This is a genomic window from Streptomyces sp. NPDC041713 (genome assembly GCF_055591085.1).
Window position 1 is genome coordinate 1 of record NZ_JBVIZY010000014.1, and the last position, 57,505, is coordinate 57,505.

At 72.8% G+C, this 57,505-nt stretch carries 48 protein-coding genes and 1 pseudogene; 37 read left to right on the forward strand and 12 right to left on the reverse strand.

All coding sequences use genetic code 11. The annotated features are described in order from the left end of the window. From ACZ6CV_RS31430 to ACZ6CV_RS31480, 11 genes are all read left to right on the forward strand, one after another. On the forward strand, positions 1-270 hold a 270-nt coding region (locus ACZ6CV_RS31430), incomplete at its 5' end, for a glutamine amidotransferase-related protein (protein WP_469254505.1). 84 nt (positions 271-354) lie between these two features. Beyond that, positions 355-981 carry an NUDIX domain-containing protein gene (locus tag ACZ6CV_RS31435; RefSeq protein ID WP_469254507.1) on the forward strand — a complete coding sequence of 209 codons (627 nt, stop codon included), beginning with the start codon at positions 355-357 and terminating at the stop codon, positions 979-981. Between the two features lie 158 nt (positions 982-1,139). Further along, entirely contained in the window at positions 1,140-3,233 is a 2,094-nt protein-coding gene (locus ACZ6CV_RS31440; RefSeq protein ID WP_469254509.1) for a tetratricopeptide repeat protein, read from the forward strand. A 145-nt stretch (positions 3,234-3,378) separates the two neighbouring features. Next, on the forward strand, positions 3,379-4,494 hold the full coding sequence (gene ald, locus ACZ6CV_RS31445) for an alanine dehydrogenase (protein WP_355809914.1): 1,116 nt from the start codon (positions 3,379-3,381) through the stop codon (positions 4,492-4,494). 348 nt (positions 4,495-4,842) lie between these two features. Next, the gene (locus ACZ6CV_RS31450) at positions 4,843-6,015 is read left to right on the forward strand and encodes a ParA family protein (RefSeq protein WP_384546000.1); all 1,173 of its coding nucleotides are present in this window, start codon (positions 4,843-4,845) and stop codon (positions 6,013-6,015) included. Beyond that, positions 6,000-6,593: a hypothetical protein gene (locus tag ACZ6CV_RS31455; protein WP_469254512.1), complete on the forward strand. Its 594-nt coding sequence runs from the start codon at positions 6,000-6,002 to the stop codon at positions 6,591-6,593. Before ACZ6CV_RS31450 ends, ACZ6CV_RS31455 begins: the two co-directional genes overlap by 16 nt. Before the next feature lie 19 nt (positions 6,594-6,612). After that, entirely contained in the window at positions 6,613-7,566 is a 954-nt protein-coding gene (locus ACZ6CV_RS31460; protein WP_469254514.1) for a segregation and condensation protein A, read from the forward strand. Then, a complete protein-coding gene (scpB, locus tag ACZ6CV_RS31465; protein ID WP_469254516.1) occupies positions 7,563-8,210 on the forward strand; it encodes an SMC-Scp complex subunit ScpB in 648 nt (215 codons plus the stop codon). Before ACZ6CV_RS31460 ends, scpB begins: the two co-directional genes overlap by 4 nt. A gap of 12 nt (positions 8,211-8,222) precedes the next feature. After that, positions 8,223-9,350, forward strand: a complete 1,128-nt coding sequence (locus tag ACZ6CV_RS31470; RefSeq protein WP_469254518.1) for a pseudouridine synthase — start codon at positions 8,223-8,225, stop codon at positions 9,348-9,350. A 75-nt stretch (positions 9,351-9,425) separates the two neighbouring features. Beyond that, positions 9,426-10,151, forward strand: a complete 726-nt coding sequence (locus ACZ6CV_RS31475; protein ID WP_469254520.1) for an NUDIX hydrolase — start codon at positions 9,426-9,428, stop codon at positions 10,149-10,151. A gap of 8 nt (positions 10,152-10,159) precedes the next feature. Beyond that, on the forward strand, positions 10,160-11,161 hold the full coding sequence (locus ACZ6CV_RS31480) for an ADP-ribosylglycohydrolase family protein (RefSeq protein WP_469254766.1): 1,002 nt from the start codon (positions 10,160-10,162) through the stop codon (positions 11,159-11,161). A 61-nt stretch (positions 11,162-11,222) separates the two neighbouring features. Here ACZ6CV_RS31480 and ACZ6CV_RS31485 read toward each other — a convergent pair whose 3' ends face one another. Continuing rightward, positions 11,223-11,981 (reverse strand): nucleotidyltransferase domain-containing protein, encoded by a 759-nt coding sequence (locus tag ACZ6CV_RS31485; protein WP_469254522.1) that lies wholly within the window; start codon positions 11,979-11,981, stop codon positions 11,223-11,225. A gap of 221 nt (positions 11,982-12,202) precedes the next feature. On the opposite strand from ACZ6CV_RS31485, the gene ACZ6CV_RS31490 reads away from it, so the two are divergent. From ACZ6CV_RS31490 to der, 4 genes are all read left to right on the forward strand, one after another. Next, positions 12,203-13,288, forward strand: a complete 1,086-nt coding sequence (locus ACZ6CV_RS31490; protein WP_469254524.1) for a prephenate dehydrogenase — start codon at positions 12,203-12,205, stop codon at positions 13,286-13,288. 135 nt (positions 13,289-13,423) lie between these two features. Next, positions 13,424-14,119 (forward strand): (d)CMP kinase, encoded by a 696-nt coding sequence (gene cmk / locus ACZ6CV_RS31495; RefSeq protein WP_469254526.1) that lies wholly within the window; start codon positions 13,424-13,426, stop codon positions 14,117-14,119. Further along, the gene (locus tag ACZ6CV_RS31500; protein ID WP_469254527.1) at positions 14,077-14,793 is read left to right on the forward strand and encodes a lysophospholipid acyltransferase family protein; all 717 of its coding nucleotides are present in this window, start codon (positions 14,077-14,079) and stop codon (positions 14,791-14,793) included. The genes cmk and ACZ6CV_RS31500 overlap by 43 nt, the downstream gene beginning before the upstream one ends. Before the next feature lie 82 nt (positions 14,794-14,875). Then, positions 14,876-16,354 (forward strand): ribosome biogenesis GTPase Der, encoded by a 1,479-nt coding sequence (der, locus tag ACZ6CV_RS31505; protein ID WP_469254529.1) that lies wholly within the window; start codon positions 14,876-14,878, stop codon positions 16,352-16,354. A 76-nt stretch (positions 16,355-16,430) separates the two neighbouring features. Here der and ACZ6CV_RS31510 read toward each other — a convergent pair whose 3' ends face one another. Together ACZ6CV_RS31510 and ACZ6CV_RS31515 are read right to left on the reverse strand one after the other, a co-directional pair. Continuing rightward, entirely contained in the window at positions 16,431-16,730 is a 300-nt protein-coding gene (locus ACZ6CV_RS31510; RefSeq protein WP_469254531.1) for a hypothetical protein, read from the reverse strand. A gap of 173 nt (positions 16,731-16,903) precedes the next feature. Then, entirely contained in the window at positions 16,904-17,686 is a 783-nt protein-coding gene (locus ACZ6CV_RS31515; RefSeq protein WP_469254533.1) for a hypothetical protein, read from the reverse strand. A gap of 267 nt (positions 17,687-17,953) precedes the next feature. Between ACZ6CV_RS31515 and ACZ6CV_RS31520 the strand changes: the two genes are divergently transcribed. Beyond that, a complete protein-coding gene (locus tag ACZ6CV_RS31520; protein WP_469254535.1) occupies positions 17,954-18,538 on the forward strand; it encodes a LysM peptidoglycan-binding domain-containing protein in 585 nt (194 codons plus the stop codon). Here ACZ6CV_RS31520 and ACZ6CV_RS31525 read toward each other — a convergent pair. From ACZ6CV_RS31525 to ACZ6CV_RS31535, 3 genes are read right to left on the reverse strand one after another with little or no spacing between them, the layout of a single operon-like run. Further along, on the reverse strand, positions 18,504-19,181 hold the full coding sequence (locus ACZ6CV_RS31525) for an ATP-binding cassette domain-containing protein (protein ID WP_469254536.1): 678 nt from the start codon (positions 19,179-19,181) through the stop codon (positions 18,504-18,506). The genes ACZ6CV_RS31520 and ACZ6CV_RS31525 overlap by 35 nt on opposite strands. A 1-nt stretch (position 19,182) precedes the next feature. Further along, entirely contained in the window at positions 19,183-21,819 is a 2,637-nt protein-coding gene (locus tag ACZ6CV_RS31530) for an ABC transporter permease subunit (protein ID WP_469254538.1), read from the reverse strand. Between the two features lie 4 nt (positions 21,820-21,823). Continuing rightward, positions 21,824-22,369, reverse strand: a complete 546-nt coding sequence (locus tag ACZ6CV_RS31535) for a hypothetical protein (RefSeq protein ID WP_469254540.1) — start codon at positions 22,367-22,369, stop codon at positions 21,824-21,826. Between the two features lie 148 nt (positions 22,370-22,517). Here ACZ6CV_RS31535 and ACZ6CV_RS31540 point away from each other — a divergent pair, with 148 nt between their 5' ends. The 6 genes and pseudogenes from ACZ6CV_RS31540 to ACZ6CV_RS31565 all read left to right on the forward strand — a co-directional run bounded on the left by ACZ6CV_RS31540 (position 22,518) and on the right by ACZ6CV_RS31565 (position 28,144). Further along, the gene (locus ACZ6CV_RS31540) at positions 22,518-23,084 is read left to right on the forward strand and encodes an MTB12 C-terminal domain-containing protein (RefSeq protein WP_469254542.1); all 567 of its coding nucleotides are present in this window, start codon (positions 22,518-22,520) and stop codon (positions 23,082-23,084) included. Continuing rightward, positions 23,059-24,345 (forward strand): ABC transporter substrate-binding protein, encoded by a 1,287-nt coding sequence (locus ACZ6CV_RS31545; RefSeq protein ID WP_469254544.1) that lies wholly within the window; start codon positions 23,059-23,061, stop codon positions 24,343-24,345. The genes ACZ6CV_RS31540 and ACZ6CV_RS31545 overlap by 26 nt, the downstream gene beginning before the upstream one ends. Positions 24,346-24,508: 163 nt before the next feature. Further along, positions 24,509-25,771: a glycosyltransferase family 4 protein gene (locus ACZ6CV_RS31550; protein ID WP_469254545.1), complete on the forward strand. Its 1,263-nt coding sequence runs from the start codon at positions 24,509-24,511 to the stop codon at positions 25,769-25,771. Then, complete coding sequence (locus tag ACZ6CV_RS31555; RefSeq protein WP_469254547.1) at positions 25,768-26,649, forward strand: hypothetical protein; 882 nt, start codon at positions 25,768-25,770, stop codon at positions 26,647-26,649. The genes ACZ6CV_RS31550 and ACZ6CV_RS31555 overlap by 4 nt, the downstream gene beginning before the upstream one ends. 83 nt (positions 26,650-26,732) lie before the next feature. Then, a pseudogene (locus ACZ6CV_RS31560) lies at positions 26,733-27,469 on the forward strand (helix-turn-helix transcriptional regulator); the annotation flags it as partial. 459 nt (positions 27,470-27,928) lie between these two features. Continuing rightward, positions 27,929-28,144: an I78 family peptidase inhibitor gene (locus ACZ6CV_RS31565; RefSeq protein WP_355809973.1), complete on the forward strand. Its 216-nt coding sequence runs from the start codon at positions 27,929-27,931 to the stop codon at positions 28,142-28,144. Positions 28,145-28,281: 137 nt separating this feature from the next. On the opposite strand, the gene ACZ6CV_RS31570 is transcribed toward ACZ6CV_RS31565, so the two are convergent. Next, positions 28,282-29,310, reverse strand: coding sequence for a phosphatase PAP2 family protein (locus ACZ6CV_RS31570; protein ID WP_469254549.1), 1,029 nt, complete (start codon positions 29,308-29,310; stop codon positions 28,282-28,284). A gap of 483 nt (positions 29,311-29,793) precedes the next feature. Here ACZ6CV_RS31570 and ACZ6CV_RS31575 point away from each other — a divergent pair, with 483 nt between their 5' ends. Further along, on the forward strand, positions 29,794-31,425 hold the full coding sequence (locus ACZ6CV_RS31575) for an MFS transporter (protein ID WP_469254551.1): 1,632 nt from the start codon (positions 29,794-29,796) through the stop codon (positions 31,423-31,425). Between the two features lie 188 nt (positions 31,426-31,613). Next, positions 31,614-32,810: an acyl-CoA dehydrogenase family protein gene (locus ACZ6CV_RS31580; RefSeq protein ID WP_469254553.1), complete on the forward strand. Its 1,197-nt coding sequence runs from the start codon at positions 31,614-31,616 to the stop codon at positions 32,808-32,810. 12 nt (positions 32,811-32,822) lie between these two features. Here the strand turns inward: ACZ6CV_RS31580 and ACZ6CV_RS31585 are convergent, their stop codons facing one another. Then, positions 32,823-33,272: a cell division protein SepF gene (locus ACZ6CV_RS31585; RefSeq protein ID WP_469254555.1), complete on the reverse strand. Its 450-nt coding sequence runs from the start codon at positions 33,270-33,272 to the stop codon at positions 32,823-32,825. A 291-nt stretch (positions 33,273-33,563) separates the two neighbouring features. Here ACZ6CV_RS31585 and ACZ6CV_RS31590 point away from each other — a divergent pair, with 291 nt between their 5' ends. From ACZ6CV_RS31590 to adhE, 9 genes are all read left to right on the forward strand, one after another. Next, a complete protein-coding gene (locus ACZ6CV_RS31590; protein WP_469254557.1) occupies positions 33,564-34,928 on the forward strand; it encodes a DUF5685 family protein in 1,365 nt (454 codons plus the stop codon). 536 nt (positions 34,929-35,464) lie between these two features. Then, the gene (locus ACZ6CV_RS31595) at positions 35,465-37,231 is read left to right on the forward strand and encodes an FAD/NAD(P)-binding protein (protein ID WP_469254558.1); all 1,767 of its coding nucleotides are present in this window, start codon (positions 35,465-35,467) and stop codon (positions 37,229-37,231) included. A 90-nt stretch (positions 37,232-37,321) separates the two neighbouring features. Continuing rightward, entirely contained in the window at positions 37,322-38,404 is a 1,083-nt protein-coding gene (locus ACZ6CV_RS31600; RefSeq protein ID WP_469254560.1) for an LLM class flavin-dependent oxidoreductase, read from the forward strand. After that, the gene (locus ACZ6CV_RS31605) at positions 38,401-39,702 is read left to right on the forward strand and encodes an NtaA/DmoA family FMN-dependent monooxygenase (RefSeq protein WP_469254562.1); all 1,302 of its coding nucleotides are present in this window, start codon (positions 38,401-38,403) and stop codon (positions 39,700-39,702) included. Before ACZ6CV_RS31600 ends, ACZ6CV_RS31605 begins: the two co-directional genes overlap by 4 nt. 5 nt (positions 39,703-39,707) lie before the next feature. Continuing rightward, entirely contained in the window at positions 39,708-40,496 is a 789-nt protein-coding gene (locus ACZ6CV_RS31610; RefSeq protein WP_469254564.1) for a DUF1684 domain-containing protein, read from the forward strand. Between the two features lie 265 nt (positions 40,497-40,761). After that, on the forward strand, positions 40,762-41,667 hold the full coding sequence (locus tag ACZ6CV_RS31615; RefSeq protein ID WP_362370948.1) for a S1 family peptidase: 906 nt from the start codon (positions 40,762-40,764) through the stop codon (positions 41,665-41,667). Between the two features lie 156 nt (positions 41,668-41,823). Further along, complete coding sequence (locus tag ACZ6CV_RS31620) at positions 41,824-42,672, forward strand: slipin family protein (protein ID WP_469254566.1); 849 nt, start codon at positions 41,824-41,826, stop codon at positions 42,670-42,672. A 276-nt stretch (positions 42,673-42,948) separates the two neighbouring features. Beyond that, positions 42,949-44,028 (forward strand): S1 family peptidase, encoded by a 1,080-nt coding sequence (locus ACZ6CV_RS31625; RefSeq protein ID WP_469254568.1) that lies wholly within the window; start codon positions 42,949-42,951, stop codon positions 44,026-44,028. Positions 44,029-44,286: 258 nt separating this feature from the next. Continuing rightward, positions 44,287-46,920, forward strand: coding sequence for a bifunctional acetaldehyde-CoA/alcohol dehydrogenase (adhE, locus tag ACZ6CV_RS31630; RefSeq protein ID WP_469254569.1), 2,634 nt, complete (start codon positions 44,287-44,289; stop codon positions 46,918-46,920). A gap of 18 nt (positions 46,921-46,938) precedes the next feature. Here the strand turns inward: adhE and ACZ6CV_RS31635 are convergent, their stop codons facing one another. Both ACZ6CV_RS31635 and ACZ6CV_RS31640 read right to left on the reverse strand, forming a co-directional pair. After that, positions 46,939-48,087: an AAA family ATPase gene (locus ACZ6CV_RS31635; protein WP_469254571.1), complete on the reverse strand. Its 1,149-nt coding sequence runs from the start codon at positions 48,085-48,087 to the stop codon at positions 46,939-46,941. A 74-nt stretch (positions 48,088-48,161) separates the two neighbouring features. Beyond that, complete coding sequence (locus ACZ6CV_RS31640) at positions 48,162-49,205, reverse strand: ABC-2 transporter permease (RefSeq protein ID WP_469254572.1); 1,044 nt, start codon at positions 49,203-49,205, stop codon at positions 48,162-48,164. 196 nt (positions 49,206-49,401) lie between these two features. Between ACZ6CV_RS31640 and ACZ6CV_RS31645 the strand changes: the two genes are divergently transcribed. From ACZ6CV_RS31645 to ACZ6CV_RS31655, 3 genes are all read left to right on the forward strand, one after another. Continuing rightward, positions 49,402-52,878: a DNA polymerase III subunit alpha gene (locus ACZ6CV_RS31645; protein ID WP_469254574.1), complete on the forward strand. Its 3,477-nt coding sequence runs from the start codon at positions 49,402-49,404 to the stop codon at positions 52,876-52,878. An 8-nt stretch (positions 52,879-52,886) separates the two neighbouring features. Then, positions 52,887-53,915 carry a DNA polymerase Y family protein gene (locus ACZ6CV_RS31650; protein ID WP_469254768.1) on the forward strand — a complete coding sequence of 343 codons (1,029 nt, stop codon included), beginning with the start codon at positions 52,887-52,889 and terminating at the stop codon, positions 53,913-53,915. Positions 53,916-54,166: 251 nt separating this feature from the next. Continuing rightward, positions 54,167-55,030: an esterase/lipase family protein gene (locus ACZ6CV_RS31655; RefSeq protein ID WP_469254576.1), complete on the forward strand. Its 864-nt coding sequence runs from the start codon at positions 54,167-54,169 to the stop codon at positions 55,028-55,030. A 114-nt stretch (positions 55,031-55,144) separates the two neighbouring features. Here the strand turns inward: ACZ6CV_RS31655 and ACZ6CV_RS31660 are convergent, their stop codons facing one another. Next, complete coding sequence (locus tag ACZ6CV_RS31660) at positions 55,145-56,158, reverse strand: lytic polysaccharide monooxygenase (RefSeq protein WP_469254579.1); 1,014 nt, start codon at positions 56,156-56,158, stop codon at positions 55,145-55,147. 348 nt (positions 56,159-56,506) lie between these two features. Here ACZ6CV_RS31660 and ACZ6CV_RS31665 point away from each other — a divergent pair, with 348 nt between their 5' ends. Continuing rightward, positions 56,507-56,788 carry a hypothetical protein gene (locus tag ACZ6CV_RS31665; RefSeq protein ID WP_362370978.1) on the forward strand — a complete coding sequence of 94 codons (282 nt, stop codon included), beginning with the start codon at positions 56,507-56,509 and terminating at the stop codon, positions 56,786-56,788. A 10-nt stretch (positions 56,789-56,798) separates the two neighbouring features. Here ACZ6CV_RS31665 and ACZ6CV_RS31670 read toward each other — a convergent pair whose 3' ends face one another. Continuing rightward, entirely contained in the window at positions 56,799-57,485 is a 687-nt protein-coding gene (locus ACZ6CV_RS31670; RefSeq protein ID WP_469254581.1) for a response regulator, read from the reverse strand. Positions 57,486-57,505 lie beyond the last annotated feature (20 nt).

Sequence of the window (57,505 nt, forward strand, 5' to 3'; positions counted from 1 at the left end):
CACCGCCACCGCTACGAGGTGAACAACGCCTACCGCGCGGACCTGGAGAAGAAGGCCGGCATCCAGTTCTCCGGCGTCTCCCCGGACGGCAAGCTTGTGGAGTACGTCGAGTACCCGCGCGAGGTGCACCCCTACCTGGTCGCCACCCAGGCCCACCCGGAGCTGCGGTCCCGTCCGACCCGCCCGCACCCGCTCTTCGCCGGCCTCGTGAAGGCGGCCGTCGAGCGTCAGCAGGCCGGGGCCAAGCAGGGCGGCAAGTCCGGAAAGTAACACCGGAGCGATACGGTTGCCGGGGTGTGCGTCTCACGGGACGCGCACCCCGGTTTGTCGTTTGCACGTGTGGGAGGACAGGGCATGACGATCAAGGACACCGCCGAGGAGTGGCAGGTCACGGCGACGAAGACCCCCTTCGTCGGCAACAAGACCTCCGTCCGCACCGACGACGTGGTCATGCCCGACGGATCCGTCGTCCACCGCGACTACCAGGTCCACCCGGGCTCGGTCGCCGTCCTCGCGCTCGACGACGAGGGCCGCGTCCTGGTCATCCGCCAGTACCGCCACCCCGTACGCCACAAGCTCTGGGAGATCCCCGCAGGCCTCCTCGACGTCCCCGGCGAGAACCCCCTGCACGCCGCCCAGCGCGAGCTGTACGAGGAGGCGCACGTCAAGGCCGAGGACTGGCGGGTCCTCACCGACGTCTACACCACCCCCGGCGGCTGCGACGAGGCCGTGCGGGTCTTCCTCGCCCGTGACCTCTCGGAGGCCGAGGGCGAGCGGTTCGAGGTCGAGGAGGAGGAGTCCGACATGGAGCTCGCCCGGGTGCCCCTCGACGAGCTCGTCCGCGGCGTGCTCGCCGGCGACCTGCACAACAACTGCCTCGTCGTCGGCGCCCTCTCGCTGCAGGCGGTCCTGAACGGCGACGGCGTGGACGCGCTGCGCCCCGCCGAGGCCCCCTGGCCCGCCCGCCCCTTCGAGGCCTGAGACCCCCTCGAGCCGTCCGGTGTGACGATCTACTGATCCGATCGGGCGACTTGTGCGTGCTGCGTGCCCGGGAGGGGCGCAGGGCCTGAACTAGGCTCTGAAAGCGTCCCGCCCGGAGCCCCGGCGGGTTCGTGCGCAGGCGGACGGGAGCGTGGCCCGTGACGGATCAGGCAGTCGACACGGACGGTGCGACGGCGGGTGGCGCGGTGCCCTCACCCGCACGCGCCTCGCTGGAGTCGACACGGGCTCAGTTCGTCGGCAGACGCCGGGAGTTGAAAGAGCTCCGCGCCGACGTCGACCGCGCGGGCCTCGACACCCTCTCCGGCCGCAAGGCACCCCGCGCACGCGTCCTGCTCGTCGCGGGCCGCCCCGGCTCGGGCCGCACCGCACTCGCCGAGGAACTCGTCCGGCAGCTCGCCGACGACTACCCCGACGGGGTGCTGCGCGCCCACCTCACCGACCCCGACGGCGCCCCCGTACCCACCGAGCGCACCGCCCGCGACCTGCTGGACGCGCTGGCCGTGCCCGCCCCGCCCGGAGCCGCCGAGGACGACCTCGCCGAGACGCTCCGCGCGGCCCTCGCCGACCGTAGGGCGCTGCTGCTCCTCGACGACGCGGCCGACGCCGGACAGGTCGACGCGCTCCTCCCGGACACCCCCGACTGCCTGGTCGTCGCGGTCGCCGAGGGCCCGCTCACCGGCATCCCCGACGTCCGGCCCTGCACCCTCGGCGGCCTGGACAAGGAGGCCGCCGTCGAACTCCTCGCGCGCGCCGCGGGCCCCGTCCGCATCACCGTCGACCCGGGCTCGGCGGAGTCCCTGGTCGAGGTGTGCGCGGCCCACCCCGCGGCGCTCGTGCTGGCCGGCGGCTGGCTCGCGGTGCGACCCAAGGCCGCCGTTGCCGACCTCGCCAAACGGGTGCGCGCACTGCCCGACGAGGGCTCGGCCCTCGCGCGTGTCTTCGGCCACACCTACGCCTCGCTGCCCTCGCCCGCCGCGCGGATACTGCGACTGCTCTGCCTCGCCCCGGCCGGCCACGTCGACCCGCACACCGCCTCCGCGCTCGCGGGCTGCTCGGTCTCCGGGGCCAAGACCACACTGGACGACTTCGTCCAGCTCGGACTCCTCCGGGCCGTCCCGTCCTCCCTTCCGCAGTACGAGGTGCCCGGCTGCCTGGTGCCGCTGCTGCGGGCCCGTACCGAGAGCCAGGACAAGCCGGGCGAGATCCAGCTGGCCAGGGCCCGGATGCTGGAGCGGACCGTGCGGCTCCTGCAGTCCTGCCGCGCCGTCACCGAGCCCGAGGACTCCACCGCCCGCGGGAAGGCCGCGGGACTGCCGCGCGCCCTGCGCTTCCCCAGCCGCCAGGCAGCCGCCGAGTGGCTGTCGGTGCGGCAGCCCGCGCTGCTCGCCGCCGCCCGGCTCGCGGTCGCCGACGGCGAGCTGGACACGCTGGCGCGCAGGCTGATGGCGGCCCTGGCCCGGGCGCTCGTCGCGCACCGCGGCACCGAGGCCGCCGCCCCCGAGCTGTACGGCATCCACCAGCTGGTCCTGGGCGTCGCCGAGCGGCGGAACCTGCCGCGCGAACAGGCCGCGGCGCTGCTGAACCTCGCGGATCTGGACGCGCAGACCGGCCGCACGCGCGACGCGCTGGCCCGCTACCGTGCGGCGCTCGACGCGGGCCGGGCCGCGAACGACCCGTACGCCACCGGCCGCGCGATGGAATCCGTAGGCGGCGCCTACCAGGAGCTGGGGGACTGGTCGCGGGCCTGCGACTGGTTCGGTCGCGCGCTGGCCCATCGGCTCGCCCGCGACGAGCGCGCGGACGCGGCCCGCCTGTACGGACGGATCGGCACGGTGCACACGTACGCGGGGCGGTACGGCGAGGCGCTGCGGAACTGGAGTTCGGCGGTGACCGGGCACCGCAGGAACGGCGATGTCACCGCCCAGGCGCGGGCGTTGAGCGAGATGGCCCGGGTGCAGGAGTACGCGGGCCGGCCCGAGGAGTCGCTGCGCACCTGCCAGGAAGCGGTCGAGTGGGCGCGGCGGGCCGAGGACGTCCGGCTGCAGGCGGCGCTGCAGCTCCGGCTCGCGGACACCCTGGAGCGGCTCGGCGACCCGGCCGCGGCCCGGCTGCACCGGAGCGCCGCCGAGCGCATGCTGGGAGAGGAGCTTCCGCAGGTCGCCAGGCTGGAAAGGAATGGTGGAGCGGAGCCTTCCGCCTACGAAATCCGTAGTGCATCCGCAGAAGATTGAAGCATTGGAAGGCTAGACAGCGAGAAATCCTTCATTAGACTGGCTCCGCCGCATACCTCTGCGGTGTCTCCCGCTGCGCCCCCACGTGCACCGGTATGCGTTGCATTGCCCGAGAAATCCCCTGAGCCAAGGACCGTGATCGACGATGAAGGTCGGCATCCCCCGCGAGGTCAAGAACAACGAGTTCCGGGTGGCCATCACCCCCGCCGGTGTGCACGAGCTGGTGCGCCACGGCCACCAGGTCGTCATCGAGCGGAACGCCGGCGTCGGCTCCTCGATCACGGACGCCGAGTACGTCTCGGCGGGCGCGAAGATCCTGGACACCGCCGACGAGGTCTGGGCCACCGCCGACCTGCTCCTGAAGGTCAAGGAGCCCATCGCGGAGGAGTACCACCGCCTCCGCAAGGACCAGACGCTCTTCACCTACCTGCACCTGGCCGCGTCCAAGGAGTGCACGGACGCGCTCCTGGAGTCGGGCACGACCGCCATCGCGTACGAGACGGTGGAGACCGCGGGCCGCGCGCTGCCGCTGCTCGCCCCGATGTCCGAGGTCGCGGGCCGGCTGGCCCCGCAGGTCGGCGCCTACCACCTGATGGCCGCCAACGGCGGCCGCGGCGTGCTGCCGGGCGGTGTCCCGGGCGTGGCCGCGGGCAAGGCCGTCGTCATCGGCGGCGGCGTCTCCGGCTGGAACGCCGCGCAGATCGCCATCGGCATGGGCTTCCACGTGACCCTGCTCGACAAGGACATCAACAAGCTCAAGGAAGCCGACAAGATCTTCGGCACGAAGATCCAGACCGTCGTCTCCAACGCCTTCGAGCTGGAGAAGGCCTGCCTGGAGGCCGACCTCGTCATCGGTGCCGTCCTCATCCCCGGCGCCAAGGCCCCGAAGCTGGTCACCAACGAGCTCGTCTCCCGCATGAAGCCGGGAAGTGTCCTTGTCGACATCGCGATCGACCAGGGCGGCTGCTTCGAGGACTCGCACCCGACCACGCACGCCGAGCCGACCTTCCCGGTCCACAACTCGGTCTTCTACTGCGTCGCCAACATGCCGGGCGCGGTGCCGAACACCTCCACCTACGCGCTGACCAACGCGACCATGCCGTACATCGTCGAGCTGGCGAACCGCGGCTGGGTCGAGGCCCTGCGCCGCGACCCGGCGCTCGCCCTGGGCCTCAACACCCATGACGGCAAGGTCGTTTACAAGGAGGTCGCGGAGTCCCACGGCCTGGAGCACGTGGAGCTGGAGACGCTCCTCGGCTGAACCGGATGACCGACTCCGGTCGGTCCGACGACACTTTCGTCAACGAAAGTCGTCAATCTCACGCCAGCGGCCGGACCTTGAGAGGGGTCCGGCCGTATGCGTATCTGTGTCGACACGCTCAACTGGCCTTGAACGTAACCCTTTAACCGTTTCGCCCACCCTCGAAACGCGGCGATGACGAGCCGTACGCCCTTGACACAAGGGTGTTCCGTTGCCGACACATCGGGCCGGGTCCGGTGGATTGTGTTGCTGTGGAGCGGTGACACGCCATAGAGTCGCCAACCGTCGGCATGGTGCCACGCTGACCTATCGAGAAATTTCCTGGTCACCAAGGAGGTAAGACGACTTGTGAATGAGTCGACATTTGCTCCCGGGGGTGGTCAACCAGGAACGTCTGTGCGGGACCAGGGTCCCGTGGGGCTCGAGGCCGTCGGCTCGGTCGCTGTCCGCACCTTCGAAGCCCGGCAGAGCCCCCAGCCGACACAGTCAGCACCCCAGAGCATGGATGGCCATCACGTGAACGCCATGGCCGGCGACCGGAGTGGCGATAACACCCACACCCACCTCGCCGACTACGAGGAACTGCCCCAGGGGCACTTCTACGACCCCGACGCCGAGTACGAGCCCGATCCGGAGTACGCGGCCACGCTCGCGCCGGACGCGGCCCGTCAGCGCCGCGAGCGCATCGGCCCCACGGGACGCCCGCTGCCGTACTTCCCGATCCCGGGCCCGCTGACCGACCACGGTCCGGCCAAGATCATCGCGATGTGCAACCAGAAGGGCGGCGTCGGCAAGACGACGTCGACCATCAACCTGGGCGCGGCCCTCGCGGAGTACGGACGCCGGGTCCTGCTCGTCGACTTCGACCCGCAGGGCGCCCTCTCGGTGGGCCTCGGGGTGAACCCGATGGAGCTGGACCTGACGGTCTACAACCTCCTCATGGAGCGCGGCATGTCCGCGGACGAGGTGCTCCTGAAGACGGCGGTCCCCAACATGGACCTGCTGCCCAGCAACATCGACCTGTCCGCCGCCGAGGTGCAGTTGGTGAGCGAGGTCGCGCGCGAGTCGACGCTGCAGCGCGCCCTGAAGCCGCTCATGCAGGACTACGACTACATCGTGATCGACTGTCAGCCCTCGCTCGGCCTGCTCACCGTGAACGCCCTGACGGCGGCTCACAAGGTGATCGTGCCGCTCGAGTGCGAGTTCTTCGCGCTGCGCGGCGTGGCCCTGCTGACCGAGACCATCGAGAAGGTCCAGGAGCGGCTCAACCCCGACCTGGAGCTCGACGGCATCCTCGCGACCATGTACGACTCCCGCACGGTGCACAGCCGTGAGGTGCTCGCGCGCGTGGTCGAGGCCTTCGACGACCACGTCTACCACACGGTCATCGGCCGCACGGTCCGCTTCCCGGAGACCACGGTCGCCGGTGAGCCGATCACGACGTACGCCTCGAACTCGGTCGGCGCGGCCGCCTATCGCCAGCTCGCCAGGGAGGTGCTCGCCCGGTGTCACGCCGAGTGAGTCTGCCGGGGGCCGACGAACTGTTCCGCACGACCGGGGGGATGGCGCTGCAGTCGTCCTCGCCGCGGCGCGGCACCAACGGCGAGGCCAGGGTGCCCGCTCCGGCGGGCGAGAGCGACGAGACGGCGGCATCGGCCGAGGAGACCGCGCAGGGCGACGGCGGTGAACCCGCCGAACACGCGGCCACGGACGCGGAGTCCGGGGCCGAGTCGCGCAGCAGGGCGGCCGCCGAGGGCGAGAAGAACGCGGGGCGCCGCTCCGCCGAGCCGGCGCAGGAAGGTTCGGCCGCCCAGGGCGGCGGCAAGTCCGCCGGGGCCTCGACCGCGCAGGCGCGGCGCCGCGCCCGGGCGGCCAACCGGCGGCCCAGCGGGCGTGAGCGGCACGACGAGAAGATCACCGTGTACGTCTCCGCCGAGGAGCTGATGGACCTCGAACACGCGCGCCTGGTGCTGCGCGGCGAGCACGGCCTCGCGGTCGACCGCGGGCGCATCGTGCGCGAGGCGGTCGCCGTCGTCCTCGCCGACCTGGAGTCGCGCGGGGACGCGAGCATCCTCGTACGCCGGCTTCGCGGGCGGTAGGGGTAGCGTTTCTGGCCTCATGGCCTCGAACAGTGAACCCGTACCGTCCGCCGCTCGGCGCCGCACCCTGGGGCGCGGCCCAGGGGCGTCCTCCGCGCAGGGGGCGACCCCCGGCGGGACGCCCGCCCACGACGCGGACGCCGAGCCGGAACCTTCCCACGAGCCCGACGACGGGCGGTTCAAGGTCAGGCTCGCCAACTTCGAGGGCCCCTTCGACCTGCTGCTCCAGCTGATCTCCAAGCACAAGCTGGACGTCACCGAGGTCGCCCTGTCCAAGGTGACCGACGAGTTCATGGCGCACATCCGGGCCATGGGCGCCGACTGGGACCTGGACCAGACGACGGAGTTCCTGGTCGTCGCCGCCACCCTGCTCGACCTCAAGGCGGCGCGGCTGCTGCCCGCCGCCGAGGTGGAGGACGAGGCCGACCTCGCGCTCCTCGAGGCGCGCGACCTGCTCTTCGCCCGGCTGCTGCAGTACCGCGCGTACAAGGAGATCGCGGACATCTTCAGCGGGCGGCTGGAAGCAGAGGCGCGGCGCTACCCGCGGACCGTGGGCCTCGAACCGCACCACGCCGAGCTGCTGCCGGAAGTCGTCATCAGCATCGGCGCGGAAGGGTTCGCCAAGCTGGCCGTGAAGGCCATGCAGCCACGCGCGAAGCCGCAGGTGTACGTGGAGCACATCCACGCCCCGCTGGTCTCCGTACGGGAACAGGCCGGGCTGGTCGTCGCCCGGCTGCGGGAGCACGGCGAGACCAGTTTCCGGGTCCTTGTCGAGGACGCGGGGGACACCCTCACGGTCGTCGCGCGCTTCCTGGCCCTCCTTGAGCTCTACCGCGAGAAGGCCGTCGCCCTGGACCAGGAGGATCCCCTGGGGGAGCTGATGGTCCGCTGGACGGGCGGCGACGGCGCCGGGGAGCCGACCGTGACCGACGAGTTCGACCGGGCCCCCGAGCCGATGGAGGAGAAGGCGTGAGCGAGCACCCCGCGGGCGCGGAGACGGTCGCGGACCTGGAGCTGCGGCCCGCCCTGGAGGCCGTCCTGATGGTCGTCGACGAACCGGCCACCGAGGACCACCTGGCGAAGATCCTGCGGCGGCCCCGGCGCGAGGTCGCCGACGCGCTGCGCGAGCTGGCCGACGAGTACACCGTGCAGCGGCGCGGCTTCGAGCTGCGGCTCGTGGCGGGCGGCTGGCGGTTCTACACCCGGCCCGAGTACGCCGCCGCCGTGGAGGGCTTCGTCCTCGACGGGCAGCAGGCCCGGCTCACCCAGGCGGCTCTGGAGACCCTCGCGGTCGTCGCGTACCGCCAGCCGGTCAGCCGCTCGCGGGTCTCCGCGGTGCGCGGGGTGAACTGCGACGGCGTGATGCGCACCCTCCTCCAGCGCGGTCTGGTGGAGGAGGCGGGCGCGGAACCCGAAACAGGTGCGATCCTGTACAGGACGACGAACTACTTTCTGGAGCGGATGGGCCTGCGCGGCCTGGACGAGCTCCCCGAGCTCGCGCCCTTCCTCCCCGAGGCGGACGCGATCGAGGGCGAGACGCTGGAGGGGGTTCCGTCGTTCGACCCGGACGCACCCGATGCGCCGGGGTACGGGTACACCCAGGACACAGCCGATTAGACGGAACTTTTGATGCGAAGCAGCAGCGGCAGGAACAGCAGCGGAAACAACGGCGGGAGCCGTGGTGGCAACAGCGGCGGCCGCGGCGGGAACGGCGGCGGCCGCGGCAACCCCCGCGGGGCCGGCGGCAACCGCGACGACAAGCAGGGCGGCAGCGGCCGTCCGAAGAGGCCGCGTCCGGAGGAGCGGCGCTACGACGTAGGGCCCGGCGGCACGCAGGAGGGTCCGAAGTCGGGCCGCGGCGCCTCGGCGCGCGGCGGCGCCAAGGGCGGGCCCAAGCAGGGCCAGGCCGCCGGACGCGGGCGGTGGGCCCCGGCCACCTCCCGTGAGTACGACGCGCGGGCCGAGGAGCGCAACCGCGAGCGGTACGCGGGCAAGCCGAAGGTGAGCCCGCCCAAGACCTTCCCGGGCGCCGAGCAGGAGGGCGAGCGGCTGCAGAAGATCCTCGCCCGCGCGGGCTACGGCTCGCGCCGCGCCTGTGAGGAGCTGGTCGACGAGGCCCGCGTCGAGGTCAACGGCGAGATCGTCCTGGAGCAGGGGCTGCGCGTCGACCCCGAGAAGGACGAGATCAAGGTCGACGGCCTGACCGTGGCCACCCAGTCGTACCAGTTCTTCGCGCTGAACAAGCCCGCCGGCGTCGTCTCCACCATGGAGGACAACGAGGGCCGGCAGTGCCTCGGCGACTACGTGACCAACCGCGAGACGCGGCTGTTCCACGTGGGGCGGCTCGACACCGAGACCGAGGGCGTCATCCTGCTCACCAACCACGGCGAGCTGGCGCACCGGCTGACCCACCCCAAGTACGGCGTGAAGAAGGTCTACCTCGCGCACATCGTGGGCCCGATCCCGCGTGACCTGGGCAAGCAGCTCAAGGACGGCATCCAGCTGGAGGACGGGTACGCCCGCGCGGACCACTTCCGCGTCGTCGAGCAGACCGGCAAGAACTACCTGGTCGAGGTGACCCTGCACGAGGGGCGCAAGCACATCGTGCGGCGCATGCTCGCCGAGGCCGGGTTCCCGGTCGACAAGCTGGTGCGGGTCGCCTTCGGGCCGATCACGCTCGGTGACCAGAAGTCCGGCTGGCTGCGGCGTCTGTCGAACACCGAGGTCGGGATGCTGATGCAGGAGGTCGACCTGTAGGTCGCGAAAACCCTTGCCCGAACCACCCCCTCTCTTTATAGTCCTCTTGACTATAAAGAGAGGGGGTGGTCGTGCATGCAGGGCTACGACAAGCACGCCTTCGAGCCGTTCGCCGTCACCGTGGACCTCGCGGTGTTCACCGTCAGGGACGGCGCGCTGCACGTGCTGCTCGTCGAGCGCGGCCAGGAGCCGTACGCGGGGCGCTGGGCGCTGCCCGGCGGCTTCGTGCTGCCCGACGAGTCGGCCGAGGAGGCCGCGGGGCGGGAGCTCGCCGAGGAGACCGGCATCGCGGACGTCGCACGGCTGCACCTGGAGCAGGTGCGCACCTACAGCGACCCGGACCGCGACCCGCGCATGCGGGTCGTCTCCGTCGCCTTCGCCGCGCTCGTCCCCGACCCGCCGCAGGTGAGCGGGGGAGGCGACGCGGCCCGCGCGGCCTGGCTGCCGTACACCCCGGCGACGTACCGGCCGCTCGCCTTCGACCACGACCGGATCCTCGCCGACGCGCACGACCGGGTCGGCGCCAAGCTGGAGTACACCGGCCTCGCCACCGCCTTCTGCCCGCGCGAGTTCACCCTCGGCGAGCTGCGCCAGGTCTACGAGGCCGTGTGGGGCGCCGAGCTCGACCCGGCCAACTTCCGCCGCAAGGTGGTCGGCACGGCGGGCCTCGTCGAAGCCGTTCCCGGCGGGGCCCGGCTGACCGGTGGCCGGGGCAAACCCGCCGCGCTCTTCCGGGCCGGCACCGCCACGGCCCTGCACCCGCCCCTGCTCCGCCCCGCCCCGGAAGGACAGCCCTCGTGACCGCCCCCATGAAACGTGCCGCCACCGGAGCCCTCATGGGGCTCGCCCTCGGTGACGCCCTCGGCTTTCCGACCGAGTTCGACGACGTTCCCTCGATCCTCGCCAAGTGCGGGCCTTGGCGGGAGATGGAGCTGCCGACGCCCGCGATCGTCACCGACGACACCCAGATGACGCTCGCGCTCGCCCGCGGCCTGCGCACCGCCATGGAGCGGGGGAGCCTCGGCCCGAAGCGGCTGGAGCGACCGGTGCGCGAGGAGTTCGTGGACTGGTACCAGTCGCCGGAGAACAACCGCGCGCCCGGCAACACCTGTCTGAAGGCCTGCCACCTCCTCAAGAGCGGCAAGCCCTGGGACGAGGCCAGTCAGCTGCACTCCAAGGGCTGCGGCGCCAACATGCGCGTCGCACCCCTCGGCCTCGTGCCCGGGCTGAGCGACGAACAGCGGGCGGGCGCCGCCCAGTTGCAGTCCGCGCTCACCCACGGCCACCCGACGGCGCTCGCCGCCTCCGACCTCACCGCGCACGCGGTCCGGCTGCTCGCCGAGGGCGCCGAGCCGACCGGACTCGTCGGACTGCTTCGCTCCTACGCGTACGAGAACCGCGAGACCTACCACGAGCGCTGGCTCGGCGAGCTGTGGACGCGGAGCGGGGCGCCCACGCCGCGCGCCTTCATCACGTCCGGCTGGGACGAGTGCCTCGCCGTGCTCGAACGCCTGGAGGCCGCGCTGCGGCACGCCAACCCGGAGACCGACCCGTGCCTGGCCACCGGCGCCGGGTGGATCGCCGAAGAGGCCCTCGCCACCGCCCTGCTGTGCTTCCTGCAGTGCGTCGACGAGCCGGTCACCGCGCTGCGCCGGGCCGCCTGCACGTCCGGCGACTCCGACTCGATCGCCTGCCTCGCCGGCGCCTTCGCGGGCGCGCACGTCGGCGCGGACGCCTGGCCCGCCGAGTGGACGGAACGGATCGAGTACCGGGCCGAGCTCCTCGCCTTCGGGGCGCTCTGGGACGCTTGAGGGAGGACCGTGGACCGACGTGCAGCGGCTGCACGTCGTCCTCGACGCGGCGCAGGCGGACTCAGTGCTGCCCGGTGTCCACTCCGCCCACGACTCCCTGCACGACTTCGTCGTCCGGGTGCGCCTGAAAGGTGCGCAGGGCTGACGCCCGGCGGGTGCGGACCAGGAAGTCCTCGATCCGCTCCCGGTCGGGGCCGGCCGGGAGCGGGCTGTGCGGCGCCGCCTCCTCGGCCTCGGCCGCCAGCCGGTTCATCCAGGTCTCGACCTCGGACCAGGAGCGCTCTCCGCGCTTGACCGCGAGCAGCGGCTCGCGCTCCTCGCCGACGTCGAGCGTCAGCTCACCGGTGCGCAGCAGGTCGCGGCAGGAGGCAAGCAGCCGCAGCAGGTGCATGGCGTGCTTCCAGCGCGGGGCGCCGTGGGTGCGGACGTCCGCCTCCAGCTTCTTGCGCTGGCCCAGCGCGTAGCGGGCGAACGTCTCGTGGGTCTGCCGGGAGAGGAACGCGCCGCGCAGGGCCAGCAGCTCGCGGCCGGTGTCCGTGACGTGCTCCACGAGCGGCGAGTGCAGACACTCCAGGACGTTCGGGTTGGCGCGCAGGGCGAGCTCGCAGAAGCGCTCCAGCTCCCAGCTGAACTGCTCCTCGGCCGGCCCGTCCAGATGCGTCGGAGGCTTCTCGAACCGCCAGAACAGCGGGGTGGGGGCCAGGAAGATCCCCCTGCGGTCGGTGTCGCTCTCCTCGGTGGCCAGGCCGAACGCGCGCGAGCCCATCACGCAGGAGTAGACCGTGTGGTCGCGTACGAGGGCGAGGTTCCCGGGGAGCATGGGGTGAGGGTACGGGCCCGTGGCGCGCCGGTGTCCGGGCGGCCCCGCCCGTCTCGGCAACCGGGCGCCCCGCGCCGCCGTACGGGACGCTGGATAGGCTTGAGGCCCCGGCTGTGGGCCACAGCCATGGCGTACGCCACCGTCGAACCCGACCGGCCACGCTCCGAGACCGCACCCGTGCACCTCGGCGCCGCGGCCGCACTCCGCAAGGACACCGCCCAGTGAGAACCGCCCTCGTCATCGGCACCGGTCTGATCGGCACCTCGGCAGCCCTGGCCCTCGCCTCCCGGGGCGTCGCCGTGCACCTCGCCGACCACGACCCGGCGCAGGCCCGCACCGCCGCCGCGCTCGGCGCCGGCACCGACGAGGAGCCCGCGGGGCCCGTCGACCTCTGCGTCGTCGCCGTGCCGCCCTCGTACGTCGCCGCCACTCTGGCCGACGTCATGCGGCGCGGGGCCGCGCGCGGCTACCTCGACGTGGCGAGCGTCAAGGGCGGCCCGCGCCGCGAGCTGGAGGAGCTCGGCCTCGACCTGACCGCGTACATCGGCACGCACCCCATGTCGGGGCGCGAGCGCAGCGGCCCGCTGGCCGCCACCGCCGACCTCTTCGAGGGCCGGCCCTGGGTGCTGACCCCGACCCGGGACACCGACACCGAGGTGCTCAACCTCGCCCTTGAGCTGGTGGCGCTCTGCCGCGCGGTGCCCGTCGTCATGGAGGCCGACGCCCACGACCGCGCGGTCGCCCTCGTCTCGCACATGCCGCACCTGGTCTCCAGCATGGTCGCGGCCCGCCTGGAGCACGCCGAGGAGAGCGCCGTACGCCTCTGCGGCCAGGGCATCCGCGACGTCACCCGGATCGCGGCGTCCGACCCGCGGATGTGGATCGACATCCTCGCCGCCAACCCCGGGCCCGTCGCCGACCTGCTCGCCTCGGTCGCCGCCGACCTCGACGAGACGGTGACGGCGCTGCGCTCGCTGCAGTCCGCCGACGCCGACAAGCGCTCCGAGGGCGCGGCCGGGGTGGAGAACGTGCTGCGGCGCGGCAACGCGGGCCGGACCCGGGTGCCCGGCAAGCACGGGGCGGCCCCGGCGGCGTACGAGATCGTCGCGGTGCTCATCGACGACAAGGCGGGCCAGCTGGCCCGGATCTTCGCCGACGCGGACCAGGCGGGCGTCAACATCGAGGACGTGCGCATCGAGCACGCGACCGGGCAGCAGGCGGGTCTGGTGCAGCTCATGGTCGAGCCGAGCGCGGCGCCGGTGCTGAGCGCGGCGCTGCGGGAGCGGGGCTGGTCGATCCGGCAGTAGCGGTCCGCGCCGGGGCGCCCCGGGACGGCCCGGACAGGGGCTGTCGGGGCAGGGCGTGCGAGCCAGTAACCTTGTGCGGGGCGTCTTCGCGCCCCGCCTCCCCGCCCCGAGTACTGCGAAAGGTGCCCGCCCCCCGTGGAAACCGCAGCAACCGCCTCCCCGGCAGCCGTGATCGTCGCCATCGACGGTCCCTCCGGCACGGGCAAGTCGAGCACCTCGAAGGCCGTCGCCGCCCAGCTCGGACTCAGCTACCTGGACACCGGCGCCCAGTACCGGGCGATCACCTGGTGGATGGTGCACAACGGCATCGACCTCACCGACCCCACGGCGATCGCCGCCGTCGCGGGCAAGCCCGAGATCGTCTCCGGCACCGACCCGCTCGCCCCGGCCATCTCGGTCGACGGCACGGACGTCGCGGGCCCGATCCGCACCGCCGAGGTCACCTCCAAGGTCAGCGCCGTCAGCGCCGTCCCCGAGGTGCGCACCCGCATCACCGAGCTGCAGCGCTCCATCGCCGCCTCGGCCGAGAAGGGCATAGTCGTCGAGGGCCGCGACATCGGCACCACCGTGCTGCCCGACGCCGACCTGAAGATCTTCCTCACCGCCTCGCCCGAGGCCCGTGCCGCCCGCCGCTCCGGCGAGCTCAAGGGCGCCGACGTCAAGGCGACCCAGGAGGCCCTGATCAAGCGGGACGCGGCCGACTCCAGCCGCAAGACGTCCCCGCTGGCCAAGGCCGACGACGCCGTCGAGGTCGACACCACCGAGCTCACGCTCCAGCAGGTCATCGAGTGCGTCGTCACCCTCGTCGAGGAGAAGCGGGCCGCGAAGTGAGCGAGGCTCCCGCCGGCCGCGGGACCACCGCGGCGGGCGCCTCCGAGCGGGGCGCCGAGGTCGGCCGCCGCATCGGCGTCGGCCTCATGTACGGCCTGTTCAAGCCGCGGGTCCTCGGCTCCTGGCGGGTGCCCGCCACGGGTCCCGTGATCCTGGCCGTCAACCACGCGCACAACGTCGACGGCCCGATGGTCATGGGCGTCGCGCCCCGGCCCACGCACTTCCTGATCAAGAAGGAAGCGTTCGTCGGGCCGCTCGGCCCCTTCCTGGACGGCATCGGCCAGGTGAAGGTCGACCGCTCCGGCGCCGACCGCACGGCCATCACCCGGGCGCTCGGCGTCCTGGACCAGGGCGGCGTCCTCGGGATCTTCCCCGAGGGCACCCGGGGCGAGGGTGACTTCGCGTCGCTGCGCGCCGGGCTCGCCTACTTCGCGGTGCGCTCGGGCGCCCCGATCGTCCCGGTGGCGGTGCTGGGAAGCACCGACCGGCGCGGACGGCTGATCAAGCAGCTGCCCCCGCTGCGCAGCCGGGTCGACGTGGTCTTCGGCGACCCCTTCGACGCGGGCGACGGCACCGGGCGGCGTACGCGCAAGGCGCTCGACGAGGCGACCGTGCGCATCCAGGGGCGGCTCGCCGCCCACCTGGAAAACGCCAGGCGCCTGACCGGGCGCTGAGCGAGACTTATCCAGTAGTGCCCCGGTCCGACGCACGGGCCGCTGCACCGATCACCACGATGAACGACGAGGTACGGACTTCATGAACGACCAGATCCAGCCCGAGGGCGACGGCTTTGCCGACCACGACCACGGGGCGCTCGGCGACGCCGAGTACGCACAGTTCATGGAGCTCGCCGCCGAGGAGGGCTTCGACGTCGAGGACGTCGAGGGCGCCATCGAGGAGGCGGGCCACGGCCCGCTGCCCGTCCTCGCCGTCATCGGCCGCCCCAATGTCGGCAAGTCGACCCTGGTGAACCGCATCATCGGCCGCCGCGAGGCCGTCGTGGAGGACCGTCCGGGCGTGACCCGCGACCGCGTCACCTACGAGGCCGAGTGGTCAGGACGCCGCTTCAAGCTCGTCGACACCGGCGGCTGGGAGCAGGACGTCCTGGGCATCGACGCCTCCGTCGCCGCCCAGGCGGAGTACGCCATCGAGGCCGCCGACGCCGTGGTCTTCGTCGTCGACGCCACGGTGGGTGCCACCGACACCGACGAGGCCGTCGTGCGCCTGCTCCGCAAGGCCGGCAAGCCCGTCGTGCTCTGCGCCAACAAGGTCGACGGCCCCTCCGGCGAGGCCGACGCCACCGCCCTGTGGGCCCTCGGCCTCGGCGAACCGCACCCCGTCTCCGCGCTGCACGGCCGCGGCACCGGCGACATGCTGGACGCCGTCCTCGAGGCGCTGCCCGAGGCGCCCGCGCAGACCTTCGGCGCGGCCATCGGCGGCCCCCGCCGCATCGCCCTCATCGGCCGCCCGAACGTGGGCAAGTCCTCGCTGCTCAACAAGGTGGCGAACGAGGACCGCGTGGTCGTCAACGAACTGGCGGGCACCACCCGCGACCCGGTCGACGAGCTCATCGAGCTCGGCGGCGTGACCTGGAAGTTCGTCGACACGGCGGGCATCCGCAAGCGCGTCCACCTCCAGCAGGGCGCCGACTACTACGCCTCGCTGCGCACCGCCGCCGCCGTCGAGAAGGCGGAGGTCGCGGTGATCCTCATCGACGCCTCCGAGTCCATCTCGGTGCAGGACCAGCGCATCGTGACGATGGCCGTCGAGGCGGGCCGCGCGATCGTCGTCGCGTACAACAAGTGGGACACCCTCGACGAGGAGCGCCGCTACTACCTGGAGCGGGAGATCGAGACCGAGCTCGCCCAGGTCGCGTGGGCGCCGCGGGTCAACGTGTCGGCGGCCACCGGGCGCCACATGGAGAAGCTCGTCCCGGCGATCGAGGCGGCGCTCGACGGCTGGGAGACGCGCGTGCCCACCGGCCGCCTGAACGCCTTCCTCGGCGAGATCGTCGCCTCCCACCCGCACCCGGTGCGCGGCGGCAAGCAGCCCCGCATCCTCTTCGGCACCCAGGCGGGCACCAAGCCGCCGCGGTTCGTCTTCTTCGCCTCCGGCTTCATCGAGGCGGGCTACCGCCGCTTCCTGGAGCGCCGGCTGCGCGAGGAGTTCGGCTTCGAGGGGACGCCGATCCACATCTCGGTGCGGGTGCGCGAGAAGCGCGGCCGCAAGAAGTAGCGCGCGGCAGCACGTACGCGCATGCCCGGCCCCCCCTCGCGGGGAGGCCGGGCATTCGGCTGTCCGGGGTGCGCGCTCAGTGCTCGCGGCGCGGGCCCGGCGGCAGGGCCGCGGGGAACTGGTGGTGGCCCGTGTGGTGGTCGTGCTGGCCGTAGCGGGCCACGTGGAACTGGCCGTACGCGCTGCGCTGGTCGTGCCGTCCGTCGAAGCGGTGCTGGTAGCCGTACGGCCCCGTCCCGAAGCCGACGAACCCCAGGTCCTCCTCGCCCGTCCGGTCGCCCGGCAGGGCCCTGAACGCCCTGAGGTACTCCGAGTACAGCGTGTCGTAGATGGGTGTGGCCGAGTGGCTGCCCGTCGGCTCCTGCGCCGAACGCATGGAAGGGATGGGGCTCTGGTACGCCGGCCGGGGGCGGGAGGGGTCGTATGTGTGCACGTCTGTGCCAACGAAACCGTCGCCCTGCGGATGCGGGGGCCGCGCCCCTTTCCCGGTCCGGCAATAGTGTGACCGGCGCTTTCGGGTGCCGGGCGCGGCTCCCGGCCGTGGTGGGCTCAGGTGCCGGCGAGCGGCATGGAGGCCGCGACGAGCCGCCCGTGCGTGGCGGCCTTGTCCAGCGCGTCCCGCAGCATGTCCTCGCGCGGCTGGCGGCCGATGGAGCCCGCGGGGGCCGCGAAGAGCAGCACGGTCTGCGTCTTGTTGGCCGCCGTGCGCCAGTCCTCGGTGACCTGCAGCGGGTGGTGCGCCTGCCACCAGGCGACGGGGGAGCCGCCGCCGGTGCCGGGCTGCAGGACGGCGTGCAGCTGGCCCATGGCGAGCAGCACCGACCAGCCGGGCAGCGGGGGCGGCACGGAGTCGAGCGAGGCGACCGGCAGGAAGCCCTGTTCGATCAGGAGCGGCAGGAAGTCGTCGCCGCCGCCGGGTGCGGCGCCGGGGCGGGCGATGGCGCCGGTGGGCTCGACGACGAGGGCCGGGCGCAGTTCGCCCTCGATGAGGACGAGGCCGCTGGTGACGCCGAGCACGGCCTGGTTGGGCGCGGCGTCGGCGGGCGCCTCGCCGTCGTCGCCGGTGATCGAGCGTACGGCGCCCTGCAGCTGCTCCTCGGAGACCGTGACGATCTGGGAGGGCAGGCAGGTGGCGTGGGCGAAGGCGAGCACGGCCGTCTCGTCACCGACGAACAGGACGGTGCTGGTGCGCTCCTGTTCGGCGTCGCCCGGGGTGCGGCACGACGTGCAGTCGTAGCTGCCCGGGGTGTTCTCGCCGGCGAGCAGCCGGTCGGCTTCTTCGTCGCCGATCTCGGCGCGTACGTCGTCGCTGACGTCGAGCATGCGCGGCACGGGTGGCTCCTCGGGATCGTCATCTGGGGTGCATGGGGAGGGTGTGACGAGCCGGGCCGTGCCCGGCTCATAAGGAGACAACGGCGGATCAGTGGTGCAGGTCACGCGCGAAGGAGAACGGAATCGAGCCATCGGCGGCGGCCAGGACGTGATCGTCCCGGGGTGGCGGCTCTCGGTGTGACTTACCGATAGTCCGACCGGGTGGGGTCGGTGCCGGGGCGGCGCGGCACGCCTCGGGCCCGTCACGGAGCTGCCTAGCGTGACCCGATGCATCCGAAGCTCACCCTGCGCGTCCACTCCGTGTCCCTGGTCGTCGGCGCGATCCTGGCGGCGACGGCGCTGCCCTCGGCCGCCGCTTCCGTGGCCCCGCCGCCGAAGCCGGGTGCCCCGTCCGCGCCGTACGGCTGCTCCACGAAGAAGGGGCCGTGGGAGTGCCTCGCCGAGTGCGAGAGCAACGGGCGGTGGGACACCAACACGGGCAACGGCTTCTACGGCGGGCTGCAGTTCTACCAGCCCACCTGGGAGCAGTACGGCGGGCTCAAGTACGCGCCGCGCGCCGATCTCGCCACCAAGAAGGAGCAGATCAAGGTGGCGGAGAAGGTGCTGCAGGCCCAGGGCTGGGGTGCCTGGCCGTCCTGCTCCAAGAAGGTGCGGGTGGAGCGGTCCGACGGCCGCGTCCACCGGGTGAAGGCGGGGGAGACGCTCAGTTCGATCGCCCGCCTGTACCACGTGAAGGGCGGCTGGCAGGCCCTGTACAAGGCGAACCGTGCAACGGTCGGGAGCCGTCCCGACCGGATCTCGGTGGGCGAGGTCCTGGTCATTCCCGGGCGTCCCGCGGCCGGGCAGGACTGACCTCGCCCGGCTCCCCGCTGAACACCACCGCGCCCCGGCGCAGTGCGTGCACGACCGCCGCCCGGCTCGCGCCCGCGCGCAGGGCGGACGGCAGTCGCTGTTCGGCGAGGACCACGCAGGCGCCCGTACCGGCGAGGAGTTGGTACGTGCGGGCCGCGACCGAGGGCGCCATGCCCTGTGTCGGCTCGTCGGCGAGGACCACCCGGGTGTCCGGGAGCAGGGCCCGGGACAGGGCGAGCATGCGCTGTTCGCCGCCGGAGAGGGTGCCCGCGCGGCGGGCGAGGAGCGGGCGCAGCTCGGGGTAGGCGTCCAGGGCCCGCGAGAGGCCGCCCGCGCCCGAGAGTTCGAGGTTCTCCGCGACGGTGAGGGAGGCGAACACCGCCTGCCGGTCCGGTACGAGGCACACGCCGTCGGCGGCTCGTGCGTGGGCCGGCCGATGGGTGATGTCCCGGCCGTCCAGGACGACCGCGCCCGCGGTCAGGGCGACCGTGCCCGCGAGTGCGCGCAGGGCCGTGGTGCGGCCGCTGCCGTTGCGGCCGATGAGCACGGTGAGCGCGGCGGCGGGCGCGGCCAGGGTGAGGCCGTGCAGGGCCTCCAGCGGGCCGTAGTGGACGCGGGCGTCGCGCAGTTCGATGCCGCGCATGTCAGCGGGCCTCGTGGAGGACCTGGTCGGCGGGGCCCGAGGTGACGATGCGGCCCGCCGTCATCACGTGCACGGTGTCGGCGAGTCCCGCCACGAGGCCGAGGTCGTGCTCGACCACCAGCAAGGCCGTGCCGTCCGCCGCGAGGGCCCGTAACAGCACGGCCAGATCCCGCACTTCGGCCTCGTCCAGACCGGCCGCGGGCTCGTCCAGGAGCAGGGTGCGCGGGTCGCCCGCGAGGGCCCTGGCCAGCTCGGTGCGGCGCAGGGCCCCGGTGGAGAGGCCGGCCGCGGGGCGGTCCCGCAGCCCGGTGAGGCCGAGGAGGCGCAGCGCCCGGCCGGTCGAACCGGGGGTGGGGCGCGCCGCCCGGTCCGCGCCCACCTGGACGTTCTCGGCGACGGTGAGTGAGGGGAAGACGGCCAGTTGCTGGAAGGTACGGGCCGCGCCGGCGCGGGTACGGGCGTGCGCGGGCAGGCCGGTGATGTCACGGGGGCCGAGGGTGATGCGGCCCGACGCGGGGCGCAGGGTGCCGGCCAGACAGTGGAAGAGGGTGCTCTTGCCCGCCCCGTTGGGGCCGACGACGGCGGTGACGCGGCCGGGCGGAACGGTGAGGCTGACGCCGTCGAGGGCGGTGAACCCGTCGTAGACGACGGTGAGGCGGTGGGCGGTCAGGGTGTGGTCGGGGGTGAGGTGGGCGGCTGGGGGGCGACCGTCCTCCGCGCGCGGGGTGGGGGTTTGTACGGCGGTGGCTTCGGTCCGGGTGGGCGGGGTGCCCCGGCTCGGTCGCAGCCCTGCGGTCGTGAGGCGGGCGCGGGCCGCTTCGCCCGTGTGTGTGAGGCGCGGGGTGCGGCGGAAGCGGTCGGTCGCCGCGCGCAGCGCCTCGTACGGGCCGCCGGGGAAGCGGCCGATCAGGACCGCCAGGAGGCCGATCAGGGCGGCCGCGACCCCGCCGCGCGTCCCCGCGTCCAGGCCGACGAGGAGGGCCGCCGCGGCCGACGCCCCGAGCACGCTGTCCGAGCCGAGGACCACGACGGCCGCGAACCAGAGCAGGCCCCGCACGGGGTCGTACGCCCCGGCGTCGAAGGCCCGTTGGCCGAGCGCGAGCATCCCGCCGCCGAGCCCGGCGAGTGCCGCCCCGGTGACGAACGCGGCGAGTTTGAGGGCCGGCACCGGCACCCCGGCGGCCGCCGCCCCCGCCTCGTGGTCCCGCATCGCCGCGAGCGCGCGGCCCGTACGCCCCCGGCGCAACGCGGTGACCAGGAGCACCGCCCCGCCCAGGAGGACGAGTTCGAGCAGGTAGTACGCCCGGTCGTCCGCGAAGCCCGCAGGGCGGCCGACGGTCAGGCTCGACGTCGCGTACGGCTGCGTGAAGACGAAGCGGCTGACGCCCACGCCGACCGCGAACGTCGCGAGGGCCAGGGCCAGGCCGTGCCGGCTGATGGCGGGCCATCCGGTCAGGAGCCCGAGCGGGGCCACCAGGAGGACGGCCACCAACAGGGCCGGCAGATGCGGGAGTTCGGGCAGGCCGGGGAAGCGGCCCGCCGCGAGGAGTGCCGTGAAGAGGGCGCCCAGGCCCGCGTACGCCGCCTGCCCGAGGGAGATCTGGCCGCCGCGGCCGGTGACGACGACGAGCGAGAGCAGGATCACCGCGAGCGCGGGGACCTGGACCGCCGTCGTCAGGTCGGTGCCCGCGAAGCCGAGCGGGATGAGGAAGAGCACCGTCGCCACGAGCCACGCGCCGGGCGGCGTCGGCACCCGGTGCTTCGCGGTGCGCGGGAGCGCGTCCTGCGTGCCGACCCCCGGCAGGATCAACGCCGCGACCAGCAGCGCGAGGACGAAGAGGTTCGCGCCCGCGGTCTGCAGGAGCTGTTCCGGCAGCCCTCCGGGGTGCAGCCGCGTCACCTGGCTCTGCGCCACCCCGAGGCCGAGCGCCACCCCCACCGCGACGGGCAGGCTGCGCATCCCGGCCGCCACCGCGACGGCCACCACCTCCATGACCAGCAGGGGCATCCCGTACGGGTCGAGGCGCACCAAGGGGGCGAGCAGGACACCGGTGAGGCCCGCCGTGAAGGAGCCGAACGCCCAGCCCGCGGCGGCCACCCGGTCCGCGTCGATTCCCGAGAGCACGGCGAGTTCGCGGTTGTCGACGACCGCGCGCAGCCGGCCGCCGAACCGGGTCCAGCGGGTCGTCGCCCCCACCGCAGCGGCGAGGGCGACGGCGGCGCCGAGCGGGGCCCACGGGTCGGCGGGGACGAGGGTGGGCGCGTCGTCGCGCGCGCCCGGCCCCCAGACGAGGGCCGCACCGCCGACCAGCAGGACGAAGACGCCGATCGAGGCGACCAGGGTCTGCGCCGGATCGCCGCCGAGCACTGCGAGCGGGCGGAAGACCGCGCGGTCCAGGAGGAGGCCGAGGCCGGGGGCGACCAGGAGCAGCGTCACGGCCGCGGCCACCGGGAGCGGCCAGTGCCACTCGGCCGTCAACTGGCGCAGCACATAGGCGCAGAGCATGGCGATCGCGCCGTGCGCGAAGTTGAGGACGCCGGTCGCGCGGTAGGTGACGATCAGTCCGATGCCGGTGAGGGCGGCGGCGCCGCCGACCGAGAGCCCGGCCAGCGTGAGGTCGTAGCTCAGGGACGCCACCGGGTCAGTGCTCCGGGGCCGGTACGGGGGTGTCCGGCGGGTCGCCGGGATCCGGCGGGCGCGGGGGTTCGCAGATCGGGCAGGGGGCCAGGGCACCGGCCGCCAGGGCCGTGGCGTCCGCGGGGGCCGCCGCCGGTTTGCCCGTGACCAGCGGGCAGTCCGCGCGGTGCCAGAGCGTGCCGCCCGGCACCATGAGCAGCGCGCCGCCGGCCGCGACCGGCGACGCGGGCCGGTCCTCCGAAGGCGCGGGTTCCGTCGCCACCAGGAGTCCGTACAACTCCTCGACGCGCGCCGCCGCCAGCGTGTTCCTGCCGTGCGTGAGCAGTACCGCGCCCGCGACGATCAGCGCGGCGCCCGGGATGGTGCAGGAGGCGAGGTAGGGCACCTGCCGCTCGGCGAACCGCTCCCCGGAGACGCCGTACCAGCCGAGCACGCAGAGCACCGCGCCGACGGCGAGCGCCGCGAGCGCCGCCCACAGCAGGGGAGCGGCGCCGCGTGCGCGAGCCGGGTCTGACGCACCGTCCGTCCTAGCTGTCCGCACCGCCCGCATCGAGACCCCCCTGGGACACGTCGTCGGTCACATCGGTCACGTCGGTGGGCTGTCCATGTCAGCCGATGGCTTGCACTATGCCCTCTGGAAGCCGACGCTGAAAGCTCCGGTCCTTCATGGTCCGGACCGACACCCGGTGGTGAGCCAGATGGTTCTCGGGAGCAGCCCCAGGCAGGGGACGTACCTCGGGCGGGGCAGGGTGCGCGGCGCGGCGCTGGCGGCCGCCGCGGTCCTGCTGATCGTCCCGGCCGCCGTGGCCTGCGGCGACGACAGCGGGGGCGGGGACGGCGACAAGCCCCCCGAGCCCTCCGTGCAGAAGTCGTCGGAGCCGGGCACGGACGACGCGTCCGCGCCCGCCGACGCGGCGGCCGCCGAGAAGGAGGTCCGTGCCAACTGGGAGAAGTTCTTCGACCCCGAGGTGTCCCTGAAGGACAAGGAGAGCGTCCTGGAGAACGGCCCGAAGATGCGCGCCGTCCTGAAGGGCTTCAGCGGCGACAAGCGGGGCGAGCAGGTCGCGGCGAAGGTCGAGAAGGTCGCCTTCGCCGCGGCCGACGAGGCCGAGGTGACATACGCGCTGACGCTGAAGGGCGCCACCGCGCTGCCCGACGCCTCCGGGACCGCCGTCGACGACGACGGCACCTGGAAGGTGTCCGTCAAGACCCTCTGCGCGCTGGTGAAGCTGAGCGGGAATGCGTCGCCGGGGCCGGGCTGCTGAGGCGCTGCTGGCCGTCGTCCTGCTGGTGGTGGGCACGGCCTGCGGGAGCAGGCTGCCCGAGAGCGACTTCGAGGGGCGCGGCACGGCGCCCGCCCCCGCGCGGGGAGCGCCCGTGCGGGTCGGCATCATCACCAGCGCGACCAGCCCGGTCGGCGGCTCCGCGTTCACCGGGCCGCGGGACGGCGCCCGGGCCTACTTCGACCGGCTGAACGCGCGCGGCGGCATCGCGGGACGCGAGGTCGAGGTGCGCACCTGCGACGACGGCGGCAGCGGTGTCGGCAACAACGACTGCGTGCACAAGCTGGTCGATGAGGAGAAGGTCGTCGCGCTGGTCGCCACCTCCGCCCTGGACTACGCGGGCGCCGCGCGGGTCTCCCGGGCGGGCGTGCCCGACATCGGCGGCCAGCCCATCGGACCGGCGTACGAGACGTATCCGCACCTGTACGGGATCTACGGCAGCCTCGCCCCGCGGAACGGGACGCCGGGGTGGGGCGGCACGCTGTACGGCGGGACCGAGGTCTACCGCTACTTCAAGCGGAAGCAGGGCGCGCGGACCGCCGCCGTCGTCTCCTACAACCAGGCCGCCTCCGCCGCGTACGCCCGGCTCGTCACCCGCGGCCTGCGGGCCGAGGGGTACGAGGTCGTCACCGAACAGCTCGACTTCGCGCTGCCCAACTTCCGTGCCGCGGCGGCCGACCTGAAGGAGCAGGGCGCCGACCTCGTCTTCGACGCGCTGGACACGCACGGCAACGCCCGGCTCTGCGCGGCGATGGACGACGTCGGCGCGAAGGTCACCGCCAAGGTCACCAACGTGCAGAACTGGACCTCGGCCGTCGGCGACGACTACAAGGACGCGCCGCGCTGCCGCAACGCCCTGTGGGCCACCGGTTCGAGCCGCAACTACGCGGACACCGGGCATCCGGCGGTGCGGGCGTTCCGCGCCGCGATGAAGAGGAAGGAGCTCTCCCAGTGGGAGCTGGAGGGGTGGGCGGCCGCCATGTGGTTCGATGACGCCGCGCGGTCCTGCCGGGGCGGCGGCATCACCCGCGCCTGTGTGGACCGGTACATGGAGCGCGACGAGCCGTACTCCGCGCGGGGGCTGCTCATACCCGTCACCTTCGAGCACCGTTCGGAGCCACCCACGTCGCGTCGGACGTGCATGTCGGTGGCCCGCTGGCAAGATGGGCGCGGCTGGGTCACCCAAGGCGGCGAAATGACCACGAACTGCTTTGACGTCCCCCAGCTCTCCTACCAGCCTTGATGCGTCGTTTCGCTAAAAGGTTCCCATTTCTGGCTACCGATCAGGCATCTGTTCGGGAACAGGATGGTGAGGAAACCCAACCTTTGGCCAGGAATCCCCGTCTAACCCTTCGGTAGGCGGACGAGGGGGACTGTCCGCATGGAAGCGCGGAATACGGGGACGCATGCACATCTCTTTCCTGATTCACAACGCGTACGGAATCGGAGGGACGATCCGGACGACGTACAACTTGGCGAACACGCTGGCCCAACAGCATGACGTCGAAGTTGTCTCCGTCTTCCGGCACCGGGACGAACCCGTCTTCGAGCCGGATGCGCGTGTCCGGCTCAGCCACCTCGTCGACCTGCGCAAGGACACCGCCGGCTATGAGGGCGACGACCCGGAGCACCTGACCCCTGCCCGGACGTTCCCCACCGCCGAAGGCCGCTACGACCAGTACAGCGCCCTGACCGACCGGCGCATCGCCGACCACCTCGCGCGCCTCGACGCGGACGTCGTCGTCGGCACCCGGCCCGGCCTCAACGTGCACATCGCACGGCAGACCGCGCGCGGCCCGCTGCGGGTGGGCCAGGAGCACCTCACGCTCGACAGCCACTCCAAGGAGCTCCGCCGCCAACTGCGCAGCGTGTACCCGCGCCTGGACGTCCTGACCACGACGACCGAGGCCGACGCCCGCGCGTACACCCGCAAGATGCGCCTGCCCGGCGTACACGTCCAGGCCGTGCCGAACCCGGTGCCCGCCCCCGGCATCGAGCCCGCCGACGGCTCCCACAAGTGGGTCGTCGCGGCCGGCCGCCTCGCCCCGGTGAAACGGTACGACCTGCTGATCAGGGCCTTCGACAAGGTGCGGCGCGAGCGGCCGGACTGGCGGCTGCGGATCTACGGCGGCGGCAAGCAGAAGGAGAAGCTGCGCGCCCTGATCGACGAACTGGGCCTCTACAACCACGTCTTCCTCATGGGCCCCGCCCACCCCATAGAGCCGGAGTGGGCCAAGGGCTCCATCGCCGCCGTCACCTCCAGCCTGGAGTCGTTCGGCATGACCATCGTCGAGGCGATGCGCTGCGGCCTCCCGGTGGTCGCCACCGACTGCCCGCACGGGCCGGGCGAGATCATCGACAACGGTGTCGACGGACGGCTCGTGGAGACCGGCAACGCCGACGCCATCGCCGGCGGACTGCTCGAACTCATCAACAACGACTCGCTGCGGCAGCGGATGGCGGGCGCGGCGCTCCAGGACTCCGAGCGCTTCGACCCGCAGCGCATCGCCGAGCGCTACGACGCGATGTTCTCCGGGATGCTCGCCCGCGGGGGCTCGCTGGGGGGCCGCGTGCGCGGCACCCTGCACCGCACCCGCGGCGCGCTGCTCGGGGGCGCGTACGCGGTGCGGGATCTCGGCCGGGTACAGACGAAGGGATCGACGGCATGACGGCCTTGGCCACCTCGCGGACGGCAGCGCGCGCCGAAGACGGGGAGGACGCGTCCACGGCACCGCGCGCCGACTGCATCGCCGACTCCGCCGGCGGACTGACCTTCGACGTCACCGACCCCGGCGAGCCGGGCGCGGAGGCGGTGCACCTGCTGCTCCGCCGGCGCGACGCCGAGTCCGCCGAGGACTACGTGCGGCTGCCGCTCTCCCCGTCGGCGGACGGCAGGCTGCGGGCCGCGCTGCCCAGCAGCGTCGAGCTGGCCGAGGGCCGCTGGAACGCCTACGTCGAGGTCCCCGGCGGCGAGCCGCGCCGCCTGATGCCGGGCGTCAACGACCTGCGCTCGCTGGTCGACCGGGCCCCCAGCGGCAGCCGCGGCCACGTCGCCGTGCGCATCCCCTACGCGACGAAGCAGGGCAACCTCTCGGTGCGCAGCTGGCTGCGCGCACCGCACGCCGAGTCCGGCGAGGTCGAGATCGCCGCGACCGCCGTGACGGTGCAGGGCCGGGTGTACGGCACCGAGCTCACCGCCGCCGCGTACGTCGAGGCCGTCCGGCGCGCCGAGCCCGGCCTCGTCCACCGCGCCGACGTCGCCGTCCAGGGCCCGGAGTTCGCCGTCGCCCTGGCGTACGGCCCGCTCGTCGAGGGCGGCACCGGGCCCTGGGACCTGTGGCTGCGCCCGGCCGGCGAGAGCGGCCCGCGGGTGCGGCTGGCCCGGCTCCTGGACGACGTCGCGGACAAGAAGGCGATCTTCACGTACCCGGTGACGGCCGTGGAGTCGAAGGCCGGTTGCAAGGCCGAGATCGGCCCGTACTACACCGTCGACAACGACCTGTCGCTGCGCGTGCGCGGCGAGGAGGAGACCGGGACCGGCGGCTGACACCACGGAAGACCGGGGCGGGGGCGGGCGGGGGCGGGCATCGCGGACCGCCGCTGTCCTCGGTCACCGGCACAATCACGTAGATGTTGGAGACCTCGGCACGACTGCTCCGCCTGCTCTCCCTGCTGCAGGCCCACCGGGAATGGTCCGGCGCGGACCTCGCGGGACGGCTCGGCGTCACCCCGCGCACCGTCCGGCGGGACGTGGACCGGCTGCGGGAGCTCGGCTATCCCGTGCACGCCAGTCCGGGCACCGGCGGCGGCTACCGGCTCGGCGCGGGCGCCGAACTGCCGCCGCTGCTCCTGGACGACGACGAGGCGGTCGCGGTCGCCGTCGGCCTGCGCACCGCCGCGGGGCAGGGCGTCGAGGGCATCGGGGAGAGCTCGGTCCGCGCGCTCTCCAAGCTCGAACAGGTGCTGCCTGGGACCTCGACCGCGAGGACTGGCGTACGTTCCGCGCGGACCGGATCGAACCCCGGCCGCCGCACGGCCCGCGGTTCGCGCCCCGCACCCCGCCGGCCGAGGACCTCGCGGCGTACGTCTCGCGCGGCGTCTCCACCCGCGCCTACGCCGTGCACGGTGTGGTCCGCCTCCACGTGCCGCTGGTGGAGGCGGCCCAGCGGATCGGTCCGGCCGACGGCACCCTTGAGGCCGAGACCGAGGAGACCTGCCTGCTGCGCACCGGGGCGGCGAGCCTGGACCTGATGGTCTTCCATGTGCTGTTCATGGGCATCGAGTTCGAGGTCGTCGAGCCCGCGGAGCTCGCCGACCGGGTCAGGTCGTCGAGGGACCTCCTGAGCCGGGCCCTGGACCGGGGTGGCGCAGACCGAACGCCGGGGGCCCCGAACGGATCCGGGGCAGGGTGACGGAGTTGTGCCGCCGCGGCGGGCAGGCCGTCGCCCACTCCGGGGAGCGGCCGAACCGTGCGTCGTTCCGGGGCATCGCGGACACGGCACGAGAGGGGCGGAATGGGGAATTCCTCCACGCGCCGTCACCTCCCGCGCGAGGGCGGGGATTCGGAATTGCGGAGGGTCCGTAAAGGTGTCGTGTCGTTATTCGGCGACATATTCTCCGCGGTTGTCGCGGACCGGTTGCGGGTCGGCCGAAAGTTTCCGCCAATTAAGCCGTTACGGGCACGGAACCGCCCATACGTGTGACGGAGTTCGAGCAAAACGCGCGTCGTGATCCTGTGACAGAAGCGTGACCGGAGAGGTACCGGTGACCCATGGTGTCCGGGCCCGGGCTTCCACGGGCGGGCCGCGCCGCCTACCGTGGCGGCCATGGCACCTATTCCGACCCCTCCCACAGAGCCCCAGGACAGCCCGGACGGCTATGTCGGTCTGCCGGCCGACGGCGCCGAGCGCCAGGCGCGCGAGCGCGGCTGGTCCACCGTCAGGTCGCTGCCGCCGGGCACGGTCATCACCATGGAGTACCTCGCGGGGCGCCTCAACTTCGAGGTGAAGGAAGGCGTCGTGACGCGCTGCTGGAAGGGCTGAGCGCCGCCTCCCGCCTCGTATCGCGAAGGCCCGCACCTACCGGGTCCCGGCAGCGCGAAGGCCCCGGCTCCTGAACGGAGCCGGGGCCTTCGCGGTGCGGGGGGTGGGTTGTGCGTACCGGCCCCCGCGTCTTCGGGTCAGCCGCCCGCCACCGGGCGCGGCGACGTGGTGCCGCGTGAGGTGCGGTCGGAGTGCGGCGGACGGCGGCTGCCCGCGGGGGTGACCGGGGTCCGCTCGGAGCGGGCGGTGTGCGGGCCGGGCGCGAGGTAGGCCGCGGGGCGTGCGGCGCGGGCGGCGCCGACCGGTTCGCGCGCGGGCGCCGTGTCGTCGACCGCGGGGCGCTGCGGGACCATCGCGGGGGCGCCGACCGGGGCGGGCTCGGGGCCGGGCACGGTGACGATGCCGGTGCGGCGGGCGCGCCAGGCCTCGCGGACGCGGAAGATGGCGGCCTCGACGCGGGCGATCAGGGGCTCGCACCAGGGCAGCGCGAGCAGGATGAGCAGCCCCGCGGCCCAGCCGAGGAGGACATCGCTCAGCCAGTGCGTACCGAGGTAGACGGTGGTGAGTCCGACGCTCAGGGAGACCACCGCGGAGAGGGCCGACAGATAGCGGCGGGTCCGCGGGGTGGAGGCGAGATAGGCCAGGATTCCCCAGGTCACGACGGCGTTGGCGGTGTGACCCGAGGGGAATATATCGCCGCCGAGCCACATCTCGTTCGAGCCGATCACGGTGGCGTAGTGCGGGCCGAGGCGGCCCATGCCGAGCTTGGCGGCGCCCACCGTGACGTTGAGCAGGAGCAGTGCGGCACCGAACATCAGGAGCGGGCGCAGCGAGTGCTGCCGCCAGGAGCGCCAGCCGAGCCAGGCCGCGACCATGACGGCCGTCGGGCCGCGCTGGCCGAGGACGACCCAATAGTCGAGGAAGGCGTGGATCTCCGGCCACTGCTGGTAGGGCCGGAAGAACATGACCTGCCAGTCGAACCGGACCAGCCACGAGGTGGCGAGCACGGCGACGACGATGGCCAGGTAGAAGGCCAGGGTCGCGCTGAAGAGCACGACCCTGTGCCGGCTCATCCTCGGCACATCGAGGTGGGTCGGTCGTTCCGGCTCACGGTCCAGCCGGGCGAAGACCCGATCCAGACGGGTGAGGTTTCGTTCGGTACGCACCCAATCGACGTTACAGCGAGTGAGTCTGGCACTAGGCCGAATCAGTGGCTTTGTGATGACGATGTGATGTGGGATTGATCTCAGGACGGGGTTTATTCCTGGGGATTCCTGAATGCGGACATCCGCCCTTACTCAATTCGTTGATCGTTCCCGGACCGGTTATATGGCCCTTATGAATTCGTTCACCGGGACCTCGGGTGGAATTTCCCGTCCGATCATCGGGAGCCCACGGAAATGATCATGACGTGATCGGTGGCGTCGGTGGCCGACCCGGGCGATTCGGCCGGAACGCGCCCCGGCGTCGAGGAGCCCGGGACGTGGCGCATGCCACACCCCATCCGTACAACCGTGAGAGGTCCACCACGCGCCCCCGGCGAGGACTCGCGTACGCTGACGGCTCACTCGCCCTAGTCTGCGCCGCCCGGAGCAGGGAGTTCGCATCCCGCCCGCCGCCGACGCGAGGGACCACTGGGAGGTACGCACATGTCCGGGACGACCACGGCCGCAGCACCGCAGAGCCGTCGGGGATCCGGGGCCGGTGCCGGGGCCAACCGCTGGGTGGTGCTGGTCGTCCTCTGCGTCAGCCTGCTGCTCGTCGCCGTCGACGCCACCGTGCTGCACGTCGCGGTGCCCGCGGTCACCGAGGACCTGAAGCCCGGCGCGATAGAACTGCTGTGGATCGTCGACATCTACCCGCTGGTCTGCGCCGCGCTCCTCATCCTCTTCGGCACGCTCGGCGACCGCGTCGGCCGCAGACGTGTCCTCCTGCTCGGATACGCCCTCTTCGGTGTCGCCTCGGCCGTCGCGGCCCTCGCCGACAACGCGCAGGTCCTCATCGGCGCGCGGGCCCTGCTCGGCGTCGGCGGCGCGATGATCATGCCCGCCACCCTGTCGATCCTGCGCCAGGTCTTCCCCGACCGGCGCGAGCGCGCCCTCGCCATCGGCATCTGGAGCGCGGTCGCCGCGGTGGGCGCCGCCGTCGGCCCGCTGCTCGGCGGTTTCCTCCTCGAACACTTCTGGTGGGGCTCGGTCTTCCTCATCAACATCCCGCTGATGCTGGTCAGCCTGCCCATCGGGCGCTGGCTGCTGCCCGAGTCGACCGGCGCGCGGAACGGGCCGTGGGACGTCGTCGGCGCGCTGATGGCGGCGGCCGGACTGTTCGGCGTCGTCCTCGGCGTGAAGCGGCTCGGCGGCGGGGAGTCGCCGCTCGGCCCGACGACCCTGACCGCGCTGGCCGTGGGCGCCGCGCTGCTCGTCGGCTTCGTGCGGCGCCAGCGCCGGCGCAGGTATCCACTGGTCGATTTGTCGATGTTCATGCGGCCCGCGTTCAGTACGTCGGTCGGCTGCATCGTCCTCGCCATGCTCGCCCTCGTGGGGCTCGAGCTGATCGCCGCGCAGTACCTCCAGCTGGTCCTCGGCCTCTCCCCGCTGGAGACCGGGCTGCGGCTCCTGCCCCTCACCGTCGCCGCGATGGCCGCGGGCCTCGCCGGATCGAAGCTGCTCGGTGGCCTCGGACCGCGCACGATGGTCTGCTCCGGCTTCTGCCTCACCGCGCTCGCCGTGCTCGTCCTCACCGGCATGGGCGGCCACGCCAACGACGGGCTGCTGCTCGCCGGCTTCGTCCTGCTCGGCTTCGGCCTGGAGACCACGCTCTTCGGCGCGTACGAGTCGATGCTCAGCGAGGCGCCGCCGGCCCAGGCGGGCGGCGCCGCGGCGATCGGCGAGACGTCCTACCAGCTCGGCGCGGGCATCGGCATCGCGCTGCTCGGCAGCGTCATGAACGCGGCGTACGCGCCGGGGCTCTCCTCGGTACGGGGGGTTCCGGCGGCGGACAGTGCGGCGGCGAGTCACTCGCTGGGGGAGGCGTACGAGGTCGCCGCGCGGCTCGGCGGGGGGCCGGGTGCGGCCCTGCGGGCCGCGGCGCGGGACTCCTTCGTGCACGGGCTGCATGTGACCTTGCTGGTCAGCGCCGGGCTGTTGCTGCTGGGCGCGGTGGCCGCGCTGCGGTTGCCGCGGGGGATGGAGTGCGGGGCGCCTGCGGCGCGGCTCGAACCGGGGGTGCCCGGGCCCCGGGACGCCACGCGGGTCGGCGCCGGTTCGTCCGTGGACGCCTGAGTCCGCTCGGGGCCGGGTGCTCAGGTGCGGGTTGCCTGTGGCTGGTCGCGCAGTTCCCCGCGCCCCTGGGTGGGGCACCGCCGCCGCCCGTACGCCCGGGAGCTCTGGACGTGGGGGAGACTGCGTCGTAACGTCGGCGCGAACCATCGCTAACTACCACCGCTAGTTTTGTGTCGCCGGAGGCCCGCATGTCCGCAAGTGCCCGCAGCCCGCTGCCGCCCTTCGACCCCGCCGATCCGCTCGGCATCGACGATCTGCTCGACCCCGAGGACCTCGCCGTCCGTGACACCGTCCGGACCTGGGCGGCCGACCGGGTGCTGCCGCACATCGCCGACTGGTACGAGAAGGGTGAGCTGCCCGACGTCCGAGGGCTGGCCCGGGAACTCGGGGGCATCGGTGCGCTCGGCATGTCCCTGGAGGGGTACGGGTGTGCCGGTGCCAGCGCCGTGCAGTACGGGCTCGCCTGTCTGGAGCTGGAGGCGGCCGACTCCGGGATCCGCTCCCTCGTCTCCGTGCAGGGCTCCCTCGCCATGTACGCCATCCACCGCTTCGGCTCCGAGGGGCAGAAGCAGCGCTGGCTGCCGGGGATGGCCGCCGGCGAGATCATCGGCTGCTTCGGGCTGACCGAACCGGACCACGGCTCCGACCCGGCGTCCATGCGCACGCACGCCAAGAAGGACGGCACGGACTGGATCCTCACCGGGCGCAAGATGTGGATCACCAACGGATCCGTGGCGGGCGTCGCCGTCGTCTGGGCCCAGACCGACGAGGGCGTCAGGGGATTCGTCGTACCCACCGACGCGCCGGGCTTCTCGGCGCCCGAGATCCGGCACAAGTGGTCGCTGCGCGCCAGTGTCACCAGTGAGCTGGTCCTCGACGAGGTGCGGCTGCCCGCGGACGCCGTGCTGCCCGAGGTCGTCGGCCTGAAGGGGCCGCTCAGCTGCCTCTCGCACGCGCGCTACGGCATCGTCTGGGGAGCCATGGGCGCGGCCCGCTCCTCCTTCGAGGCGGCCGTGCAGTACGCGAAGACCCGCGAGCAGTTCGGCCGGCCCATCGGCGGCTTCCAGCTCACCCAGGCCAAGCTCGCCGACATGGCCCTCGAACTGCACAAGGGCATCCTGCTCGCCCACCACCTGGGGCGGCGCCTGGACGCGGGCAGGCTCCGTCCCGAACAGATCAGCTTCGGCAAGCTCAACAACACGCGCGAGGCGATCGAGATCTGCCGCACGGCCAGGACGATCCTGGGCGCCAACGGGATCTCCCTGGAGTACCCCGTCATGCGGCACGCGACGAACCTCGAATCGGTGCTCACCTACGAGGGCACCGTCGAGATGCACCAGCTGGTTCTGGGCAAGGCGCTCACCGGTCTCGACGCCTTCCGGTGAGCGGCCCTGCCCCTAGCTCTGGTTGAAGAAGCCGTCCGACGGGCGGCTGGTGGCCTCGCCGTTCACGATCTGCGTGTCGGCGGGGGTGAGCAGGAAGACCCGCGTCGCCACGCGCTCGATCGATCCGCGCAGGCCGAAGGTGAGGCCGGCCGCGAAGTCGACCACGCGCTTGGCGTCGGTGGGCTCCATGGACGTGAGATTCATGATGACCGGGACACCGTCCCGGAAGAGCTCGCCGATGGCGCGGGCGTCCCGGAAGCTGTCCGGGGTCACGGTCCCGATCCGGCGCTCCTCGCCCTGGGCCTTCTCGGCCGCCACCCGCACCCGCGGGTCGGTGACCCAGGCCTCCGGCTGTTCGGGCCCCTCGTCCCGGTCGTCTTCGTAGCCGTCGTCGTAGTAACGCTCGTTGTGGTCGTCGTCGACGAGTCCAAGCCAAGCACTCGCCTTGCGCACCGATCCCATGGACGCCTCCTCTCACAGCGGTTTCCCTGGATTCCGCATCTCTATCGTCGTCCATGATGCGGATGATGCGCCAAGTGGATAGTCGCCGCGCGGGGTTTTCGTGACGGTACTGGTGCAGAGTCAACACGCCGGTGTGCGGTGCGCTTCAAGGGTCGTACTGTGTACGGCTGCTGACTGTGAGTGAAATATGATTCTTCGGGGCGTATGGGTGACGGCCGGTGCGTACGGGTGAACGAGGCGCTCGTTACGATGCGCGTTGTTGATCGCTTCGGGCCGCTCGGGGGAGTCGTCTTGTTCGGAATCGTCAGGCCTTGCAGCCATCGCCTCGGCGAAGGGCTCAAGACCCAGTGGATGGCGCACCTGTGCGGGCTCTGCCTCGCCCTGCGCGGCGACCACGGGCAGTTCGCCCGCGTCGTCACCAACTACGACGGCCTGATCATCTCGGTTCTGACGGAGGCTCAGGCCGAGCGCGCCACCGGGTGGCGGCGCACCGCGGGGCCCTGTCCCCTGCGGGGCATGCGGACCGCCTCGGTGGCCCGCGGGGAGGGCGCGCGGCTCGCCGCCGCCGTCTCGCTGGTGCTCGCGTCGGCGAAGGTCCGCGACCACGTCGTCGACGGCGACGGGCTGCTGGCGCGCAGGCCGGTGGCGGCCGCCGCCCGCCGGGTGGCCAGGGGCTGGGACCGGGCGGGCGCGCGGACCGGCGCCGATGTGGGGTTCGACACGGCGGTCCTGGTCGACGCCGTCGAACGGCAGGCCGGGATCGAGGCCTTGGCGGGACCCGGCACCTCCCTGCTCACGGTCACCGAACCGACTGAGACCGCGACCGCAGCGGCCTTCGCGCACACCGCCGCGCTCGCCGGGCGGCCCGGCAACGCGGAGCCGCTCGCCGAGGCGGGCCGGCTCTTCGGCAGGCTCGCCCATCTGCTCGACGCCGTGGAGGACAAGGAAGCTGACGCCGCGTCGGGCGCCTGGAACCCGCTCACCGCGACCGGCACCTCCCTGGCCGAGGCGCGCCGCCTGGCCGACGACGCGCTGCACGGCATCCGGCTCGCACTGCGCGAGGTCCAGTTCACCGACGGCAAGCTGGCGCATGTGCTCCTCGCACACGAGCTGACCAGGTCGGTCGACCGGGCCTTCGGGACCGAGGGCTGCGGCCACGCCCACGCCCACGTCCAGGGGCAGCCGGGCCAGGTGACGGCGCATCAGGGCGGCTCCGGCGCCTTCGGGCCGCCGCAGCAGGGCGGTGCGTACGGGGCTCCGCGGCAGGGCGGGCCGACCGGCTATCCCTCCGGAGGGCCGTACGACGGGCAGAACCCGTACGGGGGCGGCAACCCGTACGGAGGCGCGCCCGGTGGTCCCGGTGGTCCTGGGCAGGGCGGCCCGGGTGGGCCCGGCGGTCCGGGGTGGTTCGGTGACGGGCCCTCCTTCGATCCGCAGCCGCCCAAGCCCGGCAAGCGCGGCTTCTGGGCGGGGTGTGCCGTCGCCATCGGTCTCTGCTGCACCTGCAAGGTGTGCTGCGCCGATCACTACGAGGGCCCCTGGTCGGGCAAGAAGCGCGAGGGTTGCTGCAACGACTGCGGCGACTGTGACTGCAGTGGATGCGACGGCTGCTGTGACTGCTGCGAGTGCTGTGAGTGCTGCGACTGCGGGCTGTAGCGGCCCGCGGGGCGGGGTGGACGTGCGAGGGGAGGGGCGTCACCCGCGGCGGACGGGGTGACGGAGTGCGCGTGTGAAGGCCGGGCGACGGCGTGCGGGCGCACGGCCGTCGACGGGAGAGCGTGGGGTCAGCGGACCGGAGCGGGCCCGGACGTCCGGGAACGTACGGAGCGCGGCGGGCGCAGTACGTACGAACGCCCGGGCGTCGGCTCGGTCGGCTCAGGAGGGCATCAACAAGATGCCGACCACACTCGACCGAAGTCGATGTGGGAGCGCGTGACCAGCCACTGCTGCGGTTGCATGGGCCAAGTGGAACAGGCATCCGTTTTCGCGTCAACTGCCGTGAGACGCAAGGCTCATATCCTGGACAGCCTTGACAGCGCACGTGAGCGGCCCCGTAATCTCGGAAACGGATCGTGCTGAGGGGCTCGGTCCGCGTGAACGCGTGAAGGCGTCACCCGTGTTCGATCTTCGGTATCCACGGAGCCTTCCGCATGTCCTCCGCCACCCCTGGCAGGTCTTTCACCACCCCTGGCTTGTCGTCCGAGGCCCCTGCCGCATCGTCCGGCTCGCTCGTCCTCGTCGGGGCCGGGCCGCGCGCCACCGGGATTCTGGAGCGCATCGCCGCCAACGCGCCCGAGCTGTACGGGGGTTCGGGCCTCGACATCCATCTCGTCGATCCGTACCCGCCCGGCGCCGGGCGGATCTGGCGGCAGGACCAGTCGCCGCTGCTCTGGATGAACTCGCAGGCCCAGGACGTCACGCTGTTCACCGACGACACCGTGGAGATCGCAGGTCCGGTGGTGCCGGGGCCCGCCCTGCACGAGTGGTCGGGGCGCGCCGGGCGGGACTTCCCGGGACGTCGCGAGCAGGGCGCCTATCTGCGCTGGGTGTACGAGCGGGCGGTGGCCGCGCTGCCCGCGGGCGTCACCGTCCACCACCACTCGTGCCGGGCTCTGCGCGTCACCGGCGCCCGTGACGCCCGCCAGGAGGTCACCCTCGAAGGCGCCGCCGCCCCGCTCGCCGCCGACCTCGTCATCCTCACCCAGGGGCACCTGGACGCCGAACCCGACGCCGAACAGGCCGAGTTGGCCGCCCACGCCCGCCGCAATGGCCTCGTATACCTGCCGCCCGACTTCACCGCCGACAGTGACCTGTCCCGGCTCGCGCCCGGCGCACCCGTCCTCGTGCGCGGCTTCGGCCTCGCCTTCGTCGACCTGATGGTGCTGCTCACCGAGGGGCGCGGCGGACGGTTCGCGGGGGACACGTACCACCCGTCGGGGCGGGAGCCAATCCTCCACGTCGGCTCGCGGCGCGGCGTGCCCTACCGCGCGAAGATCGGCTACGACTGGACGGGCGAACGGCCGCCGCTCCCGCGCTTCCTGGGCCCGGCGCAGATCGACGAACTCCTCGGCCGGCCTGGCGGGTTCGACTTCGCGCGGGACGTGTGGCCGCTCGTCGAGAAGGAACTCGGCTTCGCCCACTACCACCGTCTTTTCGCCGCGCACCCCGACCGCACCCGCGCCGCCTGGACGGACTTCGACGAGAAGTACGCGGCCTGCGACCCCGGCAGCCCCGCACTGGACGCCCTCGTCGCCTCCGCCGTGCCCGACCCCGCCGACCGGCTCGACCTCACCGCGCTCGACCACCCGCTGTCCGGGGTGCGCCACACCTCGTACGCCGCGCTGCAGGACGGGCTGCGCGACCACATCGCCGCCGACATCGACCGCCGCCACGACCCCCGACACAGCCCCGACCTCGCCGTCTTCCTCGGACTGCTCTCGGTGTACGGGCAGGTGGTGCGGCTCGGCGACGTGGGGCCGTGGTGGCACGGCTTCTTCAGCTACCTCGCGTCCGGGCCGCCGGGCCCCCGGCTGCGGCAGCTCCTCGCCCTCTCCCGGGCCGGCGTCGTGCGCTTCCTCGGCGCGGACGTCCGGGTGACCGCGGCGGACGGGGTGTTCCGCGCCGCGAGTCCCACGCTGCCCGGCCGGGTCACCGAGGCCCGCGCCCTCGTCGAGGCACGGCTGCCGCAGCCCAGCCTCGCCCGCACCCGCGACCCGCTCCTGCGCGCCCTGTACGCCGAGGGGGCCGCGTCGACCGCCGCCGGGCTCCTCGCCGTCGACCCGGCCGACGGACGCGTACTCGACCGGGCGGGCGTGCCGCACCCGCGCCGCTTCGCGCTCGGCCCGCACACCGACGCGCGCGGCGCCGGAGCGTTCACCCGGCCGCGGACCAACAGCCCCACGTTCCGGCAGAACGACGCCACCGCACGCGCCGTACTGCGCTTCCTGCGCACCCCCTGAGCCAGCCCTCCCGAGCCACCCGCGTACTGCCCCGTACACAGACCCGTACACAGCCCCGTACACAGACCCGCGTACAGAAAGGTCCAGCCGATGTCCCACCGAGGAACCGGCAGTTGCCCCCTCCATCTCGCCGCGGCCATCGACCTCCCCGGCGCCCACGAAGCCGGCCCCTACACCGACCTCGCGCTGCTCGCCGAGGGCGGGGCGCTGGACTTCGTGACGCTCGGGGACTCCTTCGCCGGGCCCGGCCTCGACGCCCTCGCCGTCGCCGCCCGGATCGCGCCCCGCACCGGACGCGTCGGGCTCGTGCCGACCGTCACGACCACCCACACCGAGCCGTTCCACGTGCAGGCCGCCGTCGCGACCCTCGACTGGGTCAGCCACGGGCGGGCCGGCTGGACCGTCGACGTGTCGGCGACCGAGGCGGAGGCCCGGCTCTTCGGGCGCCGGCCCGCCGCGCCCCGCGAGGAGCTGTGGCGGGAGGCGGGCGAGGTCGCCGACGTCGCCGCCCGGCTGTGGGACAGCTGGGAGGACGACGCGGAGATACGGTCCGTGGCGACCGGCCGCTTCATCGACCGGGACAAGGTCCACCACGTCGACTTCGAGGGGCGCACCTTCTCGGTGCGGGGTCCGTCCATCGTGCCGCGACCACCCCAGGGCCACCCGGTGCGGGTCGTGGACGCGACCGCGTCACCGGCCCGTGAGACGGCCGCCCGGCATGCGGACGTCGCCCTGGTGCGCGCCTCGTCCGCCGCGCGGGCCGAGGTCGCACGGGCCGAACTCCGGGAGCTGGCGGCGCGGTTCGGGCGCGATCCGCGGACCCTGCGGGTGTTCGCGGCCCTCGACGTGGACCTCGGCGGCGGCGAACACGCCGCAGAACCGGGACACGGCGGGGGACCGCTGCCCACCGCCGCCGGATCCGTCTACCGGGGCGGGCCCGTGGACCTGGCCGACCTGATCGCCGACTGGCACCGCGCGGGCGCCGTCGACGGCTTCCACCTCACCCCCGTCGAACCCCGCCGCGACCTGGAGCGGCTCGTCAACGGCACCGTCGCGCTGCTCCAGCACCGCGGCCTGTTCCGCACCTTCTATCCGGGCAGCACGCTCCGCGAACACCTCGGCCTCGCCCGGCCCGCCAACCGCTACGCCGTCCTCGCGGGGGAGCCCTCATGACCCGACACGCCAAGCAGATCCACCTGGCCGCCCACTTCCCCGGCGTCAACAGCACCACCGTCTGGACCGACCCCGCCTCCGGCTCGCACATCGACTTCTCGTCCTTCGAGACGCTTGCCCGCACCGCGGAACGGGGCCTCTTCGACTTCTTCTTCCTCGCCGAGGGGCTGCGGCTGCGCGAGCACAAGGGCCGCATCCACGACCTGGACGTGGTCGGGCGGCCCGAGTCGCTGACCGTCCTGACCGCGCTCGCCGCCGTCACCGAACGGCTCGGCCTGGCCGGCACCGTCAACGCCACCTTCAACGAACCCTTCGAACTGGCCCGCAGGTTCGCCTCCCTCGACCATCTGAGCGCGGGCCGCGCCGCCTGGAACGTGGTCACCACGTCGGACGCCTTCACCGGCGAGAACTTCCGCCGCGGCGGCTACCTCGACCGGGCCGACCGGTACACCCGCGCCGCCGAGTTCCTGGCGACCGCGCGCGAACTCTGGGACTCCTGGACGCCGGAGGGCCGCCCCCGCCCCTTCGCGCACCGGGGGCGGCACTTCACGATCGAGGGCGAGTTCCCCGTGCCGCGCTCCCCGCAGGGGCACCCCGTCGTGATCCAGGCGGGGGACTCGCCCGAGGGCCGGGAGTTCGCCGCGTCGGCCGCCGACGTGGTCTTCACCCGGCACGGCACCCTGGAGGCGGGCCGCGCCTTCTACGCCGACGTCAAGGGCCGTCTCGCCGGGTACGGGCGGTCCGCCGACGACCTGAAGATCATGCCCGGGGTCAGCTACGTCCTGGGGGACACCGCCGCCGAGGCGCAGGAGAAGGCCGCCGAGATCCGGCGCAGCCAGGTCACCCCGCAGAACGCCCTCCTCGCCCTGGAGCAGGTGTGGGGCGTGGACCTCTCCGGGTACGACCCGGACGGGCCGCTCCCCGACTTCGATCCGGACCCCGCCTCCGAACTGGCCCAGGGGCGGGTGCCGATCGCCGACCGGCTCGCCGTCGCCGCGCGGTGGCGTGCCCTCGCCGAGGCCAAGGGGCTCTCCATCCGGCAGACCGTCATCGAGACCACGGCACGTCAGTCGTTCGTCGGCACCCCGGACGCGGTCGCGGCCGAGCTGACGGAGTTCGTGCGCACCGACGCCGCCGACGGCTTCATCCTCGTGCCGCACCTCACCCCCGGCGGGCTCGCCGACTTCGTCGACCGGGTGGTGCCGCTGCTCCAGGAACGCGGCGTGTATCGCACGGAATACCGGGGCGCGACGCTCCGCTCGCACCTCGGACTGCGGGAGCCGGTATGGAAGGGTTGATCACCATGAGCACCGAGAACGAAGAGATGTGGAAGCGCTGGCACGAGCAGCGCACGGAGACGGTGTCGGCCCCCTACGGGCCGCTCTCCCTCACCGGCACGCACTGGCTCGCCGACCATGCGGACGGACATCTTCCGGGGATCCCCGGGCACTGGGCCGAGGAGAGTGACGGGGTCGTCCTGACCGCGGGCCCCGATGACGAACTGACCGTCGACGGACGGCCGTTCAGCGGTGAGGTCCGGCTGGCCGCCGACACCGCGCCGATCCCCGACGCCCGCGTCGCGCACGGCGGCCGCCGCCTCGTCGTGCTGCGCCGCGAGGGCCTGTGGGCGGTCCGCGACTTCGACCCGGACGCCACCGCGCGCCGCGTCTTCCGGGGCATCGAGGCCACCGCGTACGACGCCCGCTGGGCGGTGCCCGGGCGCTTCACCCCGTACGGCGAGGACCGCACCGTCCTGGTCGGCAACGCGGACGGCAAGGAGCGCGGCCTCGGCCTCGACGGCGAACTCTCCTTCCGGCTCGGGGGAGTCGAGCACACCCTTCAGGTGAGTGTGGAGGGCGACGGCTCGCTGTGGGCCGTCTTCGCGGACGCCACCAGCGGCACGTCCAGCTACCGTTTCCGGTTCCTGCGGCCCGCCGCTCCCGACGCCGACGGCCTCACCACGGTCGACTTCAACCGCGCGCTGCTGCCGCCGTGCGCCTTCGCCGACCACTTCATCTGTCCCTTCCCGCCGCCCGGGAACACCCTGATCACCGAGATCGCGGCGGGGGAGCGGAACCTTCGCGACCACTGAGGCGTCCCAGTACCCGGGCGCGCACGAGCGCATCGACACGACCGGAACCCCGGTGGCGTACCACGGGTACGAGACCACCGGGGTCGGCCGACATGTATCGGTCGGCGGCCGAAAGGCGCCCTTGTGCGGCCGGTGCCCGCCCCCAATACTCCCGAGCAGCGCTTGTCAGGAGCACGCCTATCCGGAATCCGGGCTTGCTCTTTGGCTGCGCCTCACGGGTCTTCAACCCACAAAGACCCACTGACTTCCCTCGGGAGGAACAAACGTGAGGATCAAGCGCACCATCCCCCACAGCCGTACGGCGAGATCTGCCGGTCTGCTCGCCGTGGCCACCGGACTCGTCGCCGCAGGAGCGCTCGCCGTCCCCTCGGCCAGCGCGCAGGACACCGCGACGACGTTCAGCGCGGCGCAGCTGGAACAGGCCAGTGACGCCGTGCTCGGCGCGGACGTCGCGGGCACCGCCTGGGGCGTCGACGCCCGCACGAAGCAGGTCGTCGTCACCGCCGACAGCACGGTCTCCAAGTCCGAGATAGCCGAGATCAAGGCCGCGGCGGGCGCCAACGCCGACGCCCTGAAGATCCAGCGCACCCCCGGGAAATTCCAGAAGTACATATCCGGCGGCGACGCCATCTACGCGGACAGCTGGCGCTGTTCGCTCGGCTTCAACGTGCGCAACAGCGCGGGCGCCTACTACTTCCTGACCGCGGGTCACTGCACCGACGGCGCGGGCACCTGGTGGTCCAACTCCTCGAAGACCACGGTGCTCGGCACCACGTCGGGCTCCAGCTTCCCGACCAACGACTACGGCATCGTGCGCTACACGAACAACTCGGTCACCAAGTCCGGCACCGTGGGCAGCCAGGACATCACCCGGGCCGCCGACCCCACCGTCGGCCAGACGGTCACCCGGCGCGGCTCCACGACCGGCATCCACAGCGGCCGGGTCACCGCGCTGAACCAGACCGTCAACTACGGCGGCGGCGACGTCGTCTACGGCATGATCAAGACCACGGTCTGCGCCGAACCGGGCGACAGCGGCGGCCCCCTGTACGCGGGCTCCACCGCGCTGGGCCTGACCTCCGGCGGCAGCGGCAACTGCTCGTCGGGCGGCACGACGTTCTTCCAGCCGGTCACCGAGGCGCTGCGCGCGTACAACGTCAGCGTCTTCTGAGCGGCCTCCACCGGTTTCCCGAACGGCACCGGAGCCCCCGTCCGAGCAGCGGACGGGGGCTCACCCGTGTCCCGCCGCGCTCTCCCCTTGTGTCCGTGGCGGGGCTACCGTCGAAGGGAACACCCGACACGCCCGATTCGGACCCTGGGGGCCGGCATGGTCGAGGAGCTGGTGGCGGCGGGAGCGGCCCTCGGGGCCGTCGGAGCGGTGTACGTGATGGCGGCGGCGCGCGTCGTCAAGCAGTACGAGCGGGGTGTGGTGCTGCGGCTCGGAAAGCTCCAACACGCCGTACGGGGGCCCGGGTTCACCCTGGTCGTGCCGTTAGTCGACCGGCTCCGCAAAGTCAACATGCAGATCGTGACGATGCCGGTGCCGGCGCAGGACGGCATCACGCGCGACAACGTCACGGTCCGGGTGGACGCCGTCATCTACTTCAAGGTGGTCGACGCGGCCGAGGCGGTGGTGCAGGTGGAGGACTACCGGTTCGCGGTCTCACAGATGGCGCAGACCTCACTGCGCTCCATCATCGGCAAGAGCGACCTGGACGACCTGCTCTCCAACCGTGAAAAGCTCAACCAGGGGCTGGAGTTGATGATCGACTCACCGGCCATCGGCTGGGGCGTGCAGATCGACCGGGTCGAGATCAAGGATGTCTCGCTGCCCGAGACGATGAAGCGCTCCATGGCCCGCCAGGCGGAGGCCGACCGCGAACGCCGCGCCCGCGTCATCAACGCCGACGCCGAACTCCAGGCCTCCAAGAAGCTCGCCGAGGCCGCCCACGAGATGGCGGAGGAGCCGGCCGCGCTCCAACTCCGGCTCCTGCAGACCGTGGTGGCCGTCGCCGCCGAGAAGAACTCCACCCTCGTCCTGCCCTTCCCCGTCGAGCTCCTCCGCTTCCTGGAACGGGCCCAGCAGGCCCTGCCCCAGCAACCGGGATCCGGAGCCGGGCCCGCGGACACCGGAGAGCCCGGCCCCGCCGCAGGGGCGAAAACCGGACAGGACTAGTCCTCACAGGCTGACGATCGTTCCTCGCACGGGGTGTTTGCAGCGGGAACTGACGTGGTGGGACCTGGGCCGGCCGACGTGCCGGGGGTGCACGAACCTTTCGTACGCGCGTCCTGAAGCAGCCCTTGCGTGCGGCCGGACGGCGTCGGGATAGTAAGCGAGGCAATTGGCATGGACGCGCCGCTTCCGCTCGGGCGAATCCTTGTCGCGCAAGCCTTCCGGCCCGTCAGGCCCCCACGCCCGCCGGGTCGTTCCCCCCACAGGAGGTCGTGAGTCTTGAAGCACCGACGCATACCCAAGCGGCGTGCAGCCGTGGCGGGCGCGGGCATCGCCGCGCTGGTCGCCGCGGGAGTCACCTTCCAGAGTGCGAACGCGAGCGAGAACGACCCGGCCCCCACGCCGGACACCCTCTCGGTGGCGAAGGCCGGAAAGCTCGCCTCGTCCCTGGCCAAGGACCTCGGCGCGGACGCCGCGGGAACGTACTACGACGCCAAGGCCAAGGCCCTGGTCGTCAACGTGCTGGACAAGAGCGCGGCGCAGGCCGTCGAATCGGCGGGCGGCAAGGCGAGAATCGTCGAGAACTCCCTGGCTGAATTGAAGAGCGCCCGTGCGACGCTCGACGCCAAGGCCGCCGTGCCAGGCACCTCGTGGGCGATGGACCCGGCCACGAACAAGGTCGTCGTCACGGCGGACCGCACGGTCAAGGGCGCCAAGCTCGACAAGGTCGGCTCGATCGTGAAGAGCCTGGGCGGCAAGGCGGAGCTCAAGCGGAGCAAGGGCGAGTACAAGGCCCTCATCGCCGGCGGCGACGCGATCTGGGGGAGCGGTTCGCGCTGCTCGCTCGGCTTCAACGTCGTCAAGGGCGGTCAGCCCTACTTCCTGACGGCGGGCCACTGCGGCAACGCGGTCAAGAGCTGGTCCGACACGCAGGGCGGTTCGGAGATCGCCGCCACGGAGGAGTCGAGCTTCCCGGGCAACGACTACGCCCTGGTGAAGTACACGGCCGACACCCCGCACCCGAGCGAGGTGAACCTCTACGGCGGCACCCAGGCGATCAGCAAGGCCGGGGACGCCACCGTCGGCCAGAAGGTGACGCGCAGCGGCAGCACCACCCAGGTCCACGACGGCGAGGTCACCGCGCTCAACGCGACGGTGAACTACCAGGAGGGCCAGGTCGACGGTCTGATCCAGACCACCGTGTGCGCCGAGCCCGGTGACAGCGGCGGCGCGCTCTTCGCCGGCGACACCGCGCTCGGTCTCACCTCGGGCGGCAGCGGCGACTGCTCCTCGGGCGGGGAGACGTTCTTCCAGCCGGTCCCTGAGGCGCTTTCGGCCTACGGAGCGGAAATCGGCTGACCTCACGGAACGCTGGACGCCCCGCCCCCGTGAAAGTGGGGGCGGGGCTTTTCCGTATTTCTTGTGAAAGTTTTCACAAGCGCGCACGGGTCTAAGGTCACTTGAGAAACGTGCAGGTCAATGGGTGTTTCTGAGGTGCTTTCGATCCTCCTGAAGGACCTTATGCCTTGTGTATCGGGTCCTTTTCGGTGCCTGGCTTGAGGCGTACGGGTGTGGAATTGAGGTGCAGCGGAAAAGTCCCGACGAAGGAGTGCCGCCATGCAGGCCCACGAGATGGTGGACGGACTGGTCGAGAGGGCGCTGACCGCCCTCGGCCGGTTCGAGTCGTACGACCAGGAGCAGGTCGACCACATCGTCAAGAAGGCCTCCCTCGCCGCGCTCGGCCGGCACGGGGAGCTCGCCCGGCAGGCGGTCGAGGAGACCGGCCGCGGCCTCTTCGAGGACAAGGCGGTCAAAAACCTCTTCGCCTGCGAGCACGTCGTCAACTCGATGCGCGGCCTGCGGACCGCGGGCGTGATCGGCCGCGACGAGCTGAACGGCGTCACCGAGATCGCCGAACCCGTCGGCGTCGTCTGCGCGATGACCCCGGTCACCAACCCGACCTCCACCACGGTCTTCAAGGCGCTCATCGCCCTGAAGACCCGCAACCCGATCGTCTTCGCCTTCCACCCGAGCGCCCAGCGCTGCTCCGCCGAGGCGGCCCGCGTCGTGCGGGACGCCGCGGTCGAGGCGGGCGCCCCCGAGGACTGCGTGCAGTGGATCGAGGAGCCCTCGATGGAGGCCACCGGCCTTCTCATGCACCACGAAGGGGTCTCCACGATCCTCGCCACCGGCGGCAACGCGATGGTCCGGGCCGCCTACTCGTGCGGCAAGCCCGCGCTCGGCGTCGGCGCGGGGAACGTACCCGCCTACGTCACCCGAACCGGCAAGCTGCGCAGGGCCGTTCACGACATCGTGCTCTCCAAGGCCTTCGACCACGGCATGATCTGCGCCTCCGAGCAGGCGGTCATCCTCGACGCGGAGATCTACGACGAGGGGATGGCGGAGTTCGAGCGGCTCGGCGCGTACGTCGTCACGGCGGCCGAGAAGACCAAGCTGGAGGAGTTCGTCTTCGGCACCACCGCCTTCGCCAACACCTGCTCGGGCGCCAAGCTGAACGCGGCGGTGGTCGGCAGGTCCCCGCGGTGGATCGCCGAACAGGCCGGGTTCACCGTGCCCGAGGACACCTCGGTCCTGCTCGCCGAGTGCGCGGAGGCCGGCCCGAATGAGCCGCTCACCCGCGAGAAGCTCTCCCCGGTCCTCGCCGTCCTGAAGGCCGACACCACCGAGCACGGTCTCGAACTCGCGGCCCGGATGGTCGAGTTCGACGGACTCGGGCACAGCGCCGCCGTCCACACCGAGGACGAGGAGCTCGCCGAGGAGTTCGGCCGGCGGGTCAAGGCGGTCCGCGTCATCGTCAACGCACCTTCCACCTTCGGCGGCATCGGCGACGTCTACAACGCCTTCCTGCCCTCACTCACCCTCGGCTGCGGCTCGTACGGGCACAACTCGGTGTCGGACAACGTCTCCGCGGTCAACCTGATCAACGTCAAGCGGATCGGACGGCGCAACAACAACATGCAGTGGTTCAAGGTCCCGCCGAAGATCTACTTCGAGCGCAACGCGCTGCGGTACCTCGGTGAGATGGACGGCATCCGGCGCGTCTCGCTCGTCACCGACAGGACCATGTCGACGCTCGGCTTCGTGCGGCGGGTGACGGACATCCTCGCGGCCCGCCCCGAGCCGGTCACCGTCCAGGTCATCGACGACGTCGAGCCCAACCCGGAGCTCGCGACCGTGCGGGCCGGCGCCGCGCGGATGCGGGACTTCGGACCGGACACGATCATCGCGCTCGGCGGCGGCTCGCCGATGGACGCGGCCAAGATCATGTGGCTGATGTACGAGCACCCGGAGGTCGAGTTCGCGGACACCAAGGAGAAGTTCTTCGACATCCGCAAGCGGGCCTTCACGTTCCCCGGTCTCGGCGACAAGGCGCGTCTTGTGGCCGTCCCGACCACCTCGGGCACGGGCAGCGAGGTCACCCCCTTCGCCGTCATCTCCGACCCGGAGGCCGCGCAGAAGTACCCGCTCGCCGACTACGCGCTCACCCCGAACGTCGCCATCGTCGACCCGGTCCTGCCGATGGACCTCCCGGCGACCGTCACCGCCGACTCCGGCTTCGACGCGCTGACCCACGCCACCGAGGCGTACGTCTCCGTGTACGCGAACGACTACACCGACGGGCTCTGCCTCCAGGCGATCAAGCTCATCTTCGAGAACCTGGAGCGGTGCGTGGTGAACGGGGCGAAGGACCCCGAGGCGCGCGAGAAGATGCACAACGCCTCGACGGTCGCGGGCATGGCCTTCGCCAACGCCTTCCTCGGCCTGGTGCACGCCATGGCGCACACCCTCGGCAACACGTTCCACGTCGCCCACGGCCGCACCAACGCGCTGCTCCTGCCGCACGTCATCCGGCACAACGGCACGGTCTCCGGCAAGGCGACGCCCTGGCCGAAGGCGGAGGTCTACCGCGCCCCGGAGCGGTTCCAGGAGATCGCCCGAATGCTGGGCCTCGCGGCGGCTTCCCCGGAGCAGGGTGTCGAGTCCTATGCCCGCGCGGTCGAGGAGCTGCGTGCCAGGTGCGGGATTCCTGGCTCCTTCCAGGAGGAGGGGATCGATGAGGCCGCCTTCATCGAAGCCCTGCCGCAGCAGGCGATGAACGCCTACGCGGATCAGTGCGCGCCGGCCAATCCGCGGATGCCGATGCTCTCCGAGATGGAGGAGCTGATGCGGCGGGCGTATTACGGGGACGGGCCCCGTAGGGGCGCGGGGAACTGCGCGACCAGCCACTGATCACCCGCAGATCCCTCTTCACCGCTTCGGCCAGTACCACTGCGGCTCGTCCAGGAAGCTCTCCCGGCCCGTCACCGTCGTCCGGCCCGACTCCTTGGTCAGTTCTATGGAGTTCACGTCGACACGGTGGCGGGCCGCGCCCTTCGCCACCGCCTCGGCGAGCGGGCGGGCATGGGTCACCAGGACGATCTGCGTGTCCTTCGTCGCGGCCGCGATCAGGTCGGCCAGCGGGCGCAGCAGGTCCGGGTGGAGGCTCGTCTCCGGTTCGTTCAGGACCAGGAGGGCCGGCGGACGCGGGGTGAGCAGCGCGGCGGTCCACAGCAGATAGCGCAATGTGCCGTCGGACAGCTCGGCGGGGCCCAGCGGGCGCAGCAGCCCGTGCTGGTGCAGCTGGAGCTCGAAGCGCCCGGCGTGGTCGACGACGCGGACCCGGCTGCCGGGGAAGGCGTCGTCCACCGCGTCGTCGAGCGCCCGGTCGTCGCCGGTCTCGCGGATGGTCTGCAGGGCGGCGGCCAGGTCCGCGCCGTCGTGGGCGAGCACGGGGGTGCGGGTGCCGATGCGGGCGGCGCGGGCGGGCGCGTCGGCGTCGGTGCGCACGTGGTCGTAGAACCGCCAGGAGCGGATCAGCTCGCGCAGCCGCAGCAGGTCGGGCGCCAGCTGCGGGTCGGCGAACTCGCTCAGCATGCTGTCGTACGGCCGGATGCCCTGGGAGCGGTGCCAGCCGCCGTCGGCCGTGCGGGTGCGCACGGCGGGGCCCGCGCGGTCGCAGAGCAGCGCGGCGGGGCGCAGGACGGGCCCCGCCCAGGTGGACTCGCGCTTGATCTCGGGGTCGAGGGCGAACAGGGAGGGGGCGCCGCCGGGGCCCGCGCCGCTGGACTGGGGGAGGCCGAAGTCGACCGCGTACCCGAACTCGTCGCCCGCGAAGCCCAGCTTCAGGCCCGCGGGCTCCGCCGTGCGCTCGCCCGCCCAGAGCGCGGAGGGCAGGCCGCCCTCCCGGGCCAGGGCCGCGACCGCGCCGCCGGTGGCCGAGTCGGCGAGCAGTCGCAGGGCGCGGTAGAGGCTGGACTTGCCCGTGCCGTTCGCGCCCGTGACCACGTTCAACCGGTCCAGCGGGACGATCAGCTTGCGCAGGGAACGGTAGTTCTCGACGGCGAGTGTGCGGATCATGCGTCCCAGCCTCGCACCGGAGTCTGACAACGCGACCCGCCCGCGAGGCCACCGCCGCTCACGTCACGCGAGCCTCACGCGATGCCCCGGTAGCGGGTGGCGCTGAGGTCGATCGAGCTGCTGTGCGGCGTCCTGCGGCGGGCGGAGAGGGCGAGGGTGACGACGACGCCGAGGACCGCCCAGGCGGAGAGGACGAGGAGCGCCCGGGTGATCGAGTTGCCCTCGAAGTACGCGATGGAGCGGGCCACCCAGGTGCCCGCGCCCGGCGGCAGCCAGGGCCCGATCGCTCGCCAGAAGGGCGGCAGCATCGGCAGCGGGAAGGCGCCGCCCGCGCTCGGGTTGCCCCCGATGACGATGAGGAGGACGGCCAGGCCGATGCCGACGATGCCGGTGAGCGCCTGCAGGGCGAGCGTGATCGCGCCGACCCCGAAGATCACCAGGGCGCCGAGGCCCCACAGGCCGAGGACGCTGCCGGGCAGCGCGCCGAGGATCGGCCCGATGATGACGGCGCCGCCGAGGCCGCCGACGATCGAGTAGAGCGCCATCGTGCCGAGCCTGATGACCGCGCGCGAGAGGTTGGCGGCCCGGGAGCCCGCGCTGATCGCCAGGATCGACGCGCACAGATAGCCGCCGACGCACCAGCCGACGACCAGGTAGAAGGACGACAGGCCGTTGAAGTCGTGGGCCGAGGCCGGGACCACGTCGTCCGTCGTGACCGTACGCTTCTGCTCCGCGTCGATCTTGCCGACGAGGTCGGTGAGGGTCCTGGAGAGCGCGGTGCCGCCGCCGGACGCGACCAGGAGGGTGTCGGTCGTCCCGCGCGGGTCGACGAGCAGGGCGCCGTCGATGTCGCGGTTCATGAGCTGGCGGCGGGCCGTGGCCTCGTCCTTGAGGACGCGGGGGTCGAGCGGTGCGCCGGGGAGCTTCTCCAGACGGTCGGCGGTCTGTTCGGCCGCGGGGCCCGGAGCGACGACCCCGAAGGCGACGTCCTTGGGTTTCGGGTCGTGCAGCGCCCCTACGTAGGAGGCGATGAACAGCAGCTGCAGGGCGAGGACGCCGATGACGAGCAGGGCTGCTCGCGGGGTGACGGCGCTCTTGAATTCGTCGGCGAAGCTCATGCGTCCACGCTCGGGGGACGCGGGCGTTCGCGCAGGTGGGATGGGCCGAACGGACGAGGGAACGGCGGCGGGGACGGGGTGGCGGCCGCCCCCGCTCCCTAATCGAACGTATGTGTCGTACGTAAGTTCGAAACTGGTCTATGGTGGAGAGCGGGGGATGTGAGGTCGGATCGGTTCAGGGTTCCAGGAGGTGCGTGTGCCAGGGTTCACGCATCTGCACACCGTCTCCGGGTTCTCCCTGCGGTACGGCGCCTCGCACCCGGAGCGGCTGGCCGAACGCGCCGCCGCACGGGGCATGGACGCCCTCGCGCTCACCGACCGGGACACCGTCGCGGGCACCGTCCGGTTCGCCAAGGCCTGCGCCAAGGCGGGCGTCCGGCCGCTCTTCGGGGCCGAACTCGCGGTGGGGGAGGCCGCCCCGGCCGCGGGCGAGCGGCGCCGGGCCCCCGTGCGCGGAGGTGCCTTCATCGACGAGTCGACCCCGCGCGTGACCTACCTCGCCCGGGACGGCGCCACCGGCTGGGCCGCGCTCTGCCGGCTGATCACCGCCGCGCACCGCACCGGCACCGCCGAAGGGCCGCCCGTCCTGCCCTGGCAGGAGAACCACGGCGACGGACTGACCGTGCTGCTCGGCCCGGCGTCCGACGTGGGCCGCGCGCTCGCCGCGGGCCGCCCCGACCGCGCCGCCCGCCTCCTCACCCCCTGGCGTGAGCGCTACGGCGACGCGCTGCGCCTGGAATGCGTCTGGCACGGCCGCGAGGGCACCGGGCCCGGCTCGCTGCGGCTCGCCGCCCGCACCCTCGGCTTCGCCGCCGAACAGGGCGTGCGCCCCGTCCTGAGCAACGCCGTGCGCTACGCCGACCCCGGCCAGGGCCCCGTCACCGACGTCCTCGACGCCGCGCGCCGCCTCGTCCCCGTCGACCCGACCAAGGGACTCGACAGCGGCGAACGGTGGCTCAAGGGCGCGGACGACATGCTGCGCGTCGCCGAACGCGTCGTCGAGGCCGCGGGCTTCCGCCGCGACACCGCCCACCGCCTGCTCGAACAGACCCGGGCGACCGCCGCCGAGTGCCTCGTCGACCCCGAGGACGACCTCGGCATGGGCTCCGTGCACTTCCCCGAGCCGCGCCTGGTCGGCGCCGGGCGCCGCACCGCGCAGCGCGTCCTCGCCTCCCGGGCGGCGGCCGGCATGATCCGGCGCGGCTACGACGCGCGGCGCGCGTACTGGGAGCGGATGCACCACGAGCTCGACATCATCGACCACCACGGCTACGCCTCGTACTTCCTGACCGTGGCCCAAGTCGTCGACGACGTACGGGACCTGGGCATCCGGGTCGCGGCGCGCGGCTCCGGCGCCGGGTCCCTGGTCAACCACCTCATCGGCATCGCGCACGCCGACCCCGTCGAACACGGGCTGCTCATGGAGCGGTTCCTGTCCAAGCGGCGGCACGTCCTGCCGGACATCGACATCGACGTCGAGTCGGCCCGCCGCCTGGAGGTCTACCGCGCGATCATCGGCCGCTTCGGCACCGAGCGGGTCGCGACCGTCGCCATGCCCGAGACCTACCGCGTCCGGCACGCCGTGCGCGACGTGGGCGCCGCCCTGTCCATGAACCCCGCCGAGATCGACAGGATCGCCAAGGCCTTCCCGCACATCCGTGCCCGCGACGCCCGCGCCGCGCTGGAGGAGCTGCCGGAGCTGCGGGAGGTGGCCGAGGAGTGGGGCGGCGATCAGCGGCTGTGGGAGCTGGTCGAGGGTCTTGACGCGCTGCCGCGCGGCGTCGCCATGCACCCGTGCGGGGTGCTGCTCTCCGACGCCTCGCTGCTCGCCCGTACGCCCGTCGTGCCGACCAGCGGCGAGGGCCTGCCCATGTCGCAGTTCGACAAGGAGGACGTGGAGGACCTCGGGCTGCTCAAACTGGACGTGCTCGGCGTGCGGATGCAGTCGGCGATGGCGCACGCGGTGGCGGAGGTCGAGCGGGCCACCGGCGACGTGGTGGACCTCGACGACCCGCGCCAGGTCGCGCCGGGCGACCCGGCGACGTACCGGCTCATCAAGTCCACCGAGACGCTCGGCTGCTTCCAGATCGAGTCGCCGGGCCAGCGCGATCTGGTCGGCAGGCTGCAGCCCGAGACCTTCCACGACCTGGTGGTCGACATCTCGCTGTTCCGGCCGGGGCCGGTCGCCGCGGACATGGTGCGGCCCTTCATCGAGTCCCGGCACGGCCGCGCACCCGTCCGCTATCCGCACCCGGACCTGATGGAGCCGCTGAAGGAGACGTACGGCGTCGTCGTCTTCCACGAGCAGATCATCGAGATCGTGAACATCATGACCGGCTGCGGGCGCGACGAGGCGGACCGGGTGCGGCGCGGGCTCTCCGACCCCGAGGCGCAGGGCCGGATCCGCTTCTGGTTCGCGCAGCAGGCGGCCGCCAAGGGGTACGACGCGGAGACGATCGGCCGCACCTGGGAGATCGTCGAGGCCTTCGGGTCGTACGGGTTCTGCAAGGCGCACGCGGTGGCCTTCGCCGTGCCGACGTACCAGTCGGCGTGGCTGAAGGCCCATCACCCCGCCGCCTTCTACGCGGGGCTGCTCACCCACGACCCCGGCATGTACCCGAAGCGGCTGCTGCTCGCGGACGCGCGGCGGCGGGGGGTGCCGATCCTCCCGCTGGACGTGAACCGGTCCGCGGTCGCTCACCGTATCGAACTGGTGTCCGAAGAGGCGGGGTCCCAGGAGGTCTGGGGGCTGCGGCTCGCCCTCTCCGACGTGCACGGCATCAGCGAGGCGGAGGCCGCGCGGATCGCCGAGGGGCAGCCCTACGCCTCGCTCGTCGACTTCTGGGAGCGGGCCCGGCCCTCCAAGCCGGTCGCGCAGCGGCTCGCGCAGGTCGGCGCGCTCGACGCGTTCGGCGCCAACCGCCGCGACCTGCAGCTGCACCTGGCCGAGCTGCGCCGGGGTGCGCGGGGCGCAGGGGGATCGGGAGGCGCGCGGGGCGGGGTCGGAGCCCAACTGCCGCTGGCCGACGGCCGGAAGACGGCCCCCGCCGGCCTGCCCGACCTGGACGACGCGGAGCGGCTCAGCGCCGAACTCGGCGTCCTCGGCATGGACTCCTCACGCCACCTCATGGGCGACCACCGGGGCTTCCTCGAGGAGCTCGGCGTGTTCAGCGCGCGGCGCCTTCGCGAGGCCGAACACGGCGCGACCGTGCTGGTCGCGGGCGCCAAGGCGGCCACCCAGACCCCGCCGATCCGCTCCGGCAAGCGCGTCATCTTCACCACCCTGGACGACGGTACGGGCCTGGTCGACCTGGCCTTCTTCGACGACGCCCACGAGCGGTGCGCGCACACCGTCTTCCACTCCTGGCTGCTGCTCGTACGCGGCGTGGTGCAGCGCCGCGGCCCCCGCAGCCTCAGCGTGGTGGGCGCGGCGGCGTGGAACCTGGCGGACCTGGTGGAGGTGCGCAAGGAGGGCGGCCTGGACGCGGTGGCGGCGCGCCTGGCGGAACCGGGGGCGGTTCCTGAGGAGGCCCGGGACGGGGCGGGCGGCCGCCGCATCCGCATGGCCAACGGATACGAGATGCACCCCTGGGCGGACCTGCGCCCAGCGGGCGAGGGATCGGCGGGCACGAACAGAAAGCTGTGGCACCAGAGTCCGGGGAGCGCGGGATGAACGACGGGATGACCGGAACGGGGGCCGCTGTGGGGGACGGGGGCGGGGACGGGGGCGCCACCCTCTACGTACGTTTTCTGTTGCCGTCCATGTACGAAGCCCTGTTGCCCCAACTGATCGCCCTGCTCGGGGAGTTCACCCCGCAGGTCGAGGCACTTCCGCCCGATGCCGCGCTCGTGGACGTGCGCGGGGCGCGGCGGTACTTCCGGCGGGATGCCGTCGAGCTGGCCGCGCTGATCCGGGTGCGGGCGCTCGCGCTGTACGGGGTGGAGTGCGCGGTCGGCGCCGGGCCCGGGCCGATGCTGGCGCGGATGGCCGCGCGCGGGGCCGCCCCCGGGGTGACGTGTGCGGTGCCCGAAGGTCCTGACGGAGTACGGGAGTTCCTCGCCGGACGGCCCGTCGGCGAGCTGCCCGGCATCGGCCGCGCCACCGCCCGTACGCTCTGCGAGTACGGCCTCGACACCTTGGAGAAGGTCGGCGCGGCACCCCTGTCCACCCTGCAGCGGCTCCTCGGCGCCCGCGCCGGCCGCGAACTGGGCGAGAAGGCGCGGGGCGTCGACCGCACCCGGGTCACACCGAACGCCGCCGCCCGCTCGCTGGCCGTCGAACGCCCCTTCCCGCGCGACGAGTTGGACCCCTTCCGGCACCGCCGCGCGCTGCTCTCCGGCGCCGAGGAACTGGGCGTCAGGATGCGCGGCGAGGACCAGGTGTGCCGCTCACTGGCGCTCACCGTGCGGTACGCGGACCGCACCGGGTACGCGACGATCACCCGGACCCGCACCCTGCCCGAGCCGACCGCCCACTCCGCCGCGCTCACCGCGGCCGCCTACCGCATGTACGAGTCGCTCGGCCTGCAACGGGCCCGGGTGCGTGCCGTGTCGTTGCGTGCGGAGGGCCTCGGCCCGGCCGAACACGCCACCCACCAGCTGACGTTCGACCCGACGGACGAGAAGGCCCGCCGGATCGAGGAGGTGGCGGACCGGGCGCGGAAGAAGTTCGGGCCCGGTGCGATCGTGCCGGGGACCTTGGCGGCGTGAGGCGCGGTGTGAGGTGTGGCGTGGTGTGAGGCGCGGCGCGGCCTCGCGCCGGTTTCGTGCGGTGACCGTGCCAGTGAACACTGGAACTTTTTGCCGACGCGCCGCTTCACTCTTCATCTACTCGCGCGTAATTTGACGTGAGCACGGCATCCTGTCGATCCGGGTCACAGGGCACCCCCACGCACTCCCACGCACCCCCACCCTCATCGCACCTTCCTCGCAACTCCCTTGAGCCGCAAGGAGATCACCCGATGCTGCCCTGGAGACGCGCGCTGCGCGCCCTCGCCGCCACCCTGCTCGTCACGGCCGCGGCCACCCTCGCCCCCGCGGCCACGGCGGCCGCCTCGCCCGAGACGTCCGCCTCGTCGAGCGGCTGGAACGACTACGGCTGCAAGCCGTCCGCCGCCCACCCCCGCCCCGTCGTCCTCGTGCACGGCACGTTCGGCAACTCCGTCGACAACTGGCTCGTCCTCGCGCCCTACCTCGTGAAGCGCGGCTACTGCGTCTTCTCCCTGGACTACGGCCAGTTGCCGGGCGTACCCCTCTTCAACGGGCTCGGCCCCATCGACAAGTCGGCCGGACAGCTCGACGCCTTCGTCGACAAGGTGCTCGCCGCGACGGGCGCGCGGAAGGCCGACCTCGTCGGCCACTCGCAGGGCGGCATGATGCCCCGCTACTACCTGAAGTTCCTCGGCGGTGCCGACAAGGTGAACGCCATGATCGGCCTCGCCCCCGACAACCACGGCACCACCCTCCTCGGCCTCACCAAGCTGCTGCCGTACTTCCCGGGCATCGAGGACCTGTTGACGACCAACACCCCGGCCCTCGCCGACCAGGTGGCCGGATCGCCCTTCCTGACCAAGCTCAACGCGGGCGGCGACACGGTGCCCGGCGTGCGCTACACCGTCATCGCCACCAAGTACGACGAGGTGGTCACCCCGTACCGCACCCAGTTCCTCGACGGACCCGGCGTGCGCAACGTGACGCTGCAGGATCTGTGCCCCGTCGACGCGTCGGAGCACGTGGCGATCGGCATCCTGGACCGCGTCGCCCACCACGAGGTGGCGAACGCGCTCGACCCGGCGCACGCGACGCCGAGCACCTGCCTGTCGTAGCCGCGACCCCTGAAGGGAGTGAAGGGCCGTGCTCCCGGGCGGGGAAGCACGGCCCTTCACTCATTCACTCACTCACTCACTACGGGTTCCACTCCTCACTCCTGCGCCACCGGCTCAGCGGCCGTGGCGCCCGCTCGCCGCGCGGCGGCGGGTCGTGGCGAACATCGCCGCGGCGCCGACGGCGAGGATGGCGGCACCGCCGACCGCGATGTACGGGGTGGTGCTGTCGCCACCGGTCTCGGCGAGGTGGTCGTCGGCCGTGGTGACCGGCTTCTCGGCGCCGCCGTTCACCTCGGGCCGGTTGTCGCCGACCGCGGGCTCGTCGGCGGCGGCGTCGGCGGCGGGCGCGGCCGAGGTGGCCTCCGCGCCGGTGTGGGCGTTGGCGTCCCCATGGCCGTGGTGCTCGACGGTCGACTTGTCGGCACCGGCCGCGATCTCCTGCTCGGAGGGGGCGGAGGCGGCCGGGGCGGGGGCGGAACCGCTGCCGCCGGTGTCCTTGCCGAAGACGACGTCGGAGCAGGTGTAGAAGGCCTCGGGGGAGTCCGAGCGCTGCCAGACCGAGTAGATCAGGTGGCGGCCCTGGCGGGCGGGGATCTTGCCGTCGAAGACGTAGTCGCCGTTCTCCATCTTCGGGTCGGCGACGTCGACGAAGGGCTTCTCCTCCAGGTCCGACCACTTCAGCGGCTTCGACGGGTCGTACGACTCCTTGGTGATGTACAGCTCGAAGGAGCCCTTGTGCGGGGCGGTGCCCTTGTAGCGGAAGGTGTGGTTGCCGGCCGTCAGCTTGCTGGACGGCCAGTCGGCGCGCGGCAGGTCGAGCCCCTTGTACTTGTCGTTGCCCGCGCTGCACAGCTTGCCGTCGGGGATGATCTCCTTCGACTTGCCGGCGGCGTTGGCGATGTTCACCGCGTTCCAGTCGTAGAACGCCTGCACGCCGCTGGCCTGCACGGCGGCCTTGCAGGCGGCCGACTTCGGCGACTCGGGGCCCTCCTGGAAGCACGCGGAGACCCGGCTGACCGGGTCCGTCATCGAGCCGTGCGCGGCGGCGGGCGAGACCGAGAGAGCGGTCAGGGCGAGCGGGGCCACACCGACGGCGGCGAGCGCGGCGACCTTGCGACGAGCGGACATACGGGTTCTCCTCAAACGGCGGTTCAGGGGGACACGGGGCGACGGCGAACGGGCGGCACAGCCCCCCGAGCACCAGCGGCACCGACGGTTCGTCATCGCCCCGGCGAGTCAGAAAACTAGCCCCTGAAAACCGCGAAATCCCCTGCTGGGCGCCGGTGATGGCGATCTTTATGGTGCGGTTAAGGAAGGGCTAACCAGCAGCTCAGACAACGGCCCGCACGAGGCGCACGAGGCCCCGTACGAGGGGCACGAGGTTCCCGTGACACGTGGGGACGGTGCGGGCGATGGGGACGAGATCGGCGTGATCCACTCTTGTCGCCCGGTCGGTCCGGCCGGAACGATGCGTGCGTGACCGAACAGAGGTGCGTCCACGAATTGCTGCCAGGACACTGCACGGAGTGCGCTCCGGTGCCGCAGGGGCTGACCGCCCACGTCTACACCACCGCCGGGGGCCAGGTCTTCCACCGCACGCCGTCCTGCGCGGGGCTGCTCGACGGACAGCGCCAGGCGGCCCGCCGAGGGGACGAGATCCACGACCCCGAGTCCAAGGCCCTCTCCCAGGTCCTGCACTCCAAGGCGGCCTGCCTCGTCTGCTTCCCCGGCTACCGGCCCGGCCGCCCGCGCCCCTGAGGCCCGCCGCTCACCCCACCCACCGATACCGCCGCTCCGGGCGGCCCGTCCCGCCGTACCGGAGTGTCACCTCCGCGCGTCCGGTGTCCGCGAAGAACTCCAGGTAGCGGCGTGCGCTCACCCGGGACAGGGTGCCCGCCCGCGCGCACTCCGTCGCCGAGAGGCCTTCCGGGTGGCCGCGCAGGGTCTGTTCCACCAGTTCCGCCGTGTGCGCGGCCAGGCCCTTCGGCAGCTCCCGGGAGCCTGGGGGCCGCGTGCCGAAGAGCTGGTCGACGTCCTCCTGGCGGGCCTCCCGCAGGCCGTCGAGGCGGGCCCGCAACGCCGCCACATGTCTCAACTGCTCATGCAGCGCCGTCTGGTTGAACGGTTTGATCAGATAGTGCAGGGCGCCCGCCCGCAGCGCGGCCCGGACGACCTCCGCGTCCCGCGCCGCCGTGATGAACAGGGCGTCGACCGGCCGGCGCCCCGGCTCGCGCTCCTCGGCCGCCCGCAGCTCGCGCAGTACGGCGATGCCGTCCATGTCGGGCAGGTACACGTCGAGCAGGACGAGATCGGGACGCAGCCGCCGTACCGCGTCGACCGCCTCGGCCCCGCTGTGCGCGGCCCCGACCACGGTGAACCCCTCCACCGCCGCGACGTAGCGACTGTGCAGCTTGGCGACCATGAAGTCGTCGTCCACGACCAGCACCCTTGTCATCGCCGCAGGCTATGGGCGCG

Excerpts from the sequence above, each read along its gene's own strand:
- ACZ6CV_RS31460 (WP_469254514.1), top strand. The coding sequence starts at position 6,613 with ATGGCCTCGAACAGTGAACCCGTACCGTCCGCCGCTCGGCGCCGCACC.
- ACZ6CV_RS31660 (WP_469254579.1), bottom strand. The coding sequence starts at position 56,158 with ATGTCCGCTCGTCGCAAGGTCGCCGCGCTCGCCGCCGTCGGTGTGGCC.
- adhE (WP_469254569.1), top strand. The coding sequence starts at position 44,287 with ATGCAGGCCCACGAGATGGTGGACGGACTGGTCGAGAGGGCGCTGACC.
- ACZ6CV_RS31435 (WP_469254507.1), top strand. The coding sequence starts at position 355 with ATGACGATCAAGGACACCGCCGAGGAGTGGCAGGTCACGGCGACGAAG.
- ACZ6CV_RS31620 (WP_469254566.1), top strand. The coding sequence starts at position 41,824 with ATGGTCGAGGAGCTGGTGGCGGCGGGAGCGGCCCTCGGGGCCGTCGGA.
- ACZ6CV_RS31655 (WP_469254576.1), top strand. The coding sequence starts at position 54,167 with ATGCTGCCCTGGAGACGCGCGCTGCGCGCCCTCGCCGCCACCCTGCTC.
- ACZ6CV_RS31480 (WP_469254766.1), top strand. The coding sequence starts at position 10,160 with ATGAAACGTGCCGCCACCGGAGCCCTCATGGGGCTCGCCCTCGGTGAC.
- ACZ6CV_RS31475 (WP_469254520.1), top strand. The coding sequence starts at position 9,426 with ATGCAGGGCTACGACAAGCACGCCTTCGAGCCGTTCGCCGTCACCGTG.
- ACZ6CV_RS31605 (WP_469254562.1), top strand. The coding sequence starts at position 38,401 with ATGACCCGACACGCCAAGCAGATCCACCTGGCCGCCCACTTCCCCGGC.
- ACZ6CV_RS31640 (WP_469254572.1), bottom strand. The coding sequence starts at position 49,205 with ATGAGCTTCGCCGACGAATTCAAGAGCGCCGTCACCCCGCGAGCAGCC.
- ACZ6CV_RS31575 (WP_469254551.1), top strand. The coding sequence starts at position 29,794 with ATGTCCGGGACGACCACGGCCGCAGCACCGCAGAGCCGTCGGGGATCC.
- ACZ6CV_RS31555 (WP_469254547.1), top strand. The coding sequence starts at position 25,768 with ATGACGGCCTTGGCCACCTCGCGGACGGCAGCGCGCGCCGAAGACGGG.
- ACZ6CV_RS31510 (WP_469254531.1), bottom strand. The coding sequence starts at position 16,730 with ATGCGTTCGGCGCAGGAGCCGACGGGCAGCCACTCGGCCACACCCATC.
- ACZ6CV_RS31610 (WP_469254564.1), top strand. The coding sequence starts at position 39,708 with ATGAGCACCGAGAACGAAGAGATGTGGAAGCGCTGGCACGAGCAGCGC.
- ACZ6CV_RS31545 (WP_469254544.1), top strand. The coding sequence starts at position 23,059 with ATGCGTCGCCGGGGCCGGGCTGCTGAGGCGCTGCTGGCCGTCGTCCTG.
- ACZ6CV_RS31650 (WP_469254768.1), top strand. The coding sequence starts at position 52,887 with ATGACCGGAACGGGGGCCGCTGTGGGGGACGGGGGCGGGGACGGGGGC.
- ACZ6CV_RS31470 (WP_469254518.1), top strand. The coding sequence starts at position 8,223 with ATGCGAAGCAGCAGCGGCAGGAACAGCAGCGGAAACAACGGCGGGAGC.
- ACZ6CV_RS31580 (WP_469254553.1), top strand. The coding sequence starts at position 31,614 with ATGTCCGCAAGTGCCCGCAGCCCGCTGCCGCCCTTCGACCCCGCCGAT.
- ACZ6CV_RS31565 (WP_355809973.1), top strand. The coding sequence starts at position 27,929 with ATGGCACCTATTCCGACCCCTCCCACAGAGCCCCAGGACAGCCCGGAC.
- ACZ6CV_RS31635 (WP_469254571.1), bottom strand. The coding sequence starts at position 48,087 with ATGATCCGCACACTCGCCGTCGAGAACTACCGTTCCCTGCGCAAGCTG.
- der (WP_469254529.1), top strand. The coding sequence starts at position 14,876 with ATGAACGACCAGATCCAGCCCGAGGGCGACGGCTTTGCCGACCACGAC.
- ACZ6CV_RS31520 (WP_469254535.1), top strand. The coding sequence starts at position 17,954 with ATGCATCCGAAGCTCACCCTGCGCGTCCACTCCGTGTCCCTGGTCGTC.
- ACZ6CV_RS31525 (WP_469254536.1), bottom strand. The coding sequence starts at position 19,181 with ATGCGCGGCATCGAACTGCGCGACGCCCGCGTCCACTACGGCCCGCTG.
- ACZ6CV_RS31585 (WP_469254555.1), bottom strand. The coding sequence starts at position 33,272 with ATGGGATCGGTGCGCAAGGCGAGTGCTTGGCTTGGACTCGTCGACGAC.
- ACZ6CV_RS31550 (WP_469254545.1), top strand. The coding sequence starts at position 24,509 with ATGCACATCTCTTTCCTGATTCACAACGCGTACGGAATCGGAGGGACG.
- ACZ6CV_RS31670 (WP_469254581.1), bottom strand. The coding sequence starts at position 57,485 with ATGACAAGGGTGCTGGTCGTGGACGACGACTTCATGGTCGCCAAGCTG.
- ACZ6CV_RS31485 (WP_469254522.1), bottom strand. The coding sequence starts at position 11,981 with ATGCTCCCCGGGAACCTCGCCCTCGTACGCGACCACACGGTCTACTCC.
- ACZ6CV_RS31600 (WP_469254560.1), top strand. The coding sequence starts at position 37,322 with ATGTCCCACCGAGGAACCGGCAGTTGCCCCCTCCATCTCGCCGCGGCC.
- ald (WP_355809914.1), top strand. The coding sequence starts at position 3,379 with ATGAAGGTCGGCATCCCCCGCGAGGTCAAGAACAACGAGTTCCGGGTG.
- ACZ6CV_RS31535 (WP_469254540.1), bottom strand. The coding sequence starts at position 22,369 with ATGCGGGCGGTGCGGACAGCTAGGACGGACGGTGCGTCAGACCCGGCT.
- ACZ6CV_RS31540 (WP_469254542.1), top strand. The coding sequence starts at position 22,518 with ATGGTTCTCGGGAGCAGCCCCAGGCAGGGGACGTACCTCGGGCGGGGC.